44 protein-coding genes (2 of these 44 cut by a window edge) are annotated in these 57,671 nt (G+C 62.4%); 28 read left to right on the top strand and 16 right to left on the bottom strand.

Features of this window, described 5'->3' with window-relative positions; all coding sequences use genetic code 11:
• On the top strand, positions 1-824 hold the 3' portion of the coding sequence (locus tag AC3WRD_RS22790; protein WP_102621803.1) for a substrate-binding domain-containing protein. Its footprint begins 286 nt before the window's first position; the window shows 824 of its 1,110 coding nt (coding positions 287-1,110); its start codon lies beyond the left edge, outside the window; its stop codon occupies positions 822-824.
• Between the two features lie 192 nt (positions 825-1,016).
• The gene (locus tag AC3WRD_RS22785; protein WP_102621802.1) at positions 1,017-13,511 is read left to right on the top strand and encodes a filamentous hemagglutinin family protein; all 12,495 of its coding nucleotides are present in this window, start codon (positions 1,017-1,019) and stop codon (positions 13,509-13,511) included.
• 49 nt (positions 13,512-13,560) lie between these two features.
• Here the strand turns inward: AC3WRD_RS22785 and AC3WRD_RS22780 are convergent, their stop codons facing one another.
• The 3 genes from AC3WRD_RS22780 to AC3WRD_RS22770 all read right to left on the bottom strand — a co-directional run bounded on the left by AC3WRD_RS22780 (position 13,561) and on the right by AC3WRD_RS22770 (position 15,232).
• Entirely contained in the window at positions 13,561-13,902 is a 342-nt protein-coding gene (locus AC3WRD_RS22780) for a type II toxin-antitoxin system RelE/ParE family toxin (protein ID WP_096820007.1), read from the bottom strand.
• Positions 13,835-14,029: a type II toxin-antitoxin system RelB family antitoxin gene (gene relB, locus AC3WRD_RS22775; protein WP_096820227.1), complete on the bottom strand. Its 195-nt coding sequence runs from the start codon at positions 14,027-14,029 to the stop codon at positions 13,835-13,837. Before relB ends, AC3WRD_RS22780 begins: the two co-directional genes overlap by 68 nt.
• A gap of 255 nt (positions 14,030-14,284) precedes the next feature.
• Positions 14,285-15,232, bottom strand: coding sequence for a SphA family protein (locus tag AC3WRD_RS22770; protein ID WP_102621801.1), 948 nt, complete (start codon positions 15,230-15,232; stop codon positions 14,285-14,287).
• A 211-nt stretch (positions 15,233-15,443) separates the two neighbouring features.
• Between AC3WRD_RS22770 and AC3WRD_RS22765 the strand changes: the two genes are divergently transcribed.
• The 11 genes from AC3WRD_RS22765 to AC3WRD_RS22715 all read left to right on the top strand — a co-directional run bounded on the left by AC3WRD_RS22765 (position 15,444) and on the right by AC3WRD_RS22715 (position 25,852).
• A complete protein-coding gene (locus AC3WRD_RS22765; RefSeq protein WP_102621800.1) occupies positions 15,444-16,478 on the top strand; it encodes an AraC family transcriptional regulator in 1,035 nt (344 codons plus the stop codon).
• 57 nt (positions 16,479-16,535) lie between these two features.
• Positions 16,536-17,423 (top strand): Dyp-type peroxidase, encoded by an 888-nt coding sequence (locus AC3WRD_RS22760; protein WP_102621799.1) that lies wholly within the window; start codon positions 16,536-16,538, stop codon positions 17,421-17,423.
• A 16-nt stretch (positions 17,424-17,439) separates the two neighbouring features.
• Entirely contained in the window at positions 17,440-18,408 is a 969-nt protein-coding gene (locus tag AC3WRD_RS22755; RefSeq protein ID WP_102621798.1) for a Gfo/Idh/MocA family protein, read from the top strand.
• 95 nt (positions 18,409-18,503) lie between these two features.
• The gene (locus AC3WRD_RS22750) at positions 18,504-19,250 is read left to right on the top strand and encodes a GntR family transcriptional regulator (RefSeq protein WP_085603142.1); all 747 of its coding nucleotides are present in this window, start codon (positions 18,504-18,506) and stop codon (positions 19,248-19,250) included.
• 1 nt (position 19,251) lies between these two features.
• Positions 19,252-20,982: a fumarate reductase/succinate dehydrogenase flavoprotein subunit gene (locus AC3WRD_RS22745; protein ID WP_102621797.1), complete on the top strand. Its 1,731-nt coding sequence runs from the start codon at positions 19,252-19,254 to the stop codon at positions 20,980-20,982.
• 25 nt (positions 20,983-21,007) lie between these two features.
• Positions 21,008-21,253 (top strand): 4Fe-4S dicluster domain-containing protein, encoded by a 246-nt coding sequence (locus AC3WRD_RS22740; RefSeq protein WP_007959413.1) that lies wholly within the window; start codon positions 21,008-21,010, stop codon positions 21,251-21,253.
• A 110-nt stretch (positions 21,254-21,363) separates the two neighbouring features.
• Positions 21,364-22,767 carry an ABC transporter substrate-binding protein gene (locus tag AC3WRD_RS22735; RefSeq protein ID WP_102621796.1) on the top strand — a complete coding sequence of 468 codons (1,404 nt, stop codon included), beginning with the start codon at positions 21,364-21,366 and terminating at the stop codon, positions 22,765-22,767.
• Between the two features lie 220 nt (positions 22,768-22,987).
• On the top strand, positions 22,988-23,770 hold the full coding sequence (locus AC3WRD_RS22730; protein WP_102621795.1) for an ABC transporter permease: 783 nt from the start codon (positions 22,988-22,990) through the stop codon (positions 23,768-23,770).
• On the top strand, positions 23,770-24,618 hold the full coding sequence (locus tag AC3WRD_RS22725) for an ABC transporter ATP-binding protein (protein WP_102621794.1): 849 nt from the start codon (positions 23,770-23,772) through the stop codon (positions 24,616-24,618). The genes AC3WRD_RS22730 and AC3WRD_RS22725 overlap by 1 nt, the downstream gene beginning before the upstream one ends.
• A complete protein-coding gene (locus AC3WRD_RS22720) occupies positions 24,615-25,577 on the top strand; it encodes a HEAT repeat domain-containing protein (RefSeq protein WP_102621793.1) in 963 nt (320 codons plus the stop codon). Before AC3WRD_RS22725 ends, AC3WRD_RS22720 begins: the two co-directional genes overlap by 4 nt.
• Entirely contained in the window at positions 25,574-25,852 is a 279-nt protein-coding gene (locus tag AC3WRD_RS22715) for a DUF971 domain-containing protein (protein ID WP_102621792.1), read from the top strand. The genes AC3WRD_RS22720 and AC3WRD_RS22715 overlap by 4 nt, the downstream gene beginning before the upstream one ends.
• Before the next feature lie 22 nt (positions 25,853-25,874).
• Here AC3WRD_RS22715 and AC3WRD_RS22710 read toward each other — a convergent pair whose 3' ends face one another.
• Positions 25,875-26,612 (bottom strand): TorF family putative porin, encoded by a 738-nt coding sequence (locus AC3WRD_RS22710; protein ID WP_102621791.1) that lies wholly within the window; start codon positions 26,610-26,612, stop codon positions 25,875-25,877.
• 102 nt (positions 26,613-26,714) lie between these two features.
• Complete coding sequence (locus AC3WRD_RS22705) at positions 26,715-28,469, bottom strand: amidohydrolase (protein WP_102621790.1); 1,755 nt, start codon at positions 28,467-28,469, stop codon at positions 26,715-26,717.
• 103 nt (positions 28,470-28,572) lie between these two features.
• On the opposite strand from AC3WRD_RS22705, the gene AC3WRD_RS22700 reads away from it, so the two are divergent.
• From AC3WRD_RS22700 to AC3WRD_RS22665, 8 genes are all read left to right on the top strand, one after another.
• Positions 28,573-29,490, top strand: coding sequence for a LysR family transcriptional regulator (locus AC3WRD_RS22700; protein WP_102621789.1), 918 nt, complete (start codon positions 28,573-28,575; stop codon positions 29,488-29,490).
• 101 nt (positions 29,491-29,591) lie between these two features.
• On the top strand, positions 29,592-30,209 hold the full coding sequence (gene lexA, locus AC3WRD_RS22695; protein ID WP_102621788.1) for a transcriptional repressor LexA: 618 nt from the start codon (positions 29,592-29,594) through the stop codon (positions 30,207-30,209).
• Positions 30,209-30,826, top strand: coding sequence for a translesion DNA synthesis-associated protein ImuA (imuA, locus tag AC3WRD_RS22690; protein WP_007959433.1), 618 nt, complete (start codon positions 30,209-30,211; stop codon positions 30,824-30,826). Before lexA ends, imuA begins: the two co-directional genes overlap by 1 nt.
• Positions 30,827-30,833: 7 nt before the next feature.
• Positions 30,834-32,249, top strand: a complete 1,416-nt coding sequence (locus AC3WRD_RS22685; protein WP_102621787.1) for a Y-family DNA polymerase — start codon at positions 30,834-30,836, stop codon at positions 32,247-32,249.
• A complete protein-coding gene (locus AC3WRD_RS22680; protein WP_207267962.1) occupies positions 32,225-35,323 on the top strand; it encodes an error-prone DNA polymerase in 3,099 nt (1,032 codons plus the stop codon). Before AC3WRD_RS22685 ends, AC3WRD_RS22680 begins: the two co-directional genes overlap by 25 nt.
• 292 nt (positions 35,324-35,615) lie before the next feature.
• Positions 35,616-36,302 (top strand): CsgG/HfaB family protein, encoded by a 687-nt coding sequence (locus AC3WRD_RS22675; protein ID WP_162130490.1) that lies wholly within the window; start codon positions 35,616-35,618, stop codon positions 36,300-36,302.
• 29 nt (positions 36,303-36,331) lie between these two features.
• The gene (locus AC3WRD_RS22670) at positions 36,332-36,700 is read left to right on the top strand and encodes a DUF4810 domain-containing protein (RefSeq protein WP_096819990.1); all 369 of its coding nucleotides are present in this window, start codon (positions 36,332-36,334) and stop codon (positions 36,698-36,700) included.
• Complete coding sequence (locus tag AC3WRD_RS22665; protein WP_102621786.1) at positions 36,697-37,356, top strand: DUF799 domain-containing protein; 660 nt, start codon at positions 36,697-36,699, stop codon at positions 37,354-37,356. Before AC3WRD_RS22670 ends, AC3WRD_RS22665 begins: the two co-directional genes overlap by 4 nt.
• A gap of 39 nt (positions 37,357-37,395) precedes the next feature.
• Here AC3WRD_RS22665 and AC3WRD_RS22660 read toward each other — a convergent pair whose 3' ends face one another.
• The 7 genes from AC3WRD_RS22660 to AC3WRD_RS22630 form a co-directional block, all read right to left on the bottom strand.
• Positions 37,396-38,055, bottom strand: a complete 660-nt coding sequence (locus AC3WRD_RS22660) for a flavin reductase family protein (protein ID WP_102621785.1) — start codon at positions 38,053-38,055, stop codon at positions 37,396-37,398.
• Positions 38,056-38,066: 11 nt separating this feature from the next.
• Entirely contained in the window at positions 38,067-39,554 is a 1,488-nt protein-coding gene (locus AC3WRD_RS22655; RefSeq protein ID WP_102621784.1) for an amidohydrolase family protein, read from the bottom strand.
• Positions 39,551-40,747, bottom strand: coding sequence for an amidohydrolase family protein (locus AC3WRD_RS22650; RefSeq protein ID WP_102621783.1), 1,197 nt, complete (start codon positions 40,745-40,747; stop codon positions 39,551-39,553). Before AC3WRD_RS22650 ends, AC3WRD_RS22655 begins: the two co-directional genes overlap by 4 nt.
• Before the next feature lie 283 nt (positions 40,748-41,030).
• Complete coding sequence (locus AC3WRD_RS22645; protein ID WP_096819986.1) at positions 41,031-42,083, bottom strand: extracellular solute-binding protein; 1,053 nt, start codon at positions 42,081-42,083, stop codon at positions 41,031-41,033.
• Between the two features lie 15 nt (positions 42,084-42,098).
• Positions 42,099-42,887, bottom strand: a complete 789-nt coding sequence (locus AC3WRD_RS22640) for an ABC transporter permease (RefSeq protein WP_102621782.1) — start codon at positions 42,885-42,887, stop codon at positions 42,099-42,101.
• Positions 42,884-43,801 carry an ABC transporter permease gene (locus AC3WRD_RS22635; protein WP_102621781.1) on the bottom strand — a complete coding sequence of 306 codons (918 nt, stop codon included), beginning with the start codon at positions 43,799-43,801 and terminating at the stop codon, positions 42,884-42,886. The genes AC3WRD_RS22640 and AC3WRD_RS22635 overlap by 4 nt, the downstream gene beginning before the upstream one ends.
• 1 nt (position 43,802) lies before the next feature.
• Positions 43,803-44,888: an ABC transporter ATP-binding protein gene (locus AC3WRD_RS22630; RefSeq protein ID WP_102621780.1), complete on the bottom strand. Its 1,086-nt coding sequence runs from the start codon at positions 44,886-44,888 to the stop codon at positions 43,803-43,805.
• Between the two features lie 151 nt (positions 44,889-45,039).
• On the opposite strand from AC3WRD_RS22630, the gene AC3WRD_RS22625 reads away from it, so the two are divergent.
• The 4 genes from AC3WRD_RS22625 to AC3WRD_RS22610 all read left to right on the top strand — a co-directional run bounded on the left by AC3WRD_RS22625 (position 45,040) and on the right by AC3WRD_RS22610 (position 48,648).
• Positions 45,040-45,729 carry a GntR family transcriptional regulator gene (locus tag AC3WRD_RS22625; RefSeq protein ID WP_096819983.1) on the top strand — a complete coding sequence of 230 codons (690 nt, stop codon included), beginning with the start codon at positions 45,040-45,042 and terminating at the stop codon, positions 45,727-45,729.
• Positions 45,730-45,859: 130 nt separating this feature from the next.
• Entirely contained in the window at positions 45,860-47,971 is a 2,112-nt protein-coding gene (locus AC3WRD_RS22620; protein WP_096820225.1) for a PAS domain-containing hybrid sensor histidine kinase/response regulator, read from the top strand.
• A 141-nt stretch (positions 47,972-48,112) separates the two neighbouring features.
• Positions 48,113-48,355: an HP1242/YdcH family protein gene (locus tag AC3WRD_RS22615; RefSeq protein ID WP_096819982.1), complete on the top strand. Its 243-nt coding sequence runs from the start codon at positions 48,113-48,115 to the stop codon at positions 48,353-48,355.
• Positions 48,356-48,462: 107 nt separating this feature from the next.
• Entirely contained in the window at positions 48,463-48,648 is a 186-nt protein-coding gene (locus AC3WRD_RS22610) for a hypothetical protein (RefSeq protein WP_102621779.1), read from the top strand.
• Between the two features lie 77 nt (positions 48,649-48,725).
• Here AC3WRD_RS22610 and AC3WRD_RS22605 read toward each other — a convergent pair whose 3' ends face one another.
• The 4 genes from AC3WRD_RS22605 to AC3WRD_RS22590 all read right to left on the bottom strand — a co-directional run bounded on the left by AC3WRD_RS22605 (position 48,726) and on the right by AC3WRD_RS22590 (position 53,721).
• The gene (locus tag AC3WRD_RS22605; protein WP_259332171.1) at positions 48,726-49,742 is read right to left on the bottom strand and encodes an SMP-30/gluconolactonase/LRE family protein; all 1,017 of its coding nucleotides are present in this window, start codon (positions 49,740-49,742) and stop codon (positions 48,726-48,728) included.
• A 56-nt stretch (positions 49,743-49,798) separates the two neighbouring features.
• Positions 49,799-50,944 (bottom strand): sterol desaturase/SRPBCC family protein, encoded by a 1,146-nt coding sequence (locus AC3WRD_RS22600; protein WP_102621777.1) that lies wholly within the window; start codon positions 50,942-50,944, stop codon positions 49,799-49,801.
• A 110-nt stretch (positions 50,945-51,054) separates the two neighbouring features.
• The gene (locus AC3WRD_RS22595) at positions 51,055-51,918 is read right to left on the bottom strand and encodes a LysR family transcriptional regulator (protein WP_102621816.1); all 864 of its coding nucleotides are present in this window, start codon (positions 51,916-51,918) and stop codon (positions 51,055-51,057) included.
• Between the two features lie 84 nt (positions 51,919-52,002).
• Positions 52,003-53,721 carry a hydrogenase maturation protein gene (locus AC3WRD_RS22590; protein ID WP_102621776.1) on the bottom strand — a complete coding sequence of 573 codons (1,719 nt, stop codon included), beginning with the start codon at positions 53,719-53,721 and terminating at the stop codon, positions 52,003-52,005.
• Positions 53,722-54,019: 298 nt separating this feature from the next.
• On the opposite strand from AC3WRD_RS22590, the gene AC3WRD_RS22585 reads away from it, so the two are divergent.
• The 3 genes from AC3WRD_RS22585 to AC3WRD_RS22575 form a co-directional block, all read left to right on the top strand.
• On the top strand, positions 54,020-54,526 hold the full coding sequence (locus AC3WRD_RS22585; protein WP_096819977.1) for a sigma-70 family RNA polymerase sigma factor: 507 nt from the start codon (positions 54,020-54,022) through the stop codon (positions 54,524-54,526).
• Positions 54,523-55,473, top strand: a complete 951-nt coding sequence (locus tag AC3WRD_RS22580) for a FecR domain-containing protein (RefSeq protein WP_096819976.1) — start codon at positions 54,523-54,525, stop codon at positions 55,471-55,473. Before AC3WRD_RS22585 ends, AC3WRD_RS22580 begins: the two co-directional genes overlap by 4 nt.
• A 91-nt stretch (positions 55,474-55,564) precedes the next feature.
• Positions 55,565-57,671 carry the 5' portion of a TonB-dependent receptor gene (locus AC3WRD_RS22575; protein WP_102621775.1) on the top strand. Its footprint extends 815 nt past the window's final position, so only the first 2,107 of its 2,922 coding nucleotides appear in the window; its start codon is at positions 55,565-55,567; its stop codon lies off the right edge, out of view.

The raw sequence follows: 57,671 nt of genomic DNA, 5'->3' as shown, positions 1-57,671 counted from the left end.
ACACCGCTTACAGCACCACTTACGGCCCGCTGATCCAACTGCCTTCGGTCGCCACTTCGGTTGCCATTCCTTACAAAAAGACCGGCCAGACCGCTCTGAACCTGACCAGCGCTCAGCTGTGCGACGTGTTCTCGGGCACTGCCACCAAGTGGGGCGACCTGCTGAACAACTCTGACGCCACCCCGATTCGCGTTGTGTATCGCTCCACTTCCAGCGGCACTTCGGAAATCCTCACTCGCCACCTGAACGCGGTTTGCCCAACCAAGTTCGCCGTCACCACCACGTTCGCCAACACCCTGAAGCCAGCCGGCACTCCACTGCCAACCACTTTCGTAGGCGTAGTTAACACCTCTGACGTCGCTGCTGCCGTGAACGCTGTTGACGGTTCCATCGGCTACGTGGGTCCGGATGGCGTGAATGCCAACAGCAATGCCGTCGTTTCGCGCGTCAACGGTGTTCAGCCGACCACCGCAAACGTCACTACCGCATTGTCTTCGGCCACACTGCCAGTCAACCCGGCTGATCCAGCTCAGTGGGCTCCGGTTGTTGCCAACCCAGCCACCGGTTACCCAATTGCTGCCTACACCAACTTCATCTTCGGCCAGTGCTACAAGGATGCATCCGTGGCTGCTGACGTGAAGGCCTTCCTGACCACTCACTACAGCGTTCCAGGCAACACCGTTGCGACCGTGGCTCACGGCTTCAGCGTGGTTCCGACCAACTGGAAAAATGCTGTGACCGCCAACTTCATCACCAACTCCACCGGCAACAACCTGGACATCAACAACGCCAGCGTCTGCAACACTGTTGGCCGTCCTCTGTAAGGTTTCACTTCAAGTCAGCGGTTTGAATGGCAGCCCCTTTTGGGGCTGCCATTTTTTTTGCCGGAACCGCGCGCAATTACTCCCCCAACATGAAGTTTGTGTGACATCCGTTCGGTCGTGCCCCTTGCCAACCGCCTATGTCCTAACAGCAGGTGGTTGCCGACCTGCAGCTCTTAAAAGGATCTCGTAGTGATGCTCGCTCGCCCATCCCGTCGTCGTACCCACGTCCAGTCCTTCAAGCGTGATGCCATGGACCCGGCATTGTGGCTGCTCAAGCCGCTGGCTCAGGCGGTGGCGTTGTGTCTGGTGGCAGGCAGTGCGCACGCGCAAACGGCGTTCAGCTCGGGCTGGTTTGCCGCCAAGGGCGCCGCCCAGCAAGCCGCCGCTGCAAGGCCCGGCACCGGTGGGTTACCGGGAATGACGCCGCCATTGGCGCAGCAACAGAAAGCCAATCAGCAATTGCAACGTTCGATTCAGACGTTGAACAACACCGTGGCCGCGATTGCCGCGCAGCAAGCGGCTCAGGCTGCCGGGCGCTCGGCGGCGTTGGGTACGGTGCAGTTTGTGCCGGATGGTCTGGGCGAGGGCGGGTTGAAGGTCGATAACAGCCTTGCCCAGGGTTGGCAGAATGCCAAAGGCCCGCAGCAGTCCCAGGCCGATGGCAAGACTACGGTGAAGATCGAACAGACCGCCGACAAGGCGATTCTCAACTGGGAAACCTTCAACGTCGGCCGCAACACCACGGTCGAGTTTGCCCAGCAATCGAATTGGGCAGTGCTCAACCGGGTCAATGATCCGAGCGCCCGCGCCAGTCAGATTCAGGGGCAGATAAAGGGCGACGGCACGGTGATGTTGATCAACCGCAACGGCATCGTGTTCAGCGGCAGCAGCCAGGTCAACGTGCGTAACCTGGTGGCCGCTGCCGCCAATATCACCGACATCCAGTTCCGTGACCGCGGCTTGTACTTCGACAGCAACGCCAGTCAGCCGACCTTTACCGACGCTGCCGGCAAGGTACTGGTAGAGCGCGGCGCAGCGATTGCAACCCACGCGCCCGCGACGTCCACCGATGCCGGCGGCTATGCCTTGCTGCTGGGCAACGAGGTGCAGAACGACGGCAGCATCAACACCGCCAAAGGCCAGACCGTGCTCGGCGCCGGCGATCGTTTCTATATCCGCAAAGGCTCGGGTACCGAAGGCAACGGCTTCTCCACGACGTTCGGCAGTGAAGTCGTTCCGGGCTTCAAGGCTGGCAGCAGTGCCGGCAAGGTCAGCAACAGCGGTTTGATTCAGGCCGCCACGGGCGACATCACCCTGACCGGCCATGAGGTGCAGCAAAACGGTGTGCTGCTGGCCAGCACTTCGGTGGCAACGCGCGGCACCATCCACGTGCTCAACCCGGCCACCGACACCAACGGCAGCGTCACCCTGGGGCAGGGCAGCGCCACGGCGATCTTGCTCGACAGCAGCGATCTGACGGCACTCGACAGTCAGCACAAAGCCGCGCTGACCGGTGTCAACGCCAACAACAAGGTGCGCGGCGACCAGTCGCGTATCGAGGTGCAGAGCGGCGGCAGCGTCGAGTTCCAGAACGGCTCGATCACGCTTGCCACAGGCGGTCAGGTCGCCGTGACGGCAGGGCGTCGCAGCCTGGTGCGTGACGGCGCGATGATCGATGTGTCCGGCGCCATCGGCGTAAAAGTCGCGATGGAATCCAACAACATCAAAATCAACGTACAGGGCAACGAGCAGCGTGATGCGTCGGTCAACCGCGAGAGCGGTGCGCTGAACAGCAATGACGTGTGGGTCGATGTGCGCGAACTGGTGAATGTCCCCGCCGGCACCAACGGCTATGCCACGGACCGCTGGTACACCGCCGGCGGCTTGCTCGAAGTCGGCGGCTATCTGGGCACGCAGAACCACAGCATCGGTGAGTGGATGGCGCAAGGCGGCCGGGTCAGTTTCGCCGGCAATGATGTGGTCACCGAGCAAGGTTCGTTGATCAATCTGTCCGGCGGTACGCTGGATGTACAGAGCGGCGAGATTCGCCAGAGCTGGCTGCGCGGTGCCGACGGGCGTCTGTATGAAATCTCTCGAGCGCCGGGAGATATTCTTTACAGCGGTTTGTACAAAGGCTACGAGGACAGCAGCAAGCGCTGGGGCCAGACGAATTATTACTACAGCCCGCTGATCGCGCCGACCAAACGTGTCGAGTCGGGCTACACCGTGGGCCGCGATGCCGGGCAACTGGTGATTGCGACCAGCAGCGCCGTGCTCAACGGGCAAATGCTCGGCGAGGTGTATCAAGGTGAGCGCCAGACCCAGACACCGCGTGCTGTACTGGACGGTTATGAACAGTCTCAGACAGCCGTGGCGCGGCGTGCGCAACTGATCGTCGGCAGTTATGACCCGGCCTATGTTGCCTCCGCTGGCGGCCTGTTGTACGGCCTCAATCCAACGTTCGACCAGGTACGTATTGGCGGTGAGAAACCGGCCGATGGCAATGACCAGAATCTGCTCGCTTCAGTGTCCGAGGCGCGCAAAGGCAAACTGTTTCTCGATGCCGATCAACTCAACGGTTTCAGGCTGGGCGCTCTGAAAGTGTCTGCCAAAGACCTGATCGACGTTAACGATGCGCTCAAGGTCGATGCCGGCGGCGACATCACGCTGTACGCGCCGGATGTGCAGATCGATGCCGATCTCACGGCCCGCGGTGGCAGTGTGCGTTTGGGTAACGTGCTCAATCAGCTGCAGCTCAACAAGGTCACTGACACGAAGATTTCTGCCGCGACAGGGCACGCAACCCGCGTCACTGTGGCTGACGGTGTGCAACTGGATACGCGCGGTCTGTGGAGCAATCTGGGCACCAACCCGGATGACGGCAGCCACCTTGCGTATTTGAACGGTGGCCTGATTTCGATCCGCAGCAGTGGCGATATCGACGTCCAGGCCGGGAGCTTGCTGGATGTTTCGTCTGGCGCCGCTGTGCTGGCGAACGGCAAGACTCGCGGCGGGAAGGGTGGCAGTGTGACGCTGGAGTCCAGCGCCAACGCCGCGCCAGGTAACACACAGCTCATCCTTGATGGTGATGTGCGCGGATACGGTGTCACCGGGGGCGGCACGCTGCTGGTACAGGCCAACAAGGTCATGATCGGGCAGACCGACCAGACGCTGGCCGAACGCACCTTGCAACTGGCACCGAACCTGTTCGGCAAGGGCTTCTCGGCGTACAGCATTATTGGTTTGAACGGCCTGGAGGTCGCCGACAACAGCGTGCTCGACGTCACGATGCCGGTCTATCGTTTCGCTGAAGCGGCGTCGAAACAGGTCAGCGGCGTCGATCCGCAGACGGCACTGGAGTTGTGGACGCCGACGCTGTTCCAGGAAAACCCGACCAAGGCTGTGTTGACTCAACGAGGTGGCGCCAGCCTGTCGTTGCAGGCTGGATCGAGCGAGGCCGGCCTGATCGATCCGCTCAAGTCCGCGTTGACGCTTGGCGCGGGTTCACGCATCAGCGTCGATCCCGGGCAACGGATCGGTCTGCGCGGGCCGGGGCAGATCACGGTGAATGGCGAACTGAACGCGTGGGGCGGCACCCTTGATATTCGCCAGCAGCAGTTCGGCTTGAGCGATCCGGCCGAGAATGCCCTGGAAGCCGCCAATCAAGCCCATAACCGTTCGATCTGGATTGGCGAACGCGCCGTGCTGGATGTGGCCGGTCGCGCGACCACGGCAGTCGATGCACTGGGACGTGTCTACGGCCAGGTCGGCAAGGGTGGCAGCATCATCATCGGCGGTGAAATCGATGCGAAGAAGGCCACCGCCACGTCGGCCGACGCTTATGTCATCGTGCGCAACGGTGCACGTCTTGACGCTTCTGGCACTCAGGCGGTGCTGGACATCGCCGGTCAGGGGCCGACCACGGTTGTCACGGATGGCGGCAAGATTTCCCTGAGTTCCTACAACGGCCTGTTTATCGACGGCGATCTGCGGGCGGCGGCGGGCGGTGCAGGTGCTGCCGGTGGTCGACTGGACATCGCACTGGAAACGCCGATCTACAATCCCAACCTGGCCACCAACGAGGTACGCCTGCCAAGGGAACTGATCATTGGCCAGGGTAAGGGCGAGCCGCTGTTGCCGGCGGATCTTGAGCCCGGTGAGGCAGACCGGCAGTTGGTCTACGGTCGCACGCGGCTGAGTGCCGATGCATTGATGACAGGCGGTTTCGATCATCTTGGCCTGTTGAGCAACGGCTTGATTTCCTTCGACGGCGATGTCGACCTGCATCTGAATCAGAGCTTGAGCCTGTATGCCGGCGCCGTGTCGCTGGCCGAAAACTCGAAAGGCACCGCGCGAATCAATCTGTCTGCACCTTACCTGCGAATGCTGGGCACGGGCGTCTATTACAGCTCCAACGCCGTCATCCGCCCAAGGGTCATGAATGCGCCGACACCGAACCTGTCGGCGGCGCAGTTCGTCGCCACGTCGAACCTGCTGGACATCGGCAACAGTCTGTCATTCGGTACGTCGGGTTCGATTGCGCAACTCAATGGCCCGGCCCGGCAGGTTGGTCGCCGTGGCTTCGCCCAGGTTTCTCTCGCCAGTTCGGGTGACATGCGGTTTCTTGCCTCCACCACTGGAACACAGTCCGAACTCTGGGCGGCGGGTGACTTGAGCCTCAGCGCGGCTCAGATCTACCCGGTGACTGGGGCGAGTGCCAGGGTGCGTGCCGGTTTTCAGCAGGAGACGTCACCCTCTGAAGGTACTCTGCGCATTCTCTCCAACGGCGCGGCGCCGACTGCGCTGCCTTACTCGGTGTTCGGCAATCTGACGCTCGCTGCCAGCCGCATCGAGCAAGGTGGTGTGCTACGGGCGCCGCTCGGTTCGATCATGCTGGGCGAGAACACCAAGTCAGTGCTGACCCGTGAAGTCCAGCTATTGCCCGGCAGTCTCACGTCCGTCAGCGCTGCCGGGTTGGTCATGCCTTACGGCGGTACAACCGATGGCATCGACTATCGCTACAACGGCAGCCCTGTAGCGCTCAAAGGGATTGTCGGCGCTTCGACGGGAGTGACCCTGCTGTCGCAATACATCGACGTCGCGTCAGGTGCCGTGATTGATCTTTCGGGTGGCGGCGACTTGCGTGGCGCAGGCTTTGTCTCCGGTCGTGGCGGTTCGACCGATGCGCGTTTCAACCCGTTGGTACGCAATGCCAATGACGGCACCTTCAGCCTGCCGGGGCTGGCGAGCAATCCGGTTTATGCCATCGTGCCGGGTAATCAGAGTGTTTATGCGCCGGTGCTCGCCGAGGCGGGGGCGGTCGATCCGCGTATCGGCCAGCAAATTACCATCGCCGCCGGTGTGCCGGGGCTGGCGGCCGGCACTTATACCTTGCTGCCGTCGACATTCGCCTTGTTGCCCGGTGCATTTCGCGTCGAGGTCAACGGTCAGGTCATGGGCGGGCAGACCGGTGCTGCGTTGCAGATGCGCAACGGTTCATGGACCAGCAACGGGCAGATGTCGATCGCCAACAGCGGTGTACGCGACAGTCTCTCCAGCGCCCTGATTCTGACCTCGGCCGATGTACTGCGGCGTTATTCGCAATACAACGAAACCGGCTTCACCCAGTTCATCAAAAACGATGCGGCGCGCCTGGGCGTGTCACGGGCGCTGGCGCCGATGGATGGCAAGTTGCTGGAGCTGCGTTTCAACAGTGGCGGGGACCGTGACATTGCCCTGGACTTCAACGGACAGGTGCTGTTCAAGCCGACCGAGGGCGGTGTGGCGGGTACCGCCGTTGTGCGTTCAGTCGATGGCACCATCGAGGTGTTGGGTGCGGGTCGACAGCGTACACAGGGTTTCACGGGTATTTCGCTGTACGCCGACAGCCTGAATCAAATGAATGCCGGGAGGCTGGCGATTGGCGCCTTGCCAACGGTGGACTACGGCAGTGGGGGCAATATTGTCACCTTCGCCAACAACATCGGCTCCGACAACATCACGGTGCGCGAAGGTGCGGTGCTTTCTGCGCCGGAAGTGGTTCTGCGGACTCGCAAGATCGACGGCACCATCACCCTTGAGGCCGGCGCGGGTATCAACACGCTGGGACGTGGTGACGCCCCGTTCGATTCAACCGACGGGTTTGTCTACGACCCCGGCAATGCCAGCCTGCTGCTGGTTTCCAATGGCTGGAACAGCGTGCTGGCACCGGCGAAGGCCGTGGGTATCAATGGAGCGGGCAGTATCCGTATCGGCAGCTGTTCGCTTGAGCCGTGCAGCAACCCGGCGATACTTTACTCCAACGGCAGCATCACCGCGGCGACCGACAATCAGTTTGAGCTGAGCGACGCGGTGCGTTTCGGCACACGCCACCTGGGGCTTGCGGTGGGTGCGATCAATGTCGGTAATGCGCAGGCGCTGACGGGTGCAGAAGGGCGCGTGCCAGTCGGCCTCACGCTGAGCCAGAACGTGCTTGATCGTCTGCTGCGGGGCGATACGCAATTCGGTGCTCCGGCGCTGGAGTCCTTGAGCCTGACAGCCCGTGACGCCTTCAACTTTTTCGGCAGTGTCTCGCTCGATACGCTGGACCCGCAAACCGGTCGCAGCAATTTGCAAAACCTGATCCTGACCACACCGGCGATCTACGGACAGGGTGATGCCCGGGATGTCGCAACCATCCGTACCGCCAACCTGATCTGGAATGGTGCCCCGCAAGAGCCGGGTGCAGTGGTCAAGGGCGGGGCCGGCAGCGGTCACGGGACCCTCGACATCCAGGCGCAGCGGATCGAATTGGGCTATGGGCCAAGTCCGCAACCGAGTGGACTGGATCAGAACGATCGCCTGGCGTTGGGTTTCGCCAACGTCAATCTCACGGCCAGTGAGCGCATTACCGCCAACCACAAAGGCAGCCTGTCGGTGTACCAGGAACAGGGCGCGTATGACCCGGTCAAGGGCTACACCTACAGCGGCGGCAACCTTACGCTGCTGACGCCGTTGCTGACGGGCGAAGCGGCGTCGGTCAACGCATTGAAGGCGGGCAACAATTTGACGCTCACCGGTACCGGTGGCGCTGCATTGGCCGATGCGCTGGGCGCAGAGCTGAGTCTTGAAGCGCGCAACGTCGTACTCGACGGCCGTATCGTGCTGGCCAGCGGCAAGCTGCAGGTCAAGGCAGAAGGCGACCTGAGCCTGACCGGCAACGCGCAACTGGATCTGGCCGGGCGCACCTTGCCGTTCAATGACGTGAAGAAATACAGCTGGGGCGGAGACGTGTCGCTTTATAGCCACAACGGCAACATTCGCCAGGCGGCGGGCTCACGTATCGACTTGTCGGCGCAGAACAATCAGGCCGGCAATCTCAGTGCTGTGGCACTGGCGGTGAATGCGGGGGAGGTCGATCTGCAAGGTGAAATCCTCGGTGCCAGCAGCGGCTATTACGATGCCGGCGGTACGCTGGTGCCGTACAAGGCCGCCGGTGTGGACATCCGTGCGCAACGGCTGGGTGGCGATTTGAATGAACAGTTCGCCGCACTCAATCAGCGCTTGAACGCCGGGCAGGTGTTCGGCAGTCGCAGCTTCCAGTTCAAACAGGGTGACCTGCTGATCGGCGACGGGCTCAAGGCCGGCGAAGTCAATGTGGTGGTGGACAATGGCAGCCTCACCATTGGCGGTCGTGTCGATGCCAGTGGTGAGCGGGTCGGCAGCATTCGCTTGTCCGGCAAAAACGGCCTGACCCTCTCCGGTAATGCCGTGCTCGATGCCCATGGTCGTGTGTTGCGGGTCGACAGCTACGGCAAGATCATCGACGCGCCGAACCGCGCCATGGTCGAACTCAATTCCGGTGATGGCTTGCTCACACTGGCCTCCGGTGCACGGATCGATCTGCGTCATGGCACCGATGCAGTCAATGGCAAGCTGCCAGGGCAAAACGACGGGATGCCGCGCGGTACGCTGGAGTTGAACGCGCCACGGCTTGGCGTCGGTGATATCGCCATTGATGCCAGCGGTACGCTGACCATTGAAGGGGCGCGCTCCATCGGCCTCAATGGCGTGCGACGTTACGCGGATGCCCGCGATGGTGTCGATCCGGCCGCCAGCGGCCGGCCGTATCAGGTGATCGATCAGGCCATGTTCGTTCGTATCGACGGTGACAACACCACGTTCATCGATGCGGCGCTGGCCAACAATGATCTGCTGCAACGCAAGCTCGCCGGGCTCAACAATGCGTCCTACGCCGATGCGTTCCATCTGCGACCCGGTGTCGAGATCGTCAGCAAGACGGCCGATGGCGATCTGGTGGTAGAAGGTGATGTCGACCTGTCGCATTACCGCTACGCCAGCCTCAACCCGAACTCGCAGAAGACGCCGGTCTATGGCTCTGGTGAGTCCGGCAGCCTGGTGATTCGTGCCGGCGGCAATCTGGATATCTACGGCAGCATCAACGACGGTTTCGCCAAGCCCCTGGAAACCGTCGATGATGCTGGCTGGAAACTGCTGCCGGGTGTCCAGCCGTTTGGCGGCGACCTGATTGTACCGGGCAGCGGCGTGACTCTGGCCGAAGGCACTCTGTTTCCGGCGGGCACCACGCTCAATTACGACTTGCCGATTCAAGCGGCCACGCTGGCGGGCGGTACGTTGCTGCCGACCGAAGGCGTTCTGGTCAACGCCTATACGATCAGCGCCGGCACGGTATTGTCAGGCGCCGTGCATGATGCATCGGGCAACCTGTTGTACGCCGCCGGCACCTTGCTCAATGACCGCGTGACATTGCCGGCAGGCAGTCGGCTGGGGGCTGGCACTCGATTGAACGATGCCACCAGCCTGCTTGCCATGCTCTGGCCAAAAGATGTGCCGCTGCCTCGTGCGATCGGGGCGGATAACAACGCTGTGGGCGTTAAATTGCGCGGCCCGCTGGCGTTGTTGCGCGGCTCGCTGATTCCGTCCATGACCGATGTCGTGCTTGCCGATGGCACTGCATTCATTGAGCTGCGCGGTTACTCAAGCACAACGCAGCAGGGCAGCAACTGGGCCATCGCGAGCATGCTGGCACCGGGCAGCACGTCGTGGTCGATGCGCGTAGTGGCCGGCGCCGATCTTGAGTCCGCCGACAGCCGTGCGTTGAAGCCGCTGACGGCGGACGGCAATCTGCGTCTGGCGGATACCCATTACGGGTTGAAAGTGACCGAGAAAAAGCTCGACACCAAATGGGCTGAAGGCAACTCCAAGAACCGCCCGGCCGGTTCGGTCGTGACCGATGCCGATCTGCATTTCTGCGATGAAAATCCGGCGGACTGTGTCGCTCCCGCCAAGTTCCTGTGGGCCGAAGGCAACTGGTTGGGCAAGGAGCCGGGTACACCGATCAGTGAAGAGGATCTGTACTGGTGCGACATCGATCCGGGTGGCTGCATACCGAACAAGGGTGGCATCGCTGTCACCACTCACTCGCAAATGTTCAGCGTGCTGCGCACCGGTACCGGCGATCTCGATCTGTTGGCGGCCGGCAACCTGAGCATGGATTCACCTTACGGTGTGTACACGGCCGGCACTCAGTCCAGCGACATCGATCAGCGATATAACCAGCCACGTGGACGTTTGACCGACGACAACTCGGTGTTGGGCAGTAAAGGGGCGGACTACGAAAAATGGGTCAATGGCGGTACCGAAAGTCTTTATCAGGCCTGGTACCCGACATTGGGTGGCAACCTGACGATCAATGCCGGCGGCTCGGTGTCCGGTGATGCGGTCGGACGTCGTGGGCCGAGCAACACGGCGGTCTATCGAGAGCAGGTGGCCAGCGCATCGGTGGGCAACTGGCTCTGGCGTCAGGGCACGGGCAACAGCAATGTGCCGACGGCGTGGTGGATCAACTTCGGCAGCTATGCTACCCAGCCGCTGCCTGGTGCGGGCAGTGATACCGCCCCTTACCTGGTGGGCTTTACCGGTTTCGGCGCACTCGGCGGCGGCAACGTCAGCCTGCGAGCCGGAGGCGATGCCGGTATGCTCAAGCCGCTGGGCGACAGCGTGACCAACCCACGCAGTCAGGGTCTGATCGTTGCAGTGGGCAGTACCGGACGAGTGGGCAGTGATGGCAGCCTGCAATTGACCGGTGGCGGCGACATGGACATTCGCATTGGCGGCATGCTGAACCCGTCATTGCAGGCACGTGCCGGGCAAACCGGTACTGCCACGCCACGCCACGATTTGCAGGGTGCGTTGATCAACCTGCGCGGAGCGGCACAAATGTCGGCTGGCGCATCGGGTGCGATCAAGCTGCAGTATGGTGCTTACGCAACCTATCAGGACCCGCGCGAAACCCGGGCTTTCGATCCGTTTACCTCGACTCTGGGCAGTGCTTCCGGTGGGCTGGTGCTGATACCCGGCGACTCGGGCATGCGCTTGAGCACCCGTGGTGATCTGGTCCTCGGTGGCGCAGCCGACCCTGGGCGGGTCCAACTGCAGAACTCCACGCCGTTCACGGATGCAAACGGTGTTGTTCACGCAGGAGGCGGCTTGTCGGCTTTCTCGTTGTGGACCGATCACACGGCTATCGACCTGTTTTCGGCGGGGGGCAACCTGACGCCAAGTACCCAATTGGCCGAAACCGACTCGCAGGGGACTGTCCCGAATCTCAACACGTCCCCCACTGACGGACGCTTCGTGTATCCGTCGATTTTGCGTGCCGTGGCAGGGCAAGGCTCCATCTATGCCGGTGCTTCGGCCACGTTCAGTGAAAACGGGACGCCTGCCGCAACGAACTATTCACTCTTGCTGGCGCCTTCAAGGGTGGGGCAACTGGAAATGCTGGCCGGTGACTCGATCTACGCCGGTGGCTACGCGATCAATCAGTCCGGCGCCAGCCTGTTGGCCATTGCAACGCCGTTTGCCCCTGCGTTCACGGGGTATGCGCAATACACCGACAGCAGGCCGACAACGAGTAACTACAGCAACGATGGCATAGCACCGCGTCTGAACTCGCGTTATCCATTGTTCGCTTTTGGTGCCGACACCTACTCGGGATTGAGCGGCGTACAGGCACCGGCTCGTTTTTATGCATTGTCCGGTGATCTGGTGGGTGTGCGCAGCGGCGAAACCCTGTCTTTTGCAACCACACTGCGCACCTGGTACGAAGCGGCAGCACCGGTATGGATGCTGGCGGGGCGCGATATCGTGGCGTCGGGTGCCAATCTGGGCCAGCCGACAAGGGCGCCGAAGGAAATGGGGAATAACGAAGCCATCAGTTCTTCGGGCAACCTGTTCATTCACAACAGTGCGCATGACGTGTCACGGGTTTCCGCCGGCCGCGACATCCTCTACAGCAGCTTCGACATCGCCGGTCCTGGTCTGCTGGATATGAGTGCCGGGCGCAACATCCTGATGGAGGATCGTGCCGGCATCAGCAGCATCGGGCCGCTAGTGGCCGGGGATAACCGGCCTGGCGCCAGTGTGGTCATGCAGGCGGGTGCGGGCGCGCAGGGCGTGGATTATTCGCGGTTCATTGCGCATTACCTGAACTCGCAGAACCTTGCCAATCCTGATGTGCCCCTCAGTGGTCAACCGGGCAAGGTGGTCAAAACCTACCTCGACGAGCTGCAGAGCTGGCTGACCCTCGGTTACGGCTTCAGCGGTAACGCAGAACAGGCGCAAGCCTTCTTCGCCGCCCTGCCGAGCACCGAGCAGGCGATCTTCGCCCGTCAGGTGTACTTCGCCGAACTGCGTGCCGGCGGCCTGGAATACAACGACGCCGATGGCCCACGCAAAGGCAGTTATCTGCGCGGTCGCAATGCCATTGCTTCGTTGTTCCCGACCACCGATGTGGCCGGCAACCCGATCCGTTACGACGGCGATATCACGCTTTACGGCGGCGCCGGGGTCAAGACGCTGTTCGGTGGCGACATCCAGATGCTTACGCCGGGCGGTGGTCAGGTGTTCGGCATCGAGGGCGCGGCGCCGCCGTCCACGGCGGGCATCATCACTCAGGGCTCGGGCAACATTCAGCTCTACTCCCAGGGCAGCATTCTGCTGGGGCAGAGCCGGATCATGACCACGTTTGGCGGCTCGATCCTCGGCTGGTCCGCCGAGGGCGACATCAACGCCGGTCGCGGCTCGAAAACCACCGTGGTCTACACACCGCCGAAACGCGTGTACGACACCTGGGGCAACGTGACCCTGTCGCCATCAGTGCCGAGCACCGGCGCCGGTATCGCCACGCTCAACCCGATTGCCGAAGTGGCACCGGGGGACATCGACCTGATTGCGCCGCTGGGTACCATCGATGCGGGCGAGGCAGGGATTCGCGTCTCGGGCAACGTCAACATCGCCGCGCTGACGGTGGTCAATGCCGCCAACATTGCGGTGCAGGGCAAGGCAACCGGTGTGCCGGTGGTCTCGGCGGTCAACACCGGGGCGATCACCTCGGCCAGCTCGGCTGCGTCGTCGGCGACCCAGGCGGCGGAAGACGTCGCCCGTCAGCAGCAAGCCGCCTCGCGCCAGAACCAGGCTTCGGTGTTCACCGTGCAGGTACTCAGCTTCGGCAACGAACAACTGGCCCCGACCCGCGATGGCGCCAGCCGTGCACCTGCACCGGGCTACAACCCCAACAGCCCGGTGCAGGTGCTGGGCGCCGGGGCGCTGGATGAACAGGCGAAACAGCAGTTGACCGAGGAGGAGCGGGGGCAACTGACGTTGTAAAAGGACTCTCGTGTAGTACGCTTCGGGCGGCCATTTGGCCGCCCTTTTTTTATGTTGCTGAAGTTGAAGGGTATTTTTGTCGGGCGTGAAGCACCCTCAGTATTTTGATGTGGCCATTCACTCGATAGACCAGCAGATAGTTCGGATGAATCACCATTTCGCGAGTGCCAGGTACTCGGCCAGGTCGGTAGCCATAAGGTATTGATGAAAGTCGCTGTGCTGCTGCACCCACCTTGTGTCTTAGCGAAATTGAAGCATTGGTATTGTGTTGCTCGATGTATTTGAAGATGTCAGCCAGTTGACGCGAGGACTTGCTGCTCCATTCAAGCTGCAGCGCGGCGCTTCCTGCGTATCTCTTCCAGCATCTGGTCGAGCATTGCCATAACTTCATCATGAGGAATACCAGGACTAGGATCATCCAGTGCATCCTGTACCTCTGCACGAAACCAGCGATCGTAGCTCTCTGCCTCTTCTTCGGATTCGAAGTCAGAGTAAAACGGGGAATGCAATATGCTCATAGTGATCTCCGTGATCAATTTCAGCAGTCTAAGGGGGGATTGGCCCATTGTCGTCACTGGCAGACGATGCACTCCATGAGCCCTTGAAGAACCATGAAGCTGCGGGATCCAGTATCTGCAAACACCCCCTTTGAAATCTGCCGGACGTTTCTCTCCGTTGTCCGGCAATCTCGACCGCCGCTGTAGGCCTATTCCTCCTCTTTGTTTTTCAGGTTTCCAGCCTACAAATCTGCGCGCGCCTTCCTACAAATGCACTCAGAACGCATACGGAATACTCACTTTCGCCCACAACATTTCCCCCTCCGGCCGGTTCTCCACGTCGAATTCCTTGGCCCAGCGAATCTCCGCGCTGGCGTACTTGAGGAAGGTGAAGTGCAGCGCCGGGCCGATGGCGAACACCTTGCCGCGTACGCCGTCATCAACGTCCTGGCCGGCGAACTGCACGGTGTGACCGAACTGTTTGTCGTCGGTGGTTTGCTTGAGGTAGTAGCCGTTGATGCCGAGCATCAGGTCGTCGGTGATCTTGTAACTGGCCGAGTAATCGAAGTGGAAGATCTGCCCGGACTTGTAGTCGGTGTCCTTGTTCTTCTCGTTGAAGCTGTAGGTGGTCTTCATCGAGACTTCGGTCTTGTCCGTCGGCAGCCAGGTGAAGGAGAACAGCGGTTTGTAGGTGTAGAAATTGTTGCTGGTGTTGGCCAGGCGATCGACGCTGTATTCACCGGTGGGCACGGTGATTTCCAGGGCGGCGCCGAGGGTCAGGTTCTTGCCCATGTCCCACAGGATGATCGGCGCGATGGTGGTATCGCCCATGCCTTCGCGGGTGTCGCTCAGGCCGAACACTGACACTTCCTGCTTCAGCCACGGCTGGGCGATGTAACCGGCGAGGCGTCCGCCGAACACCCGTACCGGGCTCAGGTAGTCGATACGCGGGATGACGGCGGTGGATTCGATTTCGACATTCGGCACCTTGCCGCCGAACGAGCTGATGTTGAGCTTGGTCGCCTTGTAGTGGTTGTAGTAGAGGTTGAAGGCAACCATGTTCTCGGGAAGGCTGTCGACTTCCAGCGGCAGCATGAAGAAGCCGTCGGTGCCGGTGCCGATGTTGTCGACACCGGCTTCGGTGGCCAGCGCCGGCAGGGTCGCGGCGCAGCCGAGCAGGCTCAGCGCCAGTCGCACAGGGAATGTCGCGCGGTTCGGGGTCATGTCCGTCCTCATTATTATTGTGTTTGGGCGCACCGCCGGCGCGCAGGACGCCCGGCCACTATAGAAATAAGCCCTTGGCGCACGACGGGGCAGGGTATTGGCGGACACGGAAGGGGACTTCTGCGGACAGTCCGCCAACCCTGTGCTAACTTCCTTCGACATAACCGGTTACAAAAATAACAATTCAGCGTGATCCGGAATGTCAGCCCCCATGAATGTAAAAGTCCAAGACCCCACCTTCGAACTGGCGCTGGTGTCGCCCTTTCTGCTGCAGACCCTGGCCGAAGTTGCGGCCAACAAGGGTATTGAGGCCGAAAGCCTGTGCCGTGGCCTCGGTTTCACTTTCGAAGACCTGCAGGATCCTTCGCAGCGGATCTCCTACCGCCAGGCCGTGGCCATGATTCAGCGGGCGCTGAAGGCTTTGCCCAATCAGGGGCTCGGCTTGTGGGTTGGTGCGCAGAACGTGCTCGGCACCCTTGGTCTGCTCGGGCATGTGCTGTCGCTGTGCAAGAACCTGCGCGATGCGTTCGAACTGGGGATTCGTCATCAGCACACGTCCGGCGGGATTGTCGTTTCCAGTGTCGATATCGTGGGCGAGCAGGTGTACCTGGACGTGGAATGCCGCTTGCCGTTTGCCGAGGTGCAGGTGTTTGCGGTCGAAGAGTTTTTCGCCAGCCTTTTGGTCTACGGCAGGGCGCTGGTGGGCGAGACGTTCAAACCGATTGCCGTGGAGTTCATGCACGCGGCACCGGATTACGTTGATGAATACCGGCGGCTTTTGGGGCCGGACGTACGCTTCGGTTGTCTGCACAATCGCATGCTGATCGATGTGCAGTGGCTGGATGTGAACCTGCCCAATCATCATTCGCTGGCGCTGCGTCAGGCGGTCACACTGCTGGAGCTGGAAGCGGCGCAAGTCCACCAGAAGCTCGATCTGATTCAGGCCGTAGAGCGCGCCATTGCCCGGGACCTGAGCCGGGGCAGCCACATCGAAAAGATCGCTGGTGACCTGAACATGAGCAGCCGCACCTTGCGCCGGCGGCTGACCGAGCACTCGCTGACCTTCGAAGCGCTGCTGGAGCAAGTGCGCCAGGCGCGCACGATGAGTCTGCTGGCCAATCCCGACATGCCCATCGAACGCATCACCGAAGAAGTCGGCTACAGCGATGTGCGCAGTTTTCGTCGGGCGTTCAAGCGCTGGACGGGCAAGAGCCCGAGCGCGTGGCGCAACGAGTGCGTCATCTGATCCCACACAAACCCTCCGGCTACAGTTAAACTCCGCGCTCTTTCCCAAGGAGTTCACATGAGTTACTACCAGCCGGGCATCCTCGCCACCCCTGTTCCGCCGCAAGCACGTCACCTGTTTTTCGCCCTCGAATCGGTGGAAGCACTGCCGCAGGCGATCGACAACCTGCTGAACCTGGTGGACAGCAAGTCGGCGGTGGTCGGTTTCGGTGAATCCCTGGCCAAGGCCCTGAATGTGAACATCGACGGCCTGCGCAGCTTCCCGGCGCTGACCGGTGTCGGCGTGGAAAACCCGTCGACCCAGCACGCCCTGTGGGTCTGGCTGCACGGCGTCGACCGTGGCGAGTTGCTCAACCGCAGCACCGCGCTTGAGGCCGCACTGGCCCCGGCGCTGCGTCTGGTTCAGATGCAGGAAGCCTTCCGTCACAAGGACGGTCATGACCTCACCGGTTATGAAGACGGCACCGAAAACCCTCACGACGAAGCCGCCATCGCTGCCGCACTGCAAAGTGAAGGCACCGAAGGTCTGGTGGGTGGCAGCTTTGCCGCGATCCAGCAGTGGCAGCACGACCTCAAGGGTTTCCATGCACTGTCCGCCGAAGACAAAGACAACATCATGGGCCGTCGCCTGAGCGACAACGAAGAGCTCGACGACGCCCCGGTGTCCGCCCACGTCAAGCGCACCGCTCAGGAAAGCTTCGCTCCGGAAGCCTTCGTTGTGCGCCGTTCGATGCCGTGGATCGAAGGCGACCGCGCGGGCCTGATGTTCCTGGCGTTCGGTTTCTCCCTCGACGCGTTCGAAGCGCAACTGCGCCGCATGAGCGGTCTGGAAGACGGCATCACCGACGGTTTGTACCGCATCAGCCGGCCGATCACCGGCGGTTACTACTGGTGCCCGCCGCTCAAGGACGGCCACCTTGACCTGCGCGCCTTGCGCATCGGCTAAGACACAAGGAAGAGCGATGAACGTGGTGCGTTGGGGCATGATCGGTTGCGGCAGCGTCGCCGAACGCAAAAGCGGGCCGGCCTTCTACAAAGCGCCCGGCTCGGCGTTGGTGGCGGTGATGGGGCGACGCCTCGAAGCCGTGACCGATTACGCCGCGCGCCACGGCATCGCCCGGGCTTACACCGACGTCGATGCGCTGATCAACGATCCTGAAGTGGACGCGGTGTACATCGCCACGCCCCCTGACAGTCATTACGCCTACAGCCTGAAAGTCGCCGCCGCCGGCAAGCATTGCTGCGTGGAAAAACCCATGGCACTCAACGCCGGGCAAAGCCGCGAAATGCAGCAGGTGTTTGCCGATGCCGGTCTGCACCTGTTCGTCTCCTATTACCGCCGTTCGTTGCCGCGTTTCCAGCAGGTTCGGCAGTGGTTGGAACAGGGCCGCATTGGCGAAGTGCGGCACTTGAGCTGGACGCTGACCAAGGCGCCATCACCGAAGGATCTGGACGGCAGCGCCAACTGGCGCACCGATCCGACGGTGGCGGGTGGCGGGTATTTCGCGGACCTCGCCAGCCATGGTTTTGACCTGTTCCAGTACCTGCTCGGCGACATCGTCGAAGTCGCCGGATTCACGGCACGTCAGGCCGGGTTGTACGCGGCGGAGGATGCGGTCAGCGCCAGTTGGCGATTCGCCTCGGGCGCATTGGGCATGGGGTGCTGGAGCTTTGTTGCGGATCGGCGGGAGGATCGGGTCGAGATCATCGGCAGCCAAGGGCGAATCGGTTTTTCGGTGTTCGATGAGCATCCGGTCGAGTTGCATGCCGATGAGTCGCTCAGCCTCATCATCGACCATCACGAACACATCCAGTGGCATCACGTACTCGGCATGAACGCGCAGATTCGCGGTGAGTCCCGGCACCCGGCAGTCGCCGCCGAAGCCCTGAAGACCGATTGGGTCATGGACCAGATCCTCAAGCGCCACTGAAGGCGCGTCTAAGGTTATGCCCAAACAATATTTCTCAAGCTTGTCATAACGTCTCTAAGATCACGTCATAACTCGTTATGACAAGTGATCCCGTGATGACCGATAACGTTCTCTCCCTGGGCAGCGTCCCGCTGCACACCCAACTGCGCGACGTGCTGCGCGCCCGGATTCTCGACGGCGAATACCCGCAAGACAGCCAGATGCCGTCCGAAAGCGAGCTCGGCACGTTGTTCAAAGTCAGCCGCATCACCGTGCGCCAGGCCCTGGGCGATCTGCAGAAAGAAGGGCTGATCTTCAAGATCCACGGCAAAGGCACCTTCGTCGCCAAACCCAAGACCTTTCAAAACGTCAGCACCCTGCAAGGCCTCGCCGAGTCCATGACCGGTCGCGGCTACGAGGTGATCAACCGCCTGCGCAGCTTCAAATTCATCGCCGCCGACAAACTGGTCGCCGAGCGTTTGCAGGTCGCCGAAGGCGAAATCGTTGCGCAGATCAAACGCGTACGGCTGATCAACCGCGAGCCGATTTCGCTGGAAATCACCTACCTGCCAAAGGCTGTCGGCGAACGGCTGGAGAAGGCCGATCTGGTCACCCGCGACATCTTCCTGATTCTGGAAAACGACTGCGGCATCGCTCTCGGCCACGCCGATCTGGCCATCGACGCGGTGCTGGCCGATAGCGACCTGACCCAGGCGCTGAACGTCGAGGCCGGCTCACCGATCATGCGCATCGAGCGTCTGACCCACGACGCGAACGGCCAGCCGCTGGACTTCGAACACCTTTACTACCGTGGCGATGCGTTCCAGTACCGCCTGCGGATCGACCGGCAAAAAGGGGCGTGACATGACCCGCAATACCTTAGAGCAGGAATACGACATCGTCGTGATCGGCGGTGGCACCGCTGGCCCGATGGCGGCGATCAAGGCCAAGGAAAAAAACAAGGACCTGCGCGTGCTGCTGGTCGACAAGGCCAACGTCAAGCGCAGCGGCGCGATCAGCATGGGCATGGACGGCCTGAACAACGCGATCATTCCCGGCCACTCGACGCCGGAGCAGTACACCAAGGAAATCACCATCGCCAACGACGGCATCGTCAACCAGGCGGCGGTGTACGCCTACGCGACCCACAGCTTTGAAACCATCGAGCAACTCGACCGCTGGGGCGTGAAGTTCGAGAAGGACGAAACCGGCGATTACGCGGTGAAAAAAGTCCACCACATGGGCGCCTACGTGCTGCCGATGCCGGAAGGGCACGACATCAAGAAAGTCCTGTATCGCCAGTTGAAACGCGCACGGGTGAACATCACTAACCGGCTGGTCTGCACCCGTTTGCTGACCGACGAGGAAGGCGCCGTCAACGGTGTGATGGGGTTCGACTGCCGCACCGCCGACTTCCATGTGATCAAAGCCAAGGCAGTGATCCTCGCCTGCGGCGCCGCCGGGCGACTTGGTTTGCCGTCCTCGGGTTACCTGATGGGCACCTATGAAAACCCGACCAATGCTGGCGACGGCTATGCGATGGCGTATCACGCCGGGGCGGAACTGGCGAACCTCGAGTGCTTCCAGATCAACCCGCTGATCAAGGACTACAACGGCCCGGCCTGCGCCTACGTCACTGGCCCGCTGGGTGGCTACACCGCCAACAACAAGGGCGAACGCTTCATCGAGTGCGACTACTGGAGCGGGCAGATGATGTGGGAGTTCCACCAGGAACTGGAAAGCGGCAACGGCCCGGTGTTCCTGAAACTCGATCACCTGGCCGAGGAAACCATCCAGAACATCGAGGAAATCCTGCACAGCAACGAGCGCCCGAGTCGCGGCCAGTTCCACGCCAATCGAGGCACCGACTACCGCACGCAGATGGTCGAGATGCACATCTCGGAAATCGGTTTTTGCAGCGGTCACTCGGCGTCCGGTGTGTGGGTCAACGAGCGGGCCGAGACGTCGGTGAAAGGTCTGTACTCGGCCGGTGACATGGCCGCCGTGCCGCACAACTACATGCTCGGCGCGTTCACTTACGGCTGGTTTGCCGGCCATAACGCGGCGGAGTTTGTCGCCGGGCGTGAGTTCTCTACGCTGGATGTCGAACAGATCGCGAAGGAAAAGGCCCGGGTCTATGCACCACTGGATCGCGAGCACGGTCTGCCGCCGGCCCAGGTCGAGTACAAGCTGCGGCGCTTCGTCAACGACTACCTGCAACCGCCGAAAGTGACCAAGAAGATGGAAATCGGCCTGCAACGCTTCAGCGACATCGAACGCGACCTCAACGAGATGAAGGCCAACAACGCCCACGAACTGATGCGCGCCATGGAAACCAGCGTGATCCGCGACTGCGCCGAAATGGCCGCCCGCGCCTCGCTGTTCCGCGCCGAAAGCCGCTGGGGCCTGTACCACTACCGCGTCGATCACCCGCAACGGGACGACCGCGAATGGTTCTGCCATTGCCACCTGAAGAAGGGCGAAGACGGGCGCATGACCAGTTTCAAGAAAGCCGTCGAGCCTTACATCATCCCGCTCGATGCCGAGGAAATGCAGGCCTACGACCGTTTGCGGGTCGGCGCTTTCGCCGCTTGAGGCATCACTAGAGAGAGTCCGAACCATGGCCTATCAAGCCCAGGAAATCTTCTTCCGCTCCAACGCCCCCGTCACCGTGGACGAGGACAAATGCATCGCCGAAAAGGGCTGCACCGTGTGCGTCGACGTCTGCCCGATGGACCTGCTGGCGATCAACCCGGCCACGCAAAAGGCCTACATGGCTTTCGACGAATGCTGGTACTGCATGCCGTGCGAAAAGGACTGCCCGACCGGTGCGGTGAAAGTCGAAATCCCGTACCTGCTCCGCTAAAACGCTATCCGGCAACACCGGACGCCTGATTCAAGACACCCCTCGTTTCCCACCGCGCCCTGATCGCGGCGGAGACGAATATCCTATAAATGATTCGAGGGGATTCAACCATGTTGCGTGCAGCAATCGCCGGTCTGGTACTGGCTTCGTTCACCTTGTCGGCCTCGGCCGAAACCATCCGCATTGCCATCGGCACTCAGGACACCACCATCAACTGCGCCGCCGGCGGCCTGTTGATTCGCGAGTTGGGCCTGCTCGACAAATACCTGCCTCACGACGGCGCCTACAAGGACGCCAAATACGACGTGCAGTGGAAGAATTTCACCAGCGGCGCGCCACTGACCAACGAGATGGTCGCCGGCAAACTCGACTTTGGCGCCATGGCCGATTTCCCGGGTGCGTTCAATGGTGTGGCGTTCGAAACCGCTGGCAAACACAGCCTGTTCATCAGCGTGTTGTCGGGCAGTATCAAGGGCAGCGGCAATGGCATCGTGGTGCCGAGCGCGTCTGGTGTGCAGTCGCTGAGCGAACTCAAGGGCAAGACCATTTCCGTACCGTTCGCTTCCACCGCCCACGGCATGTTGCTGCGCGCCGTGGCGGAGCAGGGCTGGGACCCGCTGAAGGATGTGAACATCATCGCCCAGCCGCCAGAGGTCGCAGGCTCGGCGTTGCAGGCCGGCAAGATCGACGCCCACGCTGATTTTGTACCGTTCGCCGAACTGTTCCCGAGTCGTGGTTTCGCCCGCAAGATCTACGACGGCGCCCAGGCCAATGCACCGACCTTCCACGGTGCACTGGTCGATCAGGCCTACGCCAAGAAGTACCCGGAAATCGTCGTCGCCTACCTGCGCGCAAGCATCGAAGCCAATCAGTTGCTGGCCGCCGAACCCGAGAAATACAGCGAGTTGATCGCCAAAGTCACCGGCGTCGATGCCGAGGTCAATTACCTGTTCCACGGCCCGCTGGGCGTGCAGACCCGCGACCTGAGCTGGAAGCCGGAGTATCGCCAGGCCGTGGGCACGGCCATCGACACGCTGAAGCTGCTGAAGAAGGCGGATCGCGGGCTCGATCTGAACACCTTTATCGATGACCAGTACATCCGCGCGGCATTCAAGGCCTCGAATCTGGATTACACCGCGCAACTGGCCAATTACGCGCAGACGCCGTTGAAGTCTGTCGATGCGGTGACTGGGAAAGCTATTTCTGATTTCAGCCATGTTGCGGAAATCTGGGTGCGCGGTGAGGACAAGGTCCGGCGTTATGCCTCGGCTGAAGAGGCGTTTACCGCACTGGCCGGCCTGAAATCGGAAGGCAAGAACATCCGCGCGGTGTATGCGCAGGCGAGTGACAGCGGGATCAAGTTGCTGGCGGAGCAGGCGTGGTTTGCCAGTGATGGGAAGGGGCGGTTGAGTGCGTTTTTGCTCAAAGGGCAGGCTCAGCAATACGCGTCGGCGCAGGGCGGAAAAGTCCTCGACTTCACCGACGCCACCGCGCAGGCCGTTGCTAGCCGCTAACACCCGATCAAAGGCAGATCAAAAGCCCCTCACCCTAACCCTCTCCCGGAGGGAGAGGGGACTGACGGTGTTGTTCTGAAGAGTTACGCCGACCTGAGAAATCGAGCCGAACTCAGGTCTTGAAATGCATGAAGATCGGCTCCCTTTCCCCCTCGCCCCCTTGGGGGAGAGGGCTGGGGTGAGGGGGGGCGATCTCAGCCATCACACGGAATTCCGATCCATGAAAATCCCAAAAAATCGCTGGATATCAAGAGCAACCTCCCTATTACTCTGCCTGCTCTTCTGGCAACTAGCCGCGAGCCACCACTGGAACCTCGGCCTCGTCACCTTCGCCAACGTCCCAACCCCGTTGGCCGTCATCGAAGCCGCCCTCGGCCTCGGTGACTCCGGCAAGCTCATCCAGCACCTGAGCGCCAGCCTCGGCCGAGTCTTCGCCGGCTACCTCGCCGCGCTGGTGATCGGCATCGCCCTGGGCCTGGCCATCGGCCGCTCGAAGTGGGCCGAAGACCTGCTGCTGCCACCTCTGGAAGTGCTGCGCCCAATCCCCGCCGTCGCATGGATTCCGCTGGCCATCCTGATGTTCCCGTCGTCGGAGCTGTCGATGGTGTTCATCACCTTCACCGGTGCGCTGTTCCCGATCCTGCTCAACACCGTGCACGGCGTCGAAGGTGTCGACCCGCGCCTGATCGCCTCGGCCAGAAGCCTCGGGGCCGGACGCCGGGCGATCCTGCTGGAAGTGATCCTGCCGGGCGCTGCGCCGAGCATCATCACCGGCCTCGCCATCGGCATGGGCACCTCGTGGTTCTGTCTGGTGACCGCCGAAATGATCTCCGGGCAGTTCGGCATCGGTTACTACACTTGGGAGTCCTACACCATTCAGAACTACTCCGACATCGTGGTCGGCATGTTGCTGATCGGCGTGTTGGGCATGGGCAGCAGCCTGCTGATCAAACGCCTGGGCGGGCTGTTCACGCCCTGGCACCGACCACGAGGAAAAGCCTGATGAGCGTGATGCAAACCCCGGAAGGGCGGATCGACATCCGCCAGTTATCCATCGTCCTCGGCGAGGGCCGGCAAGCGTTTGAAGCGGTGCAGGGGCTGGATTGCCAGATCGAACCCGGCCAGTTCGTGTGCATTCTTGGCCCGTCCGGTTGCGGCAAGTCGACTTTGCTCGGCGCGCTGGCCGGGCATCTGCAACCCCATGGCGGGCAGTTGAAAGTCGATGGTGCCGAGGTGTCTGGCCCGTCACCGCAGCGCGGCATGGTGTTCCAGCATCACACGTTGTTCCCGTGGCGCACGGTGCGCGACAACGTTGCGTTCGGCCTGAAGATGCGTGGCATCGGTAAAACCGAGCGCCATCGCGCCGCCGATGAAATCCTCAAACTGGTCGGCCTCGAAGGTTTCGCCGAACGCTGGCCGGATCAACTCTCCGGCGGCATGCAGCAACGGGTGGAAATCGCCCGGGTGCTGGTCAACCGGCCACGGCTGTTGCTGATGGATGAACCCTTTGGCGCGCTGGATGCGCTGACCCGGCTGAACATGCAGGAACTGCTGCTGGACATCTGGACGCGGATTCGCACCACGGTGGTGTTCGTCACCCATGACATCGACGAAGCGCTGTTTCTCGCCGACCGTTTGCTGGTGATGAGCGCACGGCCGGGGCGGATCATCGAAGACCTGCGCCTGGATTTCCCACGGCCACGCACCACCGAACTGGTCACCAGCAGCGAGTTCTCGCGCCTCAAGCGCCACTGCCTCGACCTGCTGCGCCACGACAACGACCGACCGCTGCCGCGCCTCAATCCGCTCGGTTTGCCTCCTGAAAACGCCTTGCCGAGATTTGCCCTGTGACCTCATTTTTTGCTGTGACCGATAACGACGACATTCTCGCCCTGCAACCGCGCCTGACCGCTGATGATGCCGGTGTACGCCGGATTGCCCTGATCGACCTGGCTGACCTCGAAGAGCCGGACGGCTTGCTCTGGCTGGTCGAGCGCCTGGCCGAAGACCCGGCCGAAGAAGTGCGTGCCGAAGCGGCACGTCTATTGGAAGCCTGGGAAGACGAACCGGTGGTAGAAGCGCTGTGCCAGGCGCTGACGGATCCGTCGCCAGCGGTGCAAGCCGCTGCGGCGCAGAGCCTGAGCCTGCTCAAAACCGAAGCGGCGGGCAGGGTGATTCTGCCGTGGACCGCCCATGCCGAAACCGGCGTGCGGATTGCCGCGTTCCGGGCGTTGCGCGAGTTGCGCTTCCCCGGCGCCGCACCCGCCGCGATTCAAGCGTTGAGCGATGCCGACGCCAGTGTCCGCCGCGAAGCCGTCGGCGTGCTCGGTTGGCTTAAACAGCTGGATGCCTTGCCGGCGCTGGCACGTTTGGCCAGCGATGATCCGGACACCGAAGTACGTCGCGCCGCCACCGGCGCCCTGGGCTTGGCAAGTGACGCCGAGGTGCTGCCCGCATTGCGTCAGGCCCTGCTGGATCAGGCCTGGCAAGTACGCGAAGAAGCCGCGACCACCCTCGGCAAGGTCGGCCACACCGACGCAGGCCCGGCGCTGATCGACGCCTTGGCCGACGACTACTGGCAAGTGCGCCTGCGCGCCACTCGCAGCCTCGGCCGTTTGCGTTACGTGCCGGCCCTCGACGCCTTGATCGACACCCTCGGCCATCGCATCAGCAACCTGCGCAAGGAAGCCGCGCTGGCCCTCGGCGAACTGAATGATCGCGGGGCCGTGGCGGCGTTGCAGGCCGCGCAGGATGACGGCGACCCGGAAGTGCGCAAAGCCGTGCGGATTGCCTTGAGTCAGCTGCAATGAATCCGCTGGCGATCGGCAATTCCCAAAGTGAACACCGGTTGCGGCTGAGCTGGCCGGATGGCCGCGAGCAGTTTCTCGACCATGCCGAACTGCGCCGTCAGTGCCCGTGCTCGCAGTGCCGGGCGTTTCGCCTGCGGGGTTCGGCCCCGTTGGTCGATGATCGAGTGCGTGTGATCGAACTCAACCCCCAGGGTTACGGCCTGCAACTGGTGTTCAGCGATGGTCATCAACGCGGGATCTATCCGTGGCAGTTCCTGGCGCAACTTTCATCCTAGGTTCACCGCAATCAACCGGGGCTCAGAAGGATTTGCTGACGCTGGCCACCACCGTCGCCGTGCACACATCCTTGAAGCCCCAGTTGCTCAGGCACTGGCTTTGCGAGAGGTCGGTGTCGATGTAGCTCAGGCCCAGCACCACGCCGGCCAGGTTGTGGGTCAGTTTGACTTCCCACTCCCGGTAGGACTCTTCGCCATGACCGGACGCCGAATACAGGTGCGGGTCCTTGAAGTCCATGTTGCCGTAGCGCAGCTTCAGCCCGGAGTCGAACGGCAATTCGGTTTCATAGCCGATGTAGCTGTAGAGCGAACTCTGTTTGCTGTCGATGCCCGGCGCATCACTGGAGTAGTACGCCGCCAGCTTCACGCCGTAGACGCCGAGAATCCCGTAGACCTCGGTCTGATTGAACTGGCTTTCCCTTGGGTAGGCGTAGCGAATGGTGCCGAGGTCCAGGCTCACCTGCTCGGTGGCCTGCCACAGCCAGCCGGCGTAGTAATCGACCTCCTGACGGGTTTTCAGGCCACCGCCGAAATCGACGTTCGAACTCCACGCGCCGAGGTACAGGCCGCTGCTGTGGGCCAGGGTCAGACCGGCCTGCACGGCCGGGTCGTTCTGGGTCTGGGAGATGCCGCGAGTGCGGTAGTCGCTGGCCAGGGTCAGGTCGACCAGCACCGCGAAATCATCGTTCAAGGGGATCGCGTGGCTGCTCAAGGGCAGCAGGCTCAAGGAAGTGAGGGCGAGCAGGGGCATGGCTTTCATGTGAAGTCCCGATGTTGTGATTGTTATGGGCAGGAAGCAGGCAAGGCTGCGCCGGACCCCGGCGGTTGGCGCGGGGTCGGGCAGGGGGGACGGCGATTGTTATTAGAGGGTCGGTGCGTAGACCTGGCGGCCGGCGAACCAGGTTTGCAGAACCTGGGTGTCATGCAGGGACTTGTCATCGACGCTGAACACGTCCCGATCGAGCACGATGAAGTCGGCCTGTTTGCCGGGGCTCAGGGAACCGATCTGTTGCTCCAGGCCGATGGTGCGCGCCGCGTTGACGGTGTAGGCGTAGAACATGGTTTCGCGGTCCAGGCGTTCGTCGGCGTTGAGCACGCCCAGCGGCCCGGTGCGGGTGATGGCCTGGGCCATGGCGTTCCACGGGTTCGGTGAGGACACCGGCCAGTCGCTGGCGCCGGCAATTGTCGCGCCTTGCTTGAGCAGCGAGTGCGCCGGGTATTGATAGCGGAAGGCGAGGGCGCTGACGTAAGGCTTGATCATGTCGGTGGTGTAGTCGTCGGCGCTGGCCCACAGCAGTTGCATCGAGGCAATCACGTTCAGCGGCTTGAAGCGGGCGAATTCCTTCGGGTTGACCATTTGCAGGTGGGTGATCGAATGCGTCACGCCGCTTTGTCGATCCTTGCGCGCCTGGGCGATACCGTTGAGGGATTCGCGTACCGCGCGGTCACCGATGGCGTGGATGTGCACCAGCCAGCCGCGCTGGTCGATGGCGCTGACCAGTTCGCCGAAGTGCTGCGGATCAATCAGCAGTTCGCCCTGTTTGTGGGAGTTGCTGTAGGGATCGATCATCGCCGCGCTCTGGGCCGGGTATTCGATCACGCCGTCAGCGAAGATCTTGATCCCCGGCAGCGTCAGGTTGGGGATGCCCTGGAACTGCTGGCGAACCTTGTCGAGGGTATCGAGATCGGCCGGGACGCTTTTCGGGTTGGCCACCAGCAGCGCGGCGACGTGGGCGGTCATGCCACCGCTTTCCGACAGGGCCTTGTAGGCCGGCAGCACGCCAACGGTTTTCTCGGTGGGTTTGAGGGCGAACACCGGCTCGCCCGGCGCGGCGTTGGCGGCGGGGTCCATCCACGCGGTGATGCCGAGGCTGTTGTTGAAGCGCACCGCCGATTGCGCGGCCTTGAGCATATCGGCAGGGCTCGGCACCGGCATTTTCGAGGCGACGCGATCCCAACCGGCGTCGACCACAAAGCCGTTCGGCTCACCGCTGGCCAGTTTGCCAATGGTGTCTTTTTCCGCGTCCGGCAAGTTTTTCAGCAGTGCGGCGTCGATGCCCGCGCGCTTGAGCATGACGTTGTTGGCCCACGCCGTGTGGTGATCGCTGCCGGTGAACACCACGGGTACTTCAGCCCATTCGCCATGGTTGAAGATTTTGCCCAGGGCCTCAGCTTTGGCCCAGTACGCCGAACTCATGCCGGCCACGCTCAACACATCGCCATGCCGGGCCTTGCCGTCGTCACGCCAGCCGCGCAGGCGTTTCTCCAGTTCATCAAGACCGACCACGTCGTCTTCCATGTTCGCCGAGACCATTTCCAGCCCGCCGAAAATCGCGTGGGAATGGCTGTCGATCAGGCCGGGCATCAGCGTCTGGCCTTTGAGGTCGATCACTTGGGTGCCGGGCTCGATCAAGGCTTTGATCTGCGCATCGGTGCCGACTTTCAGCACCTTGCCGTTCTCCACGGCCAGCGCCTGAACCTTCGGCTGAGCACGGTCGGCGGTGAAAATCTTGCCGTTGAGCAGCACCAGATCGGTGGCGGCCATGGCTTCCATCGAGGCAAAACTCACAGCGGCGATCAAGACATTTTTGGTGTAACGCGGGATGAATCTTTTCATTGAACATTTCCTTGTTATTGCGTCTGATGGCCAGATTAGTGGCTGCCAACGCCCGACAGAACGCCTCCCTCACGAAAAACGTTTTTGCCTGAATGGAAAAAGCATGGACAAGCTGGGTGCACTGAAAATGTTCGTGGTCACCGCGCAGCTCGGCAGTTTCAGCCGCGCTGCCGAGCAACTGGGCAAAACCCCGTCGGCCCTGACCAAAGCGGTCAATCATCTGGAGTCCGAACTTGGTGCGCGGCTCTTCGAGCGCAGCACGCGTCGGATTCTGCTGACCGAAATCGGCCGGCTCTATCTGGAAACCGCACGACAGGTGTTGCAGCGCCTCGATGAGGCCAGCGAGGAAATCGAGCAGTTGCAGCACGGCCTGCGCGGCAGCCTGAAAATCACTGCGCCGCTGGCTTACGGGCGGGCGTTTCTCGATCAGGTGTGTGACGGCTTTCTGCAGCAATACCCGCAGATCAGCCTGCAAGTGGATTTGTGCGACGAGTTCGTCAATCTGTTGGAAAGCGGTTACGACCTGGCACTGCGCGAGGGGCATGACGACTTGCCGGGGCTGATTGCCCGGGTGGTCGGCAGCAATCGTCTGGCGCTGTGCGGCAGCCCCGAATACCTGGTGCGCAAGGGGTTGCCGGTCACGCCGCAAACCCTCGATCAACATGAATGGCTGCTGTACCGGCATCCGTTGCTCAGCCGCGAATTCTGGTGGGCCGAACGCGACGGCCAGCGCCTGAGCCTGGCGCAACCGGCGGCGCCGCTGTTGCGCAGCGACAATTACGATTTGCTGCTGGCCAGCGCTTTGGCTGGGCGCGGTTTGCTGCACACACCGCTGTGGAGCGCCGCGCCGTACATCGCCGACGGGCGACTGGTGCGGGTCATGGCTGATTACGACATCGACCCGGACAGCTTCGGCCCGCACATCCTGGCGGTGTACCCGAGCCATCGGCGGGCGACGGCCAAGGTTGTGGCGTTTATCGACTACATCGCGGGGTTTCTGGCGGAGCGCGGTTTGAGCTGATTCCGTGCTTCTGATCGTTCCCACGCTCCGCGTGGGAACGATCAGTCACAGGATTTGAGCTGACTGGCGGTGCTTGTCAGGAAATTCCCACAGGAGTACAAATGTACTCCATGACGACTCTGACTCCCCGCCGTACCGCCATCCTGACCTTTATCCGCGAACGCATCGCCGAACACGGTCAGCCCCCAAGCCTCGCTGAAATCAGCGAGGCTTTTGGTTTTGCCTCCCGCAGCGTGGCGCGCAAGCATGTGCTGGCGCTGACCGAGGCCGGGTTTATCGAGGTCAATCCGCATCAGGCCCGGGGCATTCGTTTGCTCGGGCAACCGGCGCGACCGGAGCTGCTCGAAGTCCCGGTACTCGGCCGGGTGGCCGCCGGTGCGCCCATTGGCGCCGATGCCGACATCCACAATCGGTTGATGCTCGATCCCGCGCTGTTCTCCCGCACGCCCGACTACATGCTGCGGGTGCAGGGTGATTCGATGATCGAGGACGGGATTCTCGACGGCGATCTGGTCGGCGTACGCCGCAACCCCGAGGCGCTCAACGGCCAGATCGTGGTGGCGCGGCTCGACGGTGAGGTCACCATCAAACGCTTCGAGCGGATCGGCGATGAGGTTCGCCTGTTGCCGCGCAACCCGGCGTACCAGCCGATTGTCGTGCGGGCCGATCAGGACCTGGCCATCGAAGGGGTGTTCTGCGGTCTGGTGAGGCAAGGCTGATGGGTGCCGTCGTCGCGCTGGATACGCTGTTCAATGGCGGCCAGGTCTGGAAGGGCCGGCCTGCGCCACCGGCCGCCAGCCCGCAACCCACCGGGCACGCGGCGCTGGATGCCGCCTTGCCCAGTGGCGGCTGGCCGGAAGCGGCGCTGAGCGAAATCCTTCTGGCCGGGCCCGGTGTCGGCGAACTGCAACTGGTGTGGCCGACTCTGGCGCGGCTGTCGGCAGCGGGCGAGCGCATCGTGCTGGTGGCGCCGCCGTTCGTGCCGTATCCGCAGGCCTGGGCCAATGCCGGGGTCGATCTGCGGCAGTTGTCGGTGATCCAGGCCAGCGAGCGCGATGCGTTGTGGGCGGCGGAACAATGCCTGCGTTCGGGCAGTTGCGGTGCAGTGCTGTGCTGGCCGCACAAGGCCGATGACCGCGCCTTGCGCCGTTTGCAGGTGGCGGCGGAAACCGGCCAGACCCTGGCGTTCGCGTGGCGGCCATTGAGCGAAGCGGTCAATCCGTCGCCGGCCGCATTGCGCATTGCCATCGATGCCCGCCCGGCGCAATTGCGCGTACTCAAGTGCCGGGGCGGACTGGCGCGCAGCGCACCGATTGCCTTTGCCGTGGGGCATTGAGGTCGCCATGCGCTGGGTTTGCATTCTGTTCCCGCAATTGGCCCTCGACGCCGTGCTGCGTCAGCGCCCCGATCCCGACCAACCGTTGGCGCTGCTCAGCGGCCCGGCCCAGCGCCGGGTGCTGCAAGCGGTCAACCCGGCGGCGCGGGCGCTGGGCTTGCGTCCGGGGCAGTCGATGACCGCCGCGCAGGCCATGAGCAAAGGTTTCGCCACCGTCGATTACGACGCGGCCGAGGTCGAGCACTGGCAGCAGTTTCTCGCGGCCTGGGCCTATCGTTTCAGCGCCCAGGTCAGCGTGCATTACCCGCGTACCGTGGTGTTCGAGATCGAATCGAGCCTCGGGCTGTTCGGTTCCTGGACGCAGTTCGAGGCGCGGTTACGCACGGAACTGACGGAGCTGGGCTTTCGTCACCGCATCGTCGCCGCGCCCAACCCGGTGGCGGCGCGGGTGTTGGCCAACGCCTATGACGGATTGGTGGTGCCCGACGGTGAAGCCCTGCGCCACCACCTCGGGCAACTGCCGGTCGACCGCATCGGGCTTGAACCGAGCGTGGCCACGGCGCTGTCGCGCATGGGCCTGCGCAACCTTCATCAGGTGCAGAACCTGCCGCGTCAGGCCCTGGCCCGGCGTTTCGAGGCGCCGATGCTCAAGCATCTGGACACGCTGTTCGGCGCACGGCCATTGGCGCTGGCGTTCTACCTGCCACCGGATCGCTTCGATGTGCGCATCGAACTCAATTTCGACGTGCAGTCTCATCAGGCGCTGCTGTTCCCGTTGCGCCGCCTGACGGGCGATCTGTCGGCGTTTCTGTGCGGGCGCGACAGCGGCGTGCAGCGCTTCGATCTGCACTTGGAGCACGCCGGGTTGCCGGACACGCTGATCAAGGTCGGCCTGCTCAGCGCCGAGCGGGATCCGGCGATGCTCTTTGAATTGGCCCGTGGTCGGTTGGAGCAGGTGCAGGTCGAGGCCCCGGTACGCGGTTTTCGTCTGCGCGCCGAGGATCTGCCGAGTTTCGTGCCGCAGTTCCAGGAACTGTTCGACGACCGCCCGCAACAGACCTTGCCCTGGGAGCAACTGCGCGAACGCCTGCGTGCGCGGCTGGGGGATGAAGCGGTGCAGGGCCTGCGCTTCCAGGCTGATCATCGACCGGAGTGCGCGTGGCAGAACGCCGATGACAAGCAGCGTTGCGCTGCGTTGCCGGGCGTGCAGCGTCCGGGCTGGTTGTTGGGCGAGCCGCAGACTGTGCCCGAAGGTTCGGCACGCATCCTCATGGGGCCGGAGCGGATCGAATCCGGCTGGTGGGACGGTGACGACGTGCGCCGCGACTATTACCTGATCCAGAACCGCGCCGGCCAGCAAGGCTGGGCGTACCGGGCGGTGGGTGAGGGCGGCCCGTTGTGGCTGCAGGGCTGGTTCGCGTGAACCAGGGTTATGCCGAGCTGCACTGCCTGTCGAACTTCAGTTTCCAGCGCGGTGCCTCCAGTGCGCTGGAGCTGTTCCAGCGCGCGAAAAAGCACGGCTATCAGGCGCTGGCGATTACCGATGAATGCACTCTGGCCGGGATTGTCCGTGCCTGGCAGGCGGCCAAGTCCGTGGAGCTGCCGCTGATCATCGGCAGCGAAATCCGCATCGAGAACGGCCCGAAACTGGTGTTGCTGGTAGAAAACATCGAGGGTTATCAGGCGCTGTGCGGCTTGATTACCCAGGCTCGACGGCGTACGCAGAAAGGCCAGTATCAAGTGCTGCGCGAGGACTTCAACGAACCGTTGCCGGGGTTGCTGGTGTTGTGGGTGCCGGAGGCGGTCGACGACGTGGAAGAGGGCCGCTGGCTGAAACAGACCTTCGGCGAACGTTTGTGGCTGGCGGTGCAGTTGCATCGCGGGCAGAACGATCAACAGCGGCTGGCCGCGCTGCTGAGTCTGGCGGGTGAGTTGCAGATTCCAGCGGTGGTCAGCGGTGATGTGCACATGCATGCCCGTGGTCGCCGTGCCTTGCAGGACACCATGACTGCGATCCGTCATCACGTCCCGGTGGCTGAGGCCGGATTGCGTCTACACCCCAACGGCGAGCGGCATCTGCGCAGTCTCGATGTGTTGCGCGGGTTGTATCCGCAGACCTTGCTGGACGAATCGGTGAGGCTGGCCCGCCGCTGCACGTTCGACCTCGGCCAGTTGCGCTATCAATACCCCAAAGAGCTGGTGCCCGAGGAACACGACGCCAGTTCCTGGCTGCGTCATTTGACCGAGCAAGGCATCGCCTGGCGCTGGCCACAAGGCGCGCAACCCAAGGTGCTCAAACAGATCGACGATGAGCTGGAGCTGATTGCCGAGCTCGGCTACGAAAGTTACTTCCTCACCGTGCACGACGTGGTGCGTTACGCCCGGGAGCAGAAAATCCTTTGTCAGGGCCGGGGTTCGGCAGCCAACTCGGCGGTGTGTTTTGCCTTGGGCATCACCGAGATCGACCCGGATCGCACCACGCTGCTGTTCGAGCGCTTCATGTCGAGGGAGCGCAACGAACCGCCGGACATCGACGTGGATTTCGAACACGAGCGCCGGGAAGAAGTCCTGCAATACGTGTTCCGTCGTTATGGCCGCCGTCGTGCGGCGCTGACGGCGGTGGTCAGCACCTATCACGCCGCCGGCGCGGTGCGCGACGTGGCCAAGGCGCTGGGCCTGCCGCCGGACCAGATCAATGCGCTGGCCGACTGCTGCGGCCACTGGAGCGATGAAACGCCGCCCGTGGAACGCCTGCGCGAAAGTGGCTTCGACCCGGACAGCCCGATCCTGCACCGGGTGCTGAGCCTGACCGGGCAACTGATCGGCTTCCCCCGGCACCTGTCGCAGCACCCCGGCGGTTTCGTGATTTCCGAGCAACCGCTGGACACGCTGGTGCCGGTGGAAAACGCCGCCATGGCCGACCGCACGATCATCCAGTGGGACAAGGACGACCTCGATGCGGTCGGGCTGCTCAAGGTGGATATCCTCGCCCTCGGCATGCTCAGTGCGATCCGCCGTTGTTTCGACCTGCTGCGTCGCCATCGCCATCAGGATCTGAGTCTGGCCACCATCCCGCCTGACGATCGCCCGACTTACGACATGATCAGCCGCGCCGACACCATCGGCGTGTTCCAGATCGAGTCCCGGGCGCAGATGTCGATGCTGCCGCGCCTGCGCCCACAGAACTTCTACGACCTGGTGATCGAGGTGGCCATCGTCCGGCCGGGGCCGATCCAGGGCGGGATGGTGCATCCGTACCTGCGCCGCCGGAACAAGGAGGAAAAGGCAACCTATCCGTCGCCGGAGCTGGAAGTGGTGCTCAAACGCACCCTCGGCGTGCCGCTGTTTCAGGAACAGGTGATGCAGATCGCCATTGTCGCCGCCGACTACAGCCCCGGCGAGGCCGATCAGTTGCGCCGCTCCATGGCCGCGTGGAAGCGCCATGGCGGGCTGGAGCCGCACAAGGAGCGGCTGGCCGCCGGCATGAAGAAAAACGGCTACACCCCGGAATTCGCCGCGCAGATCTTCGAACAGATCAAGGGCTTTGGCAGTTACGGTTTTCCCGAGTCCCACGCCGCCAGTTTTGCCTTGCTGACCTATGCCAGTTGCTGGCTCAAGTGCCATGAACCGGCGGCGTTCGCCTGTGCGCTGATCAACAGTTGGCCGATGGGTTTCTACAGCCCGGATCAGATTCTTCAGGATGCACGCCGCCATCATTTGCAGATCCGCCCGGTGGACGTGCGCGCCAGTGACTGGGATTGCAGTCTGGAGCCGATCACCGGCGAGCAACCGGCAATCCGCATGGGCCTGCGCATGATCAAGGGTTTTCGCGAGGAAGATGCGCGGAACATTGAAAACGCTCGGGCGAGGGGCGCGTTTGCCGATGTCGCCGATCTGGGCGAACGGGCCGGACTCGACAGTCGAGCCCAGGCATTGCTGGCGGATGCCGGGGCCTTGCGTGACCTGGCCGGTCACCGCCATCGGGCGCGCTGGGAAGTGGCCGGGGTGCAGAAACAGCTCGGGTTGTTTGCCGGGTTGCCGAGTCAGGAAGAGCCCGATGTGGCGCTGCCCACGCCGAGTGTCAGCGAAGACCTGTTCACCGACTACGCCACCCTCGGCACCACGCTGGGGCCGCACCCGCTGACGTTGTTGCGCGATGAGCTTCGAGCGCGGCGCTGTCGCAGTTCCCGGGAGTTGCTGGAGGTCGAGCACGGGCGACCGGTCAGCGTGGCCGGGCTGGTGACCGGCCGCCAACGACCGGCCACCGCCAGCGGCGTGACCTTCGTGACGCTGGAGGACGAGTTCGGCAACGTCAACGTGGTGGTCTGGCGTGATCTGGCCGAGCGTCAGCGTCAGGTGCTGGTCGGTTCGCAACTGCTCAAGGTCGATGGCCGCTGGGAGCGGGAAGGCGAGGTGCGGCATCTGATTGCCGGACGCTTGAGTGACCTCAGCCCGTTGCTCAACGGCATTCGGGTGCAAAGCCGCGATTTCCACTGACAACCTCTGAACCTGTGTTGATCGTTAGTGATCGTTCCCACGCTCTGCGTGGGAACGCCGCCATGGACGCTCCGCGTCCACTGTGACGCAGAGCGTCACGGGATGCATTCCCACGCGGAGCGTGGGAACGATCGGCAACTGACGGCTGCTGGCTGATACGAAAGCCAATTTGCTGGCGTCAAAAAAACCTGTCCTCAATGGTGGCACTTTGGCATAATGCCGCCCCTTTCCCGATCCCCACGACTTTGCGGTGCCGGGACACATCATTTTTCAGAAGGAATGCACAGTGAGAATGATCTCCCGGATGTTGGTCTCGGGCGTTGCGATTGCCGTCCTCGGCACCCTGGCCGGCTCGCTTTCCGGTTGCGCCACCGAAAGCTCCCGCGCACTGCCGGTGGCCAAGGTGGAAAGCGCCTCTCAGGCCTGGTCCGGTGTCCGTATCCCGATGGCCGTGGGCAAGTTCGACAACCGTTCGAGCTACATGCGCGGGATCTTCTCCGACGGCGTTGACCGCCTCGGCGGTCAGGCCAAGACCATCCTGATCACTCACCTGCAGCAGACCAACCGTTTCTCGGTGCTGGATCGCGACAACATGGGCGAAATCCAGCAGGAAGCGGCGATCAAGGGGCAGGCCCAGCGTCTGAAAGGCGCCGATTACGTGGTCACCGGTGACGTCACCGAGTTCGGCCGCAAAGAGACCGGCGATCACCAACTGTTCGGCATTCTCGGCCGTGGCAAGACCCAGGTCGCCTACGCCAAGGTCAACCTGAACATCGTCAACATCAGCACGTCCGAAGTGGTGTATTCGACCCAGGGCGCCGGCGAATACGCCTTGTCCAACCGCGAAATCATCGGCTTCGGCGGCACTGCTGCCTACGACTCCACCCTCAACGGCAAAGTCCTCGATCTGGCCATGCGCGAGGCGATCAATCGCCTGGTCGATGGCATGAACGCCGGTGCCTGGAAACCGGGCAACTGATAGACGCCCAACGCAAGGAGCAACACACCATGAATCTGTCCCTGTCCCGGCCGTTGATGGCCTTGACACTGACCGCCAGCGCCTTGCTGGCTGGTTGCAGCAGCCCGCAAACCCTGTACCAGTGGGAAGGCTACCAGCCACAAGTCTACGAATACTTCAAAAGCGAAACGCCGAAAGAGGCCCAGGCCGAAGCGCTGGAAGCCGATCTGCAAAAGATCCGCGCCAGTGGTAAGCCCGTACCGCCGGGTTACCACGCACACCTCGGTCTGCTGTACCTGAGCATGGGCAAGGACGATCAGATGGTGCAGCAACTGCGCACCGAGAAGACCCTGTTCCCCGAGTCCGGCACGTACATGGATTTTCTGCTTAAAAACGCCAAGACCGGGGACGCCAAATGATCGCGCGCGCCCTGAAACTGCTGGCCGCGGGCCTGGCGCTGACCGTTCTCGGCGGCTGCGTTGCACCAAAGGCCGTGGACTATTCGGCGTACAAGCAAGCGCGCCCGAAATCCATTCTGGTGCTGCCGCCGCTGAACACCTCGCCGGACGTCAAGGCGTCCTACAGTCTGTTGTCGCAAGTGACGTTCCCGCTGGCCGAAGCCGGTTACTACGTATTGCCGATCACGCTGGTCGACGAGACGTTCCGCCAGAACGGCCTGACCACGCCGGATGACATCCATCAGGCGCCGGCCAACAAACTGCACGAAATCTTCGGCGCCGACGCGGCGCTGTACATCACCGTCAGTGAGTACGGCACACGCTACATGGTGATCAGCAGCGAAACTGCCGTGACCGCCAGCGCCAAACTGGTCGACCTGAAAACCGGCACCACCCTGTGGACCGGTTCGGCCCGGGCGTCGAGCGAAGAGGGCGGCAACAACAGTGGCGGCGGCCTGATCGGCGCACTGATCACCGCTGCGGTGAAACAGATCGTCAACAGCTCCACCGATGCCGGCTACCCGATTGCCGGTGTGGCCAGCAATCGTCTGCTGTCGGCCGGTCATCCGGCAGGCCTGCTGTACGGGCCACGGTCGCCGAAGTACGGCACTGACTGATCGACCTGTAACGGCGGCCCACCTCGGTGAGCCGCCGTTTTATTTGGCGGGCCAGAACCGCTCGCCACCCCCCGGCGCCTCCGTCCACGCTTGCAACGAGCGGGTCGGCAAATCGAAGTAATCCCGGGTCCGTGCATAACCATGGCCGCCCATGCGCCCGATCGCATCCAGCCCCAATTGATCGATGTACAGGGTTTTCGGGTCGATCAACTCGTCGCGCACATGCGCCATCAACACCTCGCCAAAAATGATCTCCCGCGACTGACCGATGTTCAGCGCCATCATCCGCCGACACTCCAGCGCCACCGGTGCTTCGCCGATGCGTGGGCATTTGACCGAAGTGCCGGGGATTGCCGTCAGGCCGGCAGCGGTCAACTCATCGAAACCCGGCGCGAACGGTACGGCGCAGACGTTCATGGCTTCCACCAGCGCATCGTTGACGATGTTGATGGTGAATTCCTGGTTCATCTGGATATTGCGGGTGGTGTCCTTGGGGCTCTGGTCGCCGTAGTTCTCCACGCCGAGCGCGAGAATGGGCGGGTCCGCCGACAGCGCATTGAAGAAGCTGAACGGCGCCGCATTGACCCGGCCTTCGCCGTCGATGGTGGTGACCAGGGCAATCGGGCGTGGCACCACGCTGCCGATCAGAATCTTGTATTTTTCCCGTGGGCTCAGTTGGCTGAAATCGAAGCTGTGCATGGCAGTGTTCTCTAAAGAAGTGGATCGATGGCGCTCAACGGCGCTTCGGCGCTGTAGTCATCGGCGAACGGAATGGCCGGCTGGAACAGGGTTTTCCAGTCCGGTCGGCCAAAGGCCCGGTCGCTGTGGCTGCGCATCAGTTTTTCGTATTGGTGTTGGGCCTGGCGTTGCAGAGTGGGGTAATCGACGCCGTTGACCTGACCGTCGTGCATCACGCAACGACCGTCGATGTAGCTGGCAATGCAGTCGTCGCCGCGCCCGGCCAGCAGCAGGTTTTTCAGTGGGTCGAACAGCGGGCCCAGATGCAGACCGCGCAGGCTGAATACGGTGATGTCGGCCTTGGCGCCCGGCGCCAGGCGACCGAGGTCGTCTCGGCCCAACGCCTTGGCGCCGCCAAGGGTGGCGGCGTTGTACAGATCGAGGCTGCTGGTCAGCGTCGAGCCGCCCTCCATCAACCGCGCGATGTTCAAACCGTGGCGCATGTTTGCCAGCAAGTCCGCCGGCCAGGTGTCGGTGCCGAGGGCGAAATTGATGCCCTTGGCGCGATAACGTCCGAACGAATTCAGTGCCTCGCCGTCGCGGGCGAACACCAGCGGGCAGTGCACCAGACTCGCGCCGCCGTCGATGACCCGTTGCAGATCGTCATCGCCCGAGGTGTAGATGCCGTGGGGCAACAGGCTCCGCGGGGTGAGCAGGTCGAGTTGCTGCAACCAGCCCAGCGGCGTGGTGCCGCGCAACTGCTCGACCATCGCCACTTCGCCGGGCGCCTGACAGCAATGCAGACGCATCGGTGCGTTCAGTTCGCGGCTCAGGGCGGAGGTGCGCTGAAGCAGCGCCGGGGTGCAGGTCTGGATGCGATCCGGCAGCAGCGCACCGCGAATCAGCCCGGCGTGTGCGCCATCAAAATTCTTGAAAAACTGTTCAGCCGCGCCCAGTCCAGCCAGTCCCCGCGCCTCATCCCAGTGATGGGCGAGGGTGCCGTCGGCGCGCCAGTAACTCATACCGCTCATGTAGCAGGGGCCAAGGTACGTGCGCAGCCCCAGCTCGCCCGCCACGTCGGCGACAGCCGCGAACTCGTCGTAGGTTTCCGCCCATTCGCGGTAGTACATCGAGGTGATCGGCATCGCCGTGGTGATGCCGTTGCGGATCAACTGGGTGAAGGCGTAGCGGTATTTGAAGACCTCTTCTTCCGGGCTGAACGACTCACGCGGGCCGGTCGCCAGATATTCCGCAGACCACATGCGGCCCATGCTGCGCTCATCGCCGTTGTCCAGAGTCAGTACGGTGGAATCGAGGTCGCCAAGGGCGTCGAGATCGATGAAACCGGGGCCGATCAGCGTATTGCCGTAGTCGATCCACTGATCCACCGGCCCTTGGTAACCGCGCCCGACAAACTCGATGCGCGATCCGCTGAATACCACTTCACCGTCACGCCACAACACATGCTGCGTGCCGTCGAAACCGACCACGCAACTGGCCTTCAGGCCGATCCGTTTCACAGACGGCTGCCCAGCAAGCGACCGCCGCTGGCGATCAATTCGCCGCCGCGATACACCTGACGCACAGGGCGCGAAACCACGGCTTCACCGAGGGTTTCGACCGGCATCAACAGAAAGTCTGCCTGCTTGCCGATGTCGAAGCCGTAATCCTCGATCCCCAATGCGCGGGCACCGTTGACTGTCGCCGCTTCGAACACCGCCGCCAATTCATCGTCCTTGCCCAGATCGAAACGGAACGCCAGCAACATCGCCCGTTCGAGCATGTCGCCATTGCCCATAGGTGACCACGCATCGCGAATGCCATCGGAGCCCAGGCACACGTTGACGCCGGTCTCGCGCAGCGCCATAAACGGCGGAACGGCGCAGTCGGCCGGCGCCGAACTCATCAGCGAAATGCCCAGCGCGGCGAGGCGTTCGGCGACCGGTTTGACCTGACTCCAGGGCAGCATGCCGAGGCAATAGGCGTGGCTGATCATCACCCGGTTCTGCAGGTTGAAACGCTCGGTGTAATCGGCGATCCGGGCGATCTGCCACAGACCCAGTTCACCCTTGTCGTGCAGGTGAATATCGACGCCACGCTGGAATTCGCGGGCCAGTTTGAACACGAATTCCAGTTGCGCGATCGGGTCGTTGTCGATGCCGCAGGGGTCGAGCCCGCCGACGTTTTCCACACCCAGGGCCATGGCTTCGCGCATCAGCTCGGCGGTGCCGGGGCGGCTGATCAGGCCGGTTTGCGGGAAGACCACCAGTTGCAGGTCGATCAGGTCGCTGTAGGTTTCGCGCAGTTGTTGCATGGCTTCGACGTGACGCAGGCCGAATTCCGGGTCGATGTCGACGTGACAACGCATCGTCAACGAACCCCGGGCGATGCAGTTTTCCAGCAGGGCGCCGGCGCGTTCGGCAATCGGCGTTTTCACTTCGCGCAGGACGCGGCGCTCGTTGCTGATGTAGTCCTTGAGCGTCGGGCCGGCGCTGTTCGGGCGCCAGGGCTGGCCGTACAGGGTCTTGTCGAGGTGGACGTGGCTTTCCACCAGCGGCACGGTGAGCAACTGGTTCTGGCCGTCGATGTCGGTGGCGGCCACGGGCGCGTTGGAGGCCGGGCGGCGTTGGCTGAACTTGCCGTTTTCGATCAGCAGGTCTTCGGCGGGGGCGCCGTAGGGGCGGATGTTTCTGAGCCAGCGGGGGTGGGACATGGGAACCTCGGTGTTCTTTGAGATTTTTTCCCTCACCCTAGCCCTCTCCCGGAGGGAGAGGGGACCGAATGGGGGATATTGAAGAGTTACGCCGACCTGAACGAACTGCTCTGAATCCATAATCGACTCGATCTCTGAATCCATAATCGACCAGGTCTTTCAGGTCGGCGGACAGCGCAAGACGACTCGGTCAGTCCCCTCTCCCTCGGGGAGAGGGCTAGGGTGAGGGGGCTCTCCAGATCGGTCTGGGTGGTCGGCGTTCAGATAAACCAGCGATCCAGGATCAACCCTTGAGCTTCGACCAAATCCGATCCTGCAGCTCCCGCGCCTTGTTGCTGCATTCCTTCTCCGGCCGCAGGCGCGAGGCGTATTCCTCGGGCATGTTGATCGCGTCCATGACCTTCCATTTCGCATCCAGCAACTGATCGCTCTGAATCCCGTTGGCGTAGGCGATGGCGTTGGACACAGCAGCGGCGTTCTCAGGTTTCATCATCCAGTCGATAAAGATCTTCGCGTTGCCCGGATGCGGGGCGCTTTTCGGTACGGCGAAGTTGTCCTGGAACATCGCCAGGCCTTCTTTCGGGTACACGTATTTGATCGTGCTCTTCTGCAACGTGGCGCGGGCCGTCGAGCCGTTCCAGTTCTGCATCATGATCACTTCGCCCGAGGCCATGCGGTCGACGGTGTTGTCCGAGCTGTACATCTTCAAAAACGGTTTCTGCTTTTGCAGCAGTTCGAGGATGCGCTTGGCGTCCTGCGGGTTTTCCGTGCATTCGTCGACATTCAGGTAATGGCTGGCGGCGTTGATCACGCTGCTGGAGGTGTCGAGGGCGGCGAGTTGGCCTTGCAGTTCCTTGCGCGGTTCGAAGAATTCTTTCCACGAGTCGTCGAGCTTGCCGCCCGGCACCCGGGCGCTGTCATAGGAAAAACCGGTGGTGCCCCACAGGTACGGCGCCGAAAACTTGCGCCCCGGGTCGAAGCTCGGATCGCGGAACGGGCCTTTGACGTACTGGAAGTTACTCAAGGTCGGGGTGTCGATTTCCAGCAGCAGGTCCTGCTTGATCAGCGTCTGCATGATCGACTGCGACGGCACGATCACGTCATACGCGGCGCCGCCGGCCTGCAATTTGGCGAGCAGGGTTTCGTTGCTGTCGTAGCCGTCCATGGTGACCTTGATCCCGGTCTCCTTTTCGAACTTGGCCAGCAGGTCCACCGGGTAGTAATCGGTCCAGTTGTAGAAGAACAATTCCTTGGGCTCGGCGGCGTGGGCGCCGAACGCGGTGAAACAACTCAGGGCCAGACCGGATACTGCCAGACGCATGTTTTTCAATTTCATGAGAGCGCTCCAGGTTTATTGTTGTTTGTCGCGTTGGCCGAGCCAGAAGGCCAGCACCACGAGCACGATGGAAATCACCAGCATCAGGGTCGAAATCGCGTTGATCTCAGGTGTTACGCCAGCCTTGATCGCCGAGAAGATGTACACCGGCAACGTGGTCGAACCGGGGCCGGCGACGAAGAAGGTCATGATGAAATCGTCGAGGCTGACCACGAACGCCAGCACCGAACCGGACAACACCGCCGGCCACAGCAGCGGCAAGGTCACGCGGCGGAACACCTGCCACGGGTTGGCGTACAGATCGTTGGCGGCCTCCAACAGGCTCTTGTCCAGATCGTTGAGCCGTGCACGGATCGGCAGGTAGGCGAACGGTATGCAGAAGCCGATGTGCGCGACGATCACCGTCATCAAACCGAGCTTGATCCCCAGCGCCATGAACAGCAGCAGGGTGGCCACGGCGGTGACGATCTCCGGCAGGATCAGCGGCAGGTTGATCCCGCCTTCGACCATTTTCTGCCCGTAGAACGGCCGGTATGTCGCCAGTGCTGCGAGCAGCGCAATCGCCGTGGCGCACACGGTGGCGATGGTCGCGACGATGATCGAGTTCAGCGCCGCCGTCTGGATCGACGGGTTGGCCAAGATCCGCCCGTACCAGGCAAACGAGAACTCGGTCCACACCGTCGCCGAGCGGTTGGCGTTGAAGCTGTAGGCGATCAACACCAGGATCGGCACGTACAGGTAGGCGAGGATCAGCAGGCTGATTTCCCGGGTCACGGGGAGTTTTTTCAGGTGCAGAGAAATCATGCTTTCGCTCCCCGGTTCAGGGTTTTCGCCGCACTGCGGCTGTAGAGGGCGTAGAGCACCAGTGACAGCAGCAGAATCCCCAGCAACAGGAACGACAGCGAACTGCCCAGCGGCCAGTTGCGCGCGGTGCCGAACTGTTGCTGGATCAGGTTGCCGATCATCAAAGTCTTGCCGCCGCCGAGGATCGCCGGGGTGATGAAGGCGCCGAGGCTCGGCACGAACACCAGCAACGCACCGGCAATCACGCCGGGCATCGACAGCGGCAGGATGATTCGGCGCAGCGCATGCCAGCGATTGGCGCCCAGGTCATAGGCGGCCTCCACCAGACGCCAATCGAGTTTTTCCAGGGTCGAGTAGATCGGCAGAATCATGAACGGCAGGAAGCTGTAGACCAGACCCACGCTGACAGCGAAGTCGTTGTAGAGCAGGGTGATGCCGCCGGCACTCGGGAACAGCGCGTTGAGACTCTGGGCGACCCAGCCCTGTTCACGCAGGATGATCAGCCACGCGTAGTTGCGGATCAGCAGGTTGGTCCAGAACGGAATGGTGATGAGTAACACCATCAGGTTGCGTCGGCGCGGGGTCAGGCTCGACATCCATAACGCCACCGGAAACCCGAACAGAAAGCACAACACCGTGGTGCCACCGGCCTGGAACACCGAGCGCAGCAGCGCCTGGGCGTAGACCCAGTTCAGCTCCAGTTCGCCGTCGAAACCTTCCTGGAAAAACAGCTGCACGTAACTCTGCATTTGCCATTGGGCCTGCCAGTCGACGCCGCCGTAGGTGTTGCGCGGCAGCAGGCTGATGTAGCCCATGATCCCCAGCGGAATGGCGATCAGGGCGAGCAGGGTCAACACCACCGGGCTGAGCAACAGCGCGCGGTTGAGGGAGGGGGAAGTGCTGCTGACGCTCATCTCAGGCCTCCATCAACAGGCAGGCCTGGGGCGGCAGGTGCACCGCCACGCGCTCGCCGACCGCCCGACCACGGTTCAGGCCTTCGTTGTTTTCCCGCAGCATGACTTTGATGTCATTGTTCAAACGGCACTGGTACAGGGTCGCGGTGCCGACATACAGCACGGCCTCGATCACGCCGCGCAGATGATGCGGCTGGTCCGCCGTGACCAGTTGCGAACGCTCGGGACGAAACGCCAGTTGCACGCTGCTGCCATTGACGCCTTGCGGCGGGCAGGGGATTTCCACCGGCATGCCGTTGGGCACGAAGATGTTTTCGTTGTGCTCGCCGCGCCTGAGCTGTCCGGGAAGGAAATTGATGTCGCCAATGAACTGGGCGACGAAACGGTGCTGCGGGCGTTCATAGATGTCGGTCGGGGTGCCGATCTGCAGGATCTTGCCGGCGGACATCACCGCAATCCGGTCGGACAGGGTCAGGGCTTCTTCCTGATCGTGGGTGACGAAGATGAAGGTGATCCCGGCTTCCTGCTGCACGCGCTTGAGTTCGACCTGCATTTCCTTGCGCAGCTTCAAGTCCAGCGCCGACAGCGGCTCGTCGAGCAACAGCACTTTCGGTTTCGGCGCCAGGGCCCGGGCCAGCGCCACGCGCTGCTGCTGGCCGCCGGACAATTCCGCCGGTTTACGTCCGGCCAGGTGCTCCATCTGCACCAGCGCGAGCATCTCGTCGACCCGTCCGGGGATCGTCTTGCGATCAAGACCCTGCATCTCGAGGCCGAAGGCGATATTCTGCGCGACACTCATGTGCGGAAACAGCGCGTAACTCTGGAACACCGTGTTGACCCGACGCTTGAACGGCGGCAGGTGGTTCACCGTTTCGCCCGCCAGACGGATCTCGCCGTCGCTGACGTGTTCGAAACCGGCGATGGTGCGCAGCAGGGTGGTCTTGCCGCAGCCCGAGGGGCCGAGCAGGGTGAAGAACTCGTTATCGGCGATGTTCACCGACACGTTGTCGAGGGCCGGCGCGAGGCCAGGATCATCAGAGTACCGTTTGGAGACATTACGCACTTCAATTGCTATTGGTTGACCCATAATGGTGCAATCCTCTAATTATTGTATGCAATATCTGAATGCAATTTAGAAATACCCGGATTAATCTGCGGGTGCAACCCCCTTTTTCCCTGGCTGACGCTCTTGTAGGGATCGCGCCGGGAACCGTTGCCCGCACTGAAGGAGTTTTCAAATGACCGAGAAGAAACTGGAAACCACGGTCGACCGCGTCTACCAAGGGGTTTACGAGGCGATCAGCAAGCGCTCGCTGCGTCCGGGAATGAAACTGGGCGAAGCGTCGCTGGCGGAATTGTTCAATGTCAGCCGCACGTCGGTTCGGGCGGCGCTCAAGCAATTGGAGGCCGACGGCCTGGTCACCACCGAGCCCAATAAAGGTGCGTCGGTGTCGCTGCCCAGCGATGAAGAGATCCGTTCGCTGTTCGAAACCCGGCGCCTGATCGAGATCGGCATCGTCACCGAGCTGTGCCGACGCAAGGACTCCGCCGCGATGCAGGACCTGCGCGAGCACCTGCTGCTGGAAGACGAGGCCCATGCGGCCGGTGACCACGAGCGGCTGATTCACCTGCTTGGCGAGTTCCACATCAAACTGGCCCGCAGCCTGAACAACCCGGTGTTGCTCGACTGGTTCCAGAAGCTGATTTCCCGCGCCTCGCTGTATGCCGCCGCGCTGGATGACGACAGCCACGAAGCTTGCCGCGATGACGAGCATCTGCGCCTGATCGAGTACATCGAGGCCGGCAATCAGAGCGCCGCCATCGAGCTGACCTGCATGCACCTGGACGGCATTCAGAAGGCGATTCTCGACGTCGCTGCGAAGCTCAAGACCGGCTACCACCCGCTCAAACACCTGATCGAAGTCTGAGCGCCGGCCGCCAGTGAAATCGGCTATACCTCTATGAAACCATCGCTGCCCGATGCGCTCGAAACAGACGGGCGCCACGTCATCGGGCGTAGCGATCGAGCGAACCAACCACAAGGCGTTGAAGCAGTCGATGCAGTTTTTATCCGATAGCCACGGGTGTGACGGCTGGCAGGGCGAGATGGCCGGACGCATCCGCGCCTTTGACTGGAGCGGGACCGACCTGGGCCCCCTCGAAACCTGGCCGGCCAGCCTGTGCAGCACGGTGCAGTTGATGCTTGCCTCGCCGTTGCCGATGGTCATGCTCTGGGGCCATGCCGGCTACATGATCTACAACGACGCCTACTCGCGGTTCGCCGGCGGACGGCACCCTTATCTGTTGGGTGTGCCGGTGGAACTGGGCTGGCCGGAAGTCGCCGATTTCAACCGGCATGTGGTCGACACCTGTCTGGCGGGCGGCACCCTCGAATACCGCAACAAAGTACTGGTGCTGTTGCGCGACGGCGTGCCCGAGGATGTCTGGCTCGACCTTTATTACAGCCCGGTGGCCAATGATGCCGGGGTGCCTTCGGGCGTGATGGCGATGGTGGTGGAAACCACCGAACTGGTGCTGTCCGAACGCCTGCGCCAGGCCGCCGAAGACGCTTATCGCGCCGACAACGAACGGGTTCGACTGGCGCTGAACGCCGGGGCACTGCTCGGCTCGTTTGTCTGGGACGTGCGTAACAACGTGCTGTCCGCCGACGAGCGATTCGCCCGCACCTTTTCCTTTCCGCCGGACCAGGACCTGACCAACCTGCCGCAGCACATTGCCGAAGCGCACATTCATCCCGATGACCGCAGTTGGGTGCAGGAATGTGTCGAGAACTCGGTGCGTACCGGTGAACCGTACAACGCCGAATACCGCGTATTGCGCGCCGATGGCACTCATCTGTGGGTGCTGGCCAGCGGCGGTTGCGAATTCGATGAGCAGGGCCAGGCATTTCGATTCCCCGGTGTGTTGATCGACATTCATGAACGCAAGACCGCTGAAGAATCCCTGCTCAAATTCACTCGCAACCTCGAACAGCGTGTGGCCGATGAGGTTGAGGCGCGCCTGAGCGCCGAAGAGCAATTGCGCCAGTCGCAGAAGCTCGAAGCCATCGGCGGCCTTACTGGCGGCGTGGCCCATGACTTCAACAACCTGCTGCAAGTGATCGCCGGCAATCTGCATCTGCTGGCGCGCCACGAACCGAACAATGCCAACGTGCAACGCCGGGTCAGCGCCTCGTTGGCGGCGGTGGAGCGCGGTGCCAAACTGTCCTCGCAACTGCTCGCGTTTGCCCGTCGCCAGCCGCTGTCGCCGGCGGTGTGTGATCCGCGGCAGATATTCGAAGGCGTCGGCGAGTTGCTGCAACGGGCGCTGGGCGAAACCATCCAGATCGATGTGCAGTTGCCCGAGGAACCGTGGCACATCAACGTCGACCGCAACCAACTGGAAAACGCCATTCTCAATCTGGCGATCAATGCCCGGGACGCCATGAAAGGAGAGGGCACCATCGTGCTCGGCGCCGCCAACACCTCGCTCGACCGGGCGTTCTGCGTCGGCAAGGGCATCGTGCCGGGGGATTTTGTGCGAGTCTCGGTCAGCGACAGCGGCGTGGGCATTGCGCCGCACATGCTGGAGCAGGTCTTCGAACCGTTCTTCACCACCAAGGCCGATGGCCAGGGCACGGGCCTCGGATTGAGCATGGTGTTCGGTTTCGTCAAACAGAGCGGCGGGCATGTCGAGATCGACAGCCAGGTCGGCGAGGGCACGCGGGTGCAGTTGTATTTCCCGCGCAGCCTGCGGCCGCTGATCGATGAGACGCCCGGTGTGCGTCGTCAGCAGGCGGGCGGCAACGAAACCATTCTGGTGGTCGAGGACAACGAAGCGGTGCGTACTTCGGCGGTCGAATTGCTGCGTGAAGAAGGCTACCGCGTGCTGGTCGCCGGCAATGGCGACACGGCGATGCAGATGTTGCTGGAGGGCGCCCGGGTCAACCTGATCTTTACCGATGTGGTCATGCCCGGGCTGATCAAGAGCTCCGACCTGGCGGCGTGGGCCAAGGTGCAGATGCCGCCGGTGGCCGTACTGTTCACGTCGGGACATACCCGGGACATCATCTCGCGCAATCATCAGCTCAGCCCCGACACCCATTTGCTCGGCAAACCTTACGGGCCTGAGGCGTTGTTGCAGATGATCCGTGCGGTGCTGAGTACCTGACTGTCGCGGATCAACGAAGGGCGACGAACGGGCACCGCTGGTCTGACAGGTGGTCGACAGAACCGGTCAACCGAGGCCATTCTGATAACTGGCCAGCGCAATCGGTCGCGTTGGCTGCCGATCAACTGACGGAGGTGTTCCATGCCGGTGACCCATGATCTGTTACAGGACTTGAAGCTTACGAAGGAAGAGATCCAGCAAAAACGCACCGCGGATCCACATCTGGATGCACTGATCAACAAGTACTCCCAGGCGGACGCCGAAGTCGTCAAGGCCGAGACGGCGACCTCGGATGCGCCGAGCGACGACACGCTGAAGAAACTCAAAGAGAAACGCTTGCAGGTCAAAGACAAGATCGTTCAGCAGTTGCAGGCGCGAACCTGACCGTCAGTCGCGCCATTGATCTTCGGTGGTGCACGACTGGAACGACAGCCACGACGGCACCTCGAATGTACAGAGTCTTCACTTGGCGACTCTCTGCGAGGTGCCTCATGAACAAACCCAAGCTCCCCAATTACAAGTTCCCCAGTGAAGAGCAGGGCGCATTCGACCCGGTTCCCACGCATCCCGAGCCCAACAGCCCGGCGCATACCGTCCGCCATCCTGAGGAGGAACGGAAGATCGCGGATCTGCCGGAAGATGAAGACCCGGAAAAATTCGATCGGTCCAACAACTGACCGTCCGCCATCGCTGGATCGTCGGCCCGCCGCATCGCAGCGATGGCGCCCGCCGGTTCAACACGAATTTCAGGCCTTCATTTCAAGGCCGCATCCAGCGGCATCCGCGCCATGTGCGTGGCCTTCAGCGAGCCGAAATACAACCAGTCGCCATACTCGCGCGCCGTGGTGATCGGCGAGTAATTGCCGGCGCTGGCATCCTGCAGATTGGCGATCACCTTGCCGTCCAGATCCAGCCCCAACACGAACCCGCGTTTTTCCAGCGGTTTGGGCAGGACGGTCATTGCCCGCACCAGCATCTTGCGCACGAACGGATGCCCGGCGGTGCGATCCAGCAACGGATTGCGCGGCGTGTACAGCGCCACCCAGAAACGATCCCGCCCATTGAACGCAAGGTTGTCCGGCAACCCCGGCAGGTTGTCGATGAACAGGTCATGGGTGCCGGCCTTGGGCCCCGTCAGCCAATAGCGGCTGATGCGGTAGGCGCCGGTTTCATTGACCAGCACATAGGCGTCTTCCGGGCCGAGGGTCACGCCATTGGCGAATTCCAGTTTATCGAGCAGGACGCTGGTCTTGCCGGTCTGGAAGTCATAGCGCAGCAGACGCCCGTCACCGCCGTGCTCGATGATCGCTTCGCCGTCATGGCCGTAACCCCAGCGACTGGAGGCATCGCTGAAGTAGGCGTAATGCCCGGATTTGTCGATGGCCACGTCATCGGTGAAACCGAACTTCAGGCCATTGGCTTCAGTGGTCAGCGCAATCAGTCGGCCCTGGGCATCGAGTGACAGCAAACCCTTGACCCCGTCGGCGATCACCAGCAAGCCGTTGGGGTGCCGCGCCAGACCCAGAGGCCGGCCGCCGGTATCGGCCAGCACTTTGCGCTGCTGGCCGTCGAGGCTGGTGCGGATCAGGCGTCCATCGTGCAATCCGGTGATCAGCGCATCGTTTTCCAGCAGCAGGGCTTCCGGGCCTTCGATGTCGCTGGGGCCGACCTGCGCTGCGCTTTTGAGGCGCTGATTTTCGGCGTATATCCCTTCGGTCAGCGACGGTGCCGGTTGTGGCGTCCATGCCACCGGTTCAACCTTGGTCGGCATCAGCAGCAGAAAGGCCAGGATGAGGGCAATCAGCAGCAAGATCAGATGGCGCAGCTTCACACGTGAGCTCCCGCGAGTGCCAGATGCCGGGTCGCCCTGTCGCGCAGGGCCAGCATCGAGGCCGCCGATTCACGTTCGATGCGGCGTTTGAGCAGCAACTGGTTGGCGATGCGCATGCCCAGGCTCTCGAAGCGGTAATCGAGGGTGCGTACGAAAGCCGTGCCTTCGCCTGCGGCCGAGCATTCATAGGTCAAATGCAACGACAGCCCATGATCGCCCTGGGCCCGGGCACACCAGCGCCGCCCCGGCAGGTATTCGGTGACTTCCCAGCTCAAATGGCCTTCGCGGCCACCGGCATGAATGTCTTCCTCGAAACGCGCGCCGGCATGCAGCGGCCCGGCAGGGCCATCGATTTTCAGCGAGGAAGGATGCCATTCCGGCCAGCGGCTGACGGTGGCGGCATAGGCGAGTACGGCAATCGGGTCGCCAGCGATGTCGATCGGATGCTGCATGCGGGTCATGGGCGTTCTCGAATCGGTCAAAGGGACGGGCTCCGGCTCCCAATAGAGGGTGCCGAACAGGTAATCCATCAGGGGCAGGACGATGTTGAAGTTGCGCTCCTGCATGCGCTCGCGCCGGTGATGCAACTCGTGCAGACGGCGCATCTGGCGGATCCACGGCAGGCGGCTCAGCGGGTGTTGCGCCGGCAAGTGCTCGCAGGCGTGAAACACCTCGTAGGTCAGGTAGCCCAGCACCATGCTGCCGCCGAACAGTCCGGCGACGTTGGCGTTGACCTGCGCGAACAGCCACCACAGGGGCAGGGTGATCACCAGCGTGTGCACTACGATCAGCCACGCCGGAAACAGGATCACCCGCCAGTCGCGGGCGCTGTCCCAGGTCATGTGGCCGGGGGTGAAGAAGCTGTGATGGTCGCCGGCATGGCGGGCGTAGAACATCTTGGCGAAGGCTTTTTTGTGATGCCCGAGGTGGCGGTGCACCACGTACACGCCGAAGTTGAAGAACAGCAAGGTCAGCGGCACGGCTAGCCATTCCAGCGGACGCACCTGATGCGCGCTGCCCCAGAAGGCGCCGATGGCCAGCACGCCGAACAGCAGCACGAAGGCGCCGTGCAGCCACGGGTTGTACAGCGGATGAATCGCCGCACGATAGCGGCTGCGAAATGCCTCGGTGGTCTGCCTCACTGCGGTCACCTGCGGATATTGTCGTTATACCCGGCAGATTAGCCGATCCCGCCGTTTGTGCAGGGTCTACCTTGAGGTCACAACTGCCATGCTCCGGTGCATAGCGGTCGTCAGCTCAACGGGTTCCAGCGTTGCGACCAGTCGTCATCGGCCTTGATCACTTCGCGCAGCAGATCGAATGCCTGCTGCAGCGTCGCCGAATCGCGGTCACGGGAGTAGACGAGGTAGGTCGGGTAGCCGAATTCCGGGGCTTTGGTGACGGTTTCCAGTGCGCCGCTGTCCAGATAGGTGCGCACCACCCGCGTGCGGAAATAGCCGCTGCCGCCGTTCTCCAGAATGTATTGCAGGGCCAGCGGGCCGAGGTTGAAGCTCAGGGCCGCCTTGGCTTTTTCCGGCAGCGCAGCGTCGTGTTGACGGCGGAAGTCCTCGCCCCAATCGATGTACACGTAGGGAGCAGGGCGGTTGGGGGTTCTGACCAGAATCAGTTTCTCTTCCAGCACTTGCTCGACCTGCAATCCCGGCCAGTATTCCGGTTGGTAGACCAGCGCTGCGTCAAGCACGCCGAGTTCGAGCTGACGCAGCAGGTTCTCGCCGTCGCGGATGTCCATGCGCAGGGCATGGCTGGGAATCTTCTCGCGCAGTTCGGCAGCCCAACTGAGCATCAACGGGTTGCACAGACTGACCTCGCCGCCGATGTGCAGCACGTTGTCGTAGCCTTCGGGCAGCGGCAGGTCACGGCGGGCGGCTTCCCAGGTCTGCACCAGTTGATTGGCGTAGACCACGAAAGCCTCGCCGTTGGCAGTCAGGCGCGCACCGGCGCGGTTACGCACGAACAGTGTGCTGCCCAACTGGCTTTCGAGTTTCTGCACACGGGCGGTGATGGCGGTCTGGGTGACGAACAGCTTCTCGGCCGCCGCAGCGAGGCTGCCGTGGCGGACGATTTCCAGAAAGGTGCGGGCGAGGTCGATGTCCATGGGAGCGCCGGTGTCTGAGGTGCCCGCATTGTAGGTGCAGGCTCGCGATCGCGTCATCGTGAAATCGCGAACCTGCATCGGGACTCAACCGGCGAGCTCAGCCTCACGCACTCGCGCCCAATCCTCCACCAACCGCGCCGGCGTGCAGCAAGTCTTGCGCTTGTACACAAAATTCCGGCACTTCTCGGCGAACTGATTGCGGTTGTACAGCATGTCTTCCTGCATCTCTTGCAACTCGGTTTCGCGGCATTGACGGATCAACTCATGATCGACCCGCAGCTTGCGTTCACGCACTGGCGCATACGTCGGATCGCTCAGTACCGAATTGGCCCGTTGCAGCAGCCACAAACCAAACTCGTCCGGGCAACGCGGGCCTATTTCCTGGACCATGCCCAGTTGCAACGCCTGAGCAGCGCTGACCGGCAGACAGGCCTGGGTCAGTTGTTCGGCCATGGCCGGGCCGACGGCGCGGGGCAGGCTGTAGGTCCAGTATTCCGAGCCGTACAGGCCCATGCTTTTGTAATGCGGGTTGAGCACGATGTCGGCGCGAGCGAACACGATGTCAGCCGCCAGGGCGAGCATCACACCGCCCGCGCCGGCATTGCCGGTGACGCCGCTGACCACCAGTTGCCGCGCGCTGAGCAATTCCTCGCACACATCGTCGATCGCCTGGATATTGGCCCAGGCTTCGGCGCCCGGATCTTCGGCGGCCTGGATCACGTTCAGGTGCACACCGTTGGAAAAACTGCCGCGTCCACCCTTGATCAACAGCACCTGAGTGTCGCGGGATTTGGCCCAGCGCAGGGCCTCGACCATGCGCCGGCACTGCTCGGTGCTCATGGCGCCGTTGTAGAACTCCAGTGTCAGCTCGCCGACCTGCCCGGATTCGCGATAACGGATCGGCTGATACGCCTCGTCGCTGAACGGCGCGTTGGCAATCGACCAGTCCAGCACCGGCACGTGCGCCAGTTGCCCGGCCAGCACATGCCGTGCCGGTCGCTTGAAGGTTTCTTCGCCCGGTTGCGGTTTGCGCCGCAGCGAGCCGATCCACAGGCTGTGATCACCGGTCGCCACCAGCACCGCATCGTCGTGCACCGCGAGGATCTCGCCGGGTATCCCGGTGCGCTGATCAAGGTGCGCGTCGTACACGTAATACTGGCCACCAGCGAGGCTCGCGAGCACGCCGGGCTGACCGTCAGCCGCGTCGATGCAGCGCTTGATGAAGCGCGAGCAGTCGTGCCAACCGAAGGTGCGATCGTCCTGCTTCATGTTCGGTTGCAGGCGTCCCAGAACCTTGGGATCGGCGTAATCCAGGTCCATCGGGACAAAGCCGTCGATGAATTTCTCCACCACTTCACGGATGCAACGGATCGCTGCGTCACTGACCCGGCCGTTGTACAGCTCGGATTTGCGCAAGCCTGTCGGCAAGTTGAATTCGCAGGTAGCCCAGACCGGGCCGGCGTCCATTTCTTCCACCGCTTGCAGGGCGGTTACGCCCCAGGACGGCAGTTCGCGCATGATCGCCCAGTCCAGCGCGCTGGCGCCGCGATCGCCGACGATGCCGGGGTGGATGATCACCACCGGGCGTTGCGGGTTGCTCCACAGCGCATGGGGGACACGGTCCTTGAGAAACGGGCAGATCACCAAGTCAGCGCCGCTGTTTTCGATCTGTTCGCACACGGCGGCTTCGTCGGTGAACAGCACCACGCTGGGCGAATGGCCCGCCTGACGCAGGTCCAGCCAGGCACGTTGGGTCAGACCGTTGAACGCCGACGACAAAAGAATGATGTTGAGTGATCGCATGATTGCTCTTCCTTGAAGGGTCAGCCGCAGGCTCCCGGTGAGCCGTCCGTGGCTATCGATGGAGGCGCAAGGTTAGAGACTGGCGTGGCCGGCACCACTGATCGAGATCAACGTTGTGTCAGCCAATGTTGCCGCGGCGACGACGTGCCTTATTCTCAAAGGTTTGCTGATCCTGATTTTTTATTACTTCAAATGTCTTCGACGCTATTGCACAGTCGCTCCCCTGATCAACGCCGGACGATCCCGGCGTATCCATGGATTTTCGCAGCGGGTGGAGCCCGTTTTCAGGGAGTAAGGCATGGGGAGTCACAACCCGCATTACCAGGTCATCGGGCAAATGTTCCAAAAGGACTACCGATGGTTGTGCGCCGCAGTCAGCCGTACCCTCGGTTGCCCGCACAGCGCACAGGATATTGCTTCGGAAACCTTTCTTCGGGTGTTGGCGTTGCCCGATCCACTGGCCATACGTGAACCCCGCGCACTGTTGACCACGATCGCCCGGCGGCTGGTCTATGAAGGCTGGCGCCGGCAGGATCTTGAACGTGCCTACCTGCAAAGCCTGGCCCTGGCGCCAGAGCCGGTGCATCCGTCACCCGAAGAACGGGCGTTGGTGATCGAAGCACTGCTGGCGGTGGATCGCTTGCTCAACGGTCTGTCGGCCAAGGCCAAGGCTGCGTTTCTCTACCATCAGCTCGACGGCCTGACCTACAGCGAAATCGGCGAGCGCCTCGGCGTGTCCACCAGTCGCGTGCAGCAGTACATGGTCGAAGCCTTCAAGCGTTGCTATCAGGCGATGCAGGCATGAGACCGGACGAAACGCTGATCGACGAAGCCGCGCAATGGATGGCGCTGTTGCAATCAGGGGACGTCAGCCTGCAGGAGCGCGCAGCCTTCGACGCCTGGCGTGCGGCGGATCCACGGCATCAGCAGATCATCGAGCAAATGGGCGGCGGGCTGAATCTGCTGCGTCAATCGAACCTGCGCGGGTTGCCGCGTGAGAGTGTGCTGCACAGCCTGAATGCGCCCTCCAGCAGTCGCCGCCGATTCATCAGCGGCAGCCTGAGTGTGCTCGGCATTGCGGTGCTGGCCGGTTTGCTCGGTCGACGCTATGGCTGGCTGCCGGAGGCCGGCGAGTTGTCGACGGGTACAGGCGAGCGCCGTCAATTCACGCTGGAGGATGGCAGCGCCCTGACGCTGAATGCCCGCAGCCGTGTGGTGCCGCGATTCGATAACGTCGAGCGCCTGCTGGGGTTGCGCAGCGGTGAACTGCTGGTCGATGTGGCGAAAAATCTGGCTCGACCGTTTGTGGTCGAAACCGAGCACGGGCGGATGCGCGCCCTCGGTACGAAATTCCTGGTGCAGCGTGCTGAGGATTCGACGCGGCTGGTGATGCTGCATTCGCAGGTCGAAGTGGTTACTGCTGGCGGCGCGCGGCAAGTGGTGGAGGCGGGCGAGAGTCTGCTGTTCAACGGGCAGGAAATCCTCGCGCTGGAACGCAGCAAAGGGCAGGAAAGCGCCTGGGTGCAAGGGCGACTCGAAGTGCGTGATCGTCCCTTGAGCGAAGTCATCGACAGCCTGCGCAGCTACCGTCGCGGCATTCTGCACCTGAGCCCCGACGTTGCGGGTTTACGCCTCAGCGGCCTCTATCCGTTGGACGACAGCGACCGCACCTTGCAATTGCTCGAACGTTCGCTGCCGATCCGCGTCACCTGGCACAACCCGTACTGGGTGAGCATCGAAGCACGGTTATAAAACCATAACTTCCTGGTCTATCCGCGACCCTATAAAAAGCGCCGGCCCGCTGCTCATTCCCTGCAGACGCCTTCAACAGGGAAGCCCCTCGATGTTCTCATTCAAACAACAATTACCCCGCCTGACGCTGGCCGCCGCGCTGGCGATGGGCATCGTTCCTTCGGCCGTATTGGCGCAAGACGCCGCCACTCAGGTCTTTACCTTCGACATCGCCGCAGGAGCCCTCGACGAGGTGCTGCTGGATATCTCGCGCCAGACCGGCGTGCCGATTTCCTTCAGTCAGAATCTGGTGCAGGGCAAGCGCAGCAGTGCCGTGCGCGGTGCGTTGGGCGGCCGGCAGGCGGTGGAGAAGGCGTTGCTTGGCAGCGGTCTGCAAGTCGAGCAGGGCACTCAGGGTTTGAGCATTCGCCAGGCTGAGGCAACGAGCGCCGCACCGGTCAAGGCTGCCGTCGTGGCACCTGCCAGCAACGCCGATTACCGCATGGAAAAAGTCACGGTCACCGGCTCGCGGATCGCCCGCGCCCAGAGCGATGGCGCGACGCCGGTCAACGTCATCACCCACGAAGAAATGGAAGCGCGGGGTTACAAGAACGTCTACGACGCCCTCGCCACGCAAACGCAAAACACCGGCATGACCCAAGGCGAAGACTACGGCAACACTTGGCAACCGGCCGCCAGCGCCCTCAACCTGCGCGGCCTGGGGCCCAACCACACGCTGGTGCTGATCAATGGCCGGCGGGTCGCCGATTACCCGACGCCGTACGACGGCAAGGTCAACTTCACCAATCTTGCGAACATTCCGTCGGCGATCATCGACCGCATCGAAATCCTCAGCAGCGGCGCCTCGGCGATCTACGGTTCGGATGCGATTGCCGGGGTGGTGAACATCATCCTCAAGGACAAAATGAATGGCGTCGACGTCAACCTCAAGGGCGGCACCAGCGAGCGCGGCGGCGGTGACAATCAGCGGTTGCAGATCAGCGGCGGCGGCAGCTGGGGCGACTTCGATGGTTTGTTCGGGCTTGAGCTGACCAATCGTGATCCGATCTGGGCCGATGACCGAGGTTTCATGCAGAGCGGGCCGTTGGCGGATGTCGGTTACCGCCGCGACTTGAGCAACAACCGTTATCTGGGACCGGGCTGCGGCGCTTATCAAGGCACGTTCGACAACAAACTGTTCAACAGCGGCGGGCGCTGCCGCACCGACCAGATGTACAACGATTACTGGACGATCCAGACACAAAAGGAAAACTACGACGGCTACACCCGCGGCACCTGGCATTTCAGCGACAGCGGCCAGGTGTTCGCCGACCTGATGTATGGCCTCGACCACATTCAGAACAACACCCGTGGCCCGACCTTCACCTCGCCGGACTTCATCAACCAGAACAGCGGCAATCTGGAACGTTGGTATCGCCGTTTCGGTGAAGAAGAAATCGGCGGGCGCACCAGTAACAACAGCAAGTGGCGCGACACCTCGTGGACCGGCACGCTGGGGCTGTCGGACAAGATCGCCGATACCGGCTGGCACTATGACCTGGCGGCCAACCGCTCGGAATACAAAAGCGTGCGCACCACACGCTACACGCCGCTGTCGTCGATCCAGGATTTCTATCTCGGCCCGCAGCTCGGCACGCGCGGCGGCTACCCGGTATTTTCCCCGGACGCCTCGCGCCTCGACCGGCCATTGACGCCTCAAGAGTGGGAGCAGTTTCGCGGCAACCTGACCCAGAGCAGCAAGTCGGTGTCCACCAGCTACAACGCCTCGGTCAATGGCGATCTGTTTGACCTGCCGGCCGGCCCGGTCGGATTTGCCGGCGTACTGGAAGCCGGTAAACAGGAATACCGCATCGACCCGGACGACAGCCTCAACGACGGCAGTTTCTATGGCGTGACGCCGGCGCAAAGCTCCGGCGGTTCGCGCAAGCGATACGCGGCGGGTGGTGAGTTCAGCATTCCGGTGACCGACACAGTGCTGGCGACGGCGGCGGGGCGCTGGGACCAATACAAATTCAGCGGGCGCAGCGAACAGCAGAAAACCTACAACCTCGGTATCGAATGGCGACCGGTCACCAGCCTGTTGCTGCGCGGCAGCTACGGCACCAGTTTCCGCGCTCCGGACTTGAACTACATCTACCAGTCCGACAGCAACGGTTACTACCCGGCGCAGATCGACTATTACGGTTGCAGTCAGGGCG

It is taken from the genome of Pseudomonas sp. FW215-R2 (assembly GCF_058789255.1).
Note: the sequence above shows the minus strand (reverse complement) of the source record. Positions and strands in the feature narration are given on the sequence as shown.

What these genes read in the sequence shown, in the direction of transcription:
- AC3WRD_RS22785 (WP_102621802.1), top strand. Translation starts at nt 1,017, where the DNA reads ATGCTCGCTCGCCCATCCCGTCGTCGTACCCACGTCCAGTCCTTCAAG.
- AC3WRD_RS22780 (WP_096820007.1), bottom strand. Translation starts at nt 13,902, where the DNA reads ATGAAGTTATGGCAATGCTCGACCAGATGCTGGAAGAGATACGCAGGA.
- relB (WP_096820227.1), bottom strand. Translation starts at nt 14,029, where the DNA reads ATGAGCATATTGCATTCCCCGTTTTACTCTGACTTCGAATCCGAAGAA.
- AC3WRD_RS22770 (WP_102621801.1), bottom strand. Translation starts at nt 15,232, where the DNA reads ATGACCCCGAACCGCGCGACATTCCCTGTGCGACTGGCGCTGAGCCTG.
- AC3WRD_RS22765 (WP_102621800.1), top strand. Translation starts at nt 15,444, where the DNA reads ATGAATGTAAAAGTCCAAGACCCCACCTTCGAACTGGCGCTGGTGTCG.
- AC3WRD_RS22760 (WP_102621799.1), top strand. Translation starts at nt 16,536, where the DNA reads ATGAGTTACTACCAGCCGGGCATCCTCGCCACCCCTGTTCCGCCGCAA.
- AC3WRD_RS22755 (WP_102621798.1), top strand. Translation starts at nt 17,440, where the DNA reads ATGAACGTGGTGCGTTGGGGCATGATCGGTTGCGGCAGCGTCGCCGAA.
- AC3WRD_RS22750 (WP_085603142.1), top strand. Translation starts at nt 18,504, where the DNA reads ATGACCGATAACGTTCTCTCCCTGGGCAGCGTCCCGCTGCACACCCAA.
- AC3WRD_RS22745 (WP_102621797.1), top strand. Translation starts at nt 19,252, where the DNA reads ATGACCCGCAATACCTTAGAGCAGGAATACGACATCGTCGTGATCGGC.
- AC3WRD_RS22740 (WP_007959413.1), top strand. Translation starts at nt 21,008, where the DNA reads ATGGCCTATCAAGCCCAGGAAATCTTCTTCCGCTCCAACGCCCCCGTC.
- AC3WRD_RS22735 (WP_102621796.1), top strand. Translation starts at nt 21,364, where the DNA reads ATGTTGCGTGCAGCAATCGCCGGTCTGGTACTGGCTTCGTTCACCTTG.
- AC3WRD_RS22730 (WP_102621795.1), top strand. Translation starts at nt 22,988, where the DNA reads ATGAAAATCCCAAAAAATCGCTGGATATCAAGAGCAACCTCCCTATTA.
- AC3WRD_RS22725 (WP_102621794.1), top strand. Translation starts at nt 23,770, where the DNA reads ATGAGCGTGATGCAAACCCCGGAAGGGCGGATCGACATCCGCCAGTTA.
- AC3WRD_RS22715 (WP_102621792.1), top strand. Translation starts at nt 25,574, where the DNA reads ATGAATCCGCTGGCGATCGGCAATTCCCAAAGTGAACACCGGTTGCGG.
- AC3WRD_RS22710 (WP_102621791.1), bottom strand. Translation starts at nt 26,612, where the DNA reads ATGAAAGCCATGCCCCTGCTCGCCCTCACTTCCTTGAGCCTGCTGCCC.
- AC3WRD_RS22705 (WP_102621790.1), bottom strand. Translation starts at nt 28,469, where the DNA reads ATGAAAAGATTCATCCCGCGTTACACCAAAAATGTCTTGATCGCCGCT.
- AC3WRD_RS22700 (WP_102621789.1), top strand. Translation starts at nt 28,573, where the DNA reads ATGGACAAGCTGGGTGCACTGAAAATGTTCGTGGTCACCGCGCAGCTC.
- lexA (WP_102621788.1), top strand. Translation starts at nt 29,592, where the DNA reads ATGTACTCCATGACGACTCTGACTCCCCGCCGTACCGCCATCCTGACC.
- imuA (WP_007959433.1), top strand. Translation starts at nt 30,209, where the DNA reads ATGGGTGCCGTCGTCGCGCTGGATACGCTGTTCAATGGCGGCCAGGTC.
- AC3WRD_RS22685 (WP_102621787.1), top strand. Translation starts at nt 30,834, where the DNA reads ATGCGCTGGGTTTGCATTCTGTTCCCGCAATTGGCCCTCGACGCCGTG.
- AC3WRD_RS22675 (WP_162130490.1), top strand. Translation starts at nt 35,616, where the DNA reads ATGATCTCCCGGATGTTGGTCTCGGGCGTTGCGATTGCCGTCCTCGGC.
- AC3WRD_RS22670 (WP_096819990.1), top strand. Translation starts at nt 36,332, where the DNA reads ATGAATCTGTCCCTGTCCCGGCCGTTGATGGCCTTGACACTGACCGCC.
- AC3WRD_RS22665 (WP_102621786.1), top strand. Translation starts at nt 36,697, where the DNA reads ATGATCGCGCGCGCCCTGAAACTGCTGGCCGCGGGCCTGGCGCTGACC.
- AC3WRD_RS22660 (WP_102621785.1), bottom strand. Translation starts at nt 38,055, where the DNA reads ATGCACAGCTTCGATTTCAGCCAACTGAGCCCACGGGAAAAATACAAG.
- AC3WRD_RS22650 (WP_102621783.1), bottom strand. Translation starts at nt 40,747, where the DNA reads ATGTCCCACCCCCGCTGGCTCAGAAACATCCGCCCCTACGGCGCCCCC.
- AC3WRD_RS22645 (WP_096819986.1), bottom strand. Translation starts at nt 42,083, where the DNA reads ATGAAATTGAAAAACATGCGTCTGGCAGTATCCGGTCTGGCCCTGAGT.
- AC3WRD_RS22640 (WP_102621782.1), bottom strand. Translation starts at nt 42,887, where the DNA reads ATGATTTCTCTGCACCTGAAAAAACTCCCCGTGACCCGGGAAATCAGC.
- AC3WRD_RS22635 (WP_102621781.1), bottom strand. Translation starts at nt 43,801, where the DNA reads ATGAGCGTCAGCAGCACTTCCCCCTCCCTCAACCGCGCGCTGTTGCTC.
- AC3WRD_RS22630 (WP_102621780.1), bottom strand. Translation starts at nt 44,888, where the DNA reads ATGGGTCAACCAATAGCAATTGAAGTGCGTAATGTCTCCAAACGGTAC.
- AC3WRD_RS22625 (WP_096819983.1), top strand. Translation starts at nt 45,040, where the DNA reads ATGACCGAGAAGAAACTGGAAACCACGGTCGACCGCGTCTACCAAGGG.
- AC3WRD_RS22620 (WP_096820225.1), top strand. Translation starts at nt 45,860, where the DNA reads ATGCAGTTTTTATCCGATAGCCACGGGTGTGACGGCTGGCAGGGCGAG.
- AC3WRD_RS22615 (WP_096819982.1), top strand. Translation starts at nt 48,113, where the DNA reads ATGCCGGTGACCCATGATCTGTTACAGGACTTGAAGCTTACGAAGGAA.
- AC3WRD_RS22610 (WP_102621779.1), top strand. Translation starts at nt 48,463, where the DNA reads ATGAACAAACCCAAGCTCCCCAATTACAAGTTCCCCAGTGAAGAGCAG.
- AC3WRD_RS22605 (WP_259332171.1), bottom strand. Translation starts at nt 49,742, where the DNA reads ATGCCGACCAAGGTTGAACCGGTGGCATGGACGCCACAACCGGCACCG.
- AC3WRD_RS22595 (WP_102621816.1), bottom strand. Translation starts at nt 51,918, where the DNA reads ATGGACATCGACCTCGCCCGCACCTTTCTGGAAATCGTCCGCCACGGC.
- AC3WRD_RS22590 (WP_102621776.1), bottom strand. Translation starts at nt 53,721, where the DNA reads ATGCGATCACTCAACATCATTCTTTTGTCGTCGGCGTTCAACGGTCTG.
- AC3WRD_RS22585 (WP_096819977.1), top strand. Translation starts at nt 54,020, where the DNA reads ATGGGGAGTCACAACCCGCATTACCAGGTCATCGGGCAAATGTTCCAA.
- AC3WRD_RS22580 (WP_096819976.1), top strand. Translation starts at nt 54,523, where the DNA reads ATGAGACCGGACGAAACGCTGATCGACGAAGCCGCGCAATGGATGGCG.